The 57,671-nt window shown below is 46.4% G+C and carries 49 protein-coding genes and 2 riboswitches (2 of these 51 cut by a window edge); of the genes, 34 read left to right on the top strand and 15 right to left on the bottom strand.

The genetic code is table 11. From position 1 onward, the window contains the following. A protein-coding gene (gene mmuM, locus C1T21_RS03075; RefSeq protein ID WP_103047165.1) for a homocysteine S-methyltransferase crosses the window boundary here: on the top strand, positions 1–731 show its 3' portion. 217 nt of this gene lie to the left of the window's left edge; only the last 731 of its 948 coding nucleotides appear in the window; the start codon falls outside the window, past its left edge; it ends in the stop codon at positions 729–731. Between the two features lie 147 nt (positions 732–878). On the opposite strand, the gene C1T21_RS03080 is transcribed toward mmuM, so the two are convergent. The 5 genes from C1T21_RS03080 to rhaB all read right to left on the bottom strand — a co-directional run bounded on the left by C1T21_RS03080 (position 879) and on the right by rhaB (position 8,062). Continuing rightward, on the bottom strand, positions 879–3,167 hold the full coding sequence (locus C1T21_RS03080; RefSeq protein ID WP_180984551.1) for a GDYXXLXY domain-containing protein: 2,289 nt from the start codon (positions 3,165–3,167) through the stop codon (positions 879–881). A gap of 138 nt (positions 3,168–3,305) precedes the next feature. Continuing rightward, complete coding sequence (locus tag C1T21_RS03085) at positions 3,306–4,199, bottom strand: AraC family transcriptional regulator (protein WP_103047167.1); 894 nt, start codon at positions 4,197–4,199, stop codon at positions 3,306–3,308. A 198-nt stretch (positions 4,200–4,397) separates the two neighbouring features. After that, the gene (gene rhaD / locus C1T21_RS03090) at positions 4,398–5,243 is read right to left on the bottom strand and encodes a rhamnulose-1-phosphate aldolase (protein WP_023990992.1); all 846 of its coding nucleotides are present in this window, start codon (positions 5,241–5,243) and stop codon (positions 4,398–4,400) included. A gap of 68 nt (positions 5,244–5,311) precedes the next feature. Further along, on the bottom strand, positions 5,312–6,568 hold the full coding sequence (gene rhaA / locus C1T21_RS03095) for an L-rhamnose isomerase (protein WP_103047168.1): 1,257 nt from the start codon (positions 6,566–6,568) through the stop codon (positions 5,312–5,314). Positions 6,569–6,580: 12 nt separating this feature from the next. Further along, complete coding sequence (gene rhaB, locus C1T21_RS03100; RefSeq protein WP_103047169.1) at positions 6,581–8,062, bottom strand: rhamnulokinase; 1,482 nt, start codon at positions 8,060–8,062, stop codon at positions 6,581–6,583. A gap of 352 nt (positions 8,063–8,414) precedes the next feature. Beyond that, positions 8,415–8,518, top strand: a riboswitch (purine riboswitch). 157 nt (positions 8,519–8,675) lie between these two features. On the opposite strand from rhaB, the gene C1T21_RS03105 reads away from it, so the two are divergent. Both C1T21_RS03105 and C1T21_RS03110 read left to right on the top strand, forming a co-directional pair. Further along, on the top strand, positions 8,676–9,293 hold the full coding sequence (locus tag C1T21_RS03105) for a xanthine phosphoribosyltransferase (RefSeq protein WP_103047170.1): 618 nt from the start codon (positions 8,676–8,678) through the stop codon (positions 9,291–9,293). Continuing rightward, positions 9,287–10,594 (top strand): nucleobase:cation symporter-2 family protein, encoded by a 1,308-nt coding sequence (locus C1T21_RS03110; RefSeq protein ID WP_103047171.1) that lies wholly within the window; start codon positions 9,287–9,289, stop codon positions 10,592–10,594. The genes C1T21_RS03105 and C1T21_RS03110 overlap by 7 nt, the downstream gene beginning before the upstream one ends. An 82-nt stretch (positions 10,595–10,676) precedes the next feature. Here the strand turns inward: C1T21_RS03110 and C1T21_RS03115 are convergent, their stop codons facing one another. Both C1T21_RS03115 and C1T21_RS27715 read right to left on the bottom strand, forming a co-directional pair. Then, the gene (locus C1T21_RS03115; RefSeq protein WP_103047172.1) at positions 10,677–11,747 is read right to left on the bottom strand and encodes a hypothetical protein; all 1,071 of its coding nucleotides are present in this window, start codon (positions 11,745–11,747) and stop codon (positions 10,677–10,679) included. Positions 11,748–11,850: 103 nt separating this feature from the next. Further along, positions 11,851–12,666, bottom strand: coding sequence for a hypothetical protein (locus C1T21_RS27715; RefSeq protein WP_258012349.1), 816 nt, complete (start codon positions 12,664–12,666; stop codon positions 11,851–11,853). Between the two features lie 811 nt (positions 12,667–13,477). Continuing rightward, positions 13,478–13,681, top strand: a riboswitch (cobalamin riboswitch). Positions 13,682–13,898: 217 nt separating this feature from the next. Here C1T21_RS27715 and C1T21_RS03125 point away from each other — a divergent pair. The 14 genes from C1T21_RS03125 (at position 13,899) to C1T21_RS03190 (ending at position 28,060) form a co-directional block, all read left to right on the top strand. Then, on the top strand, positions 13,899–15,479 hold the full coding sequence (locus tag C1T21_RS03125) for an ABC transporter substrate-binding protein (protein ID WP_103047173.1): 1,581 nt from the start codon (positions 13,899–13,901) through the stop codon (positions 15,477–15,479). Positions 15,480–15,494: 15 nt separating this feature from the next. Continuing rightward, a complete protein-coding gene (nikB, locus tag C1T21_RS03130) occupies positions 15,495–16,424 on the top strand; it encodes a nickel ABC transporter permease (RefSeq protein ID WP_103047174.1) in 930 nt (309 codons plus the stop codon). Between the two features lie 14 nt (positions 16,425–16,438). Next, positions 16,439–17,254: an ABC transporter permease gene (locus C1T21_RS03135; protein WP_103047175.1), complete on the top strand. Its 816-nt coding sequence runs from the start codon at positions 16,439–16,441 to the stop codon at positions 17,252–17,254. Continuing rightward, complete coding sequence (locus tag C1T21_RS03140) at positions 17,254–18,171, top strand: ATP-binding cassette domain-containing protein (protein WP_103047176.1); 918 nt, start codon at positions 17,254–17,256, stop codon at positions 18,169–18,171. Before C1T21_RS03135 ends, C1T21_RS03140 begins: the two co-directional genes overlap by 1 nt. Further along, positions 18,168–18,944 carry an ABC transporter ATP-binding protein gene (locus C1T21_RS03145; RefSeq protein WP_103047177.1) on the top strand — a complete coding sequence of 259 codons (777 nt, stop codon included), beginning with the start codon at positions 18,168–18,170 and terminating at the stop codon, positions 18,942–18,944. The genes C1T21_RS03140 and C1T21_RS03145 overlap by 4 nt, the downstream gene beginning before the upstream one ends. Positions 18,945–19,200: 256 nt before the next feature. Further along, complete coding sequence (gene nikA / locus C1T21_RS03150; protein WP_103047178.1) at positions 19,201–20,826, top strand: nickel ABC transporter substrate-binding protein; 1,626 nt, start codon at positions 19,201–19,203, stop codon at positions 20,824–20,826. A gap of 46 nt (positions 20,827–20,872) precedes the next feature. Next, a complete protein-coding gene (gene nikB, locus C1T21_RS03155; RefSeq protein ID WP_039271919.1) occupies positions 20,873–21,817 on the top strand; it encodes a nickel ABC transporter permease subunit NikB in 945 nt (314 codons plus the stop codon). Beyond that, positions 21,817–22,647, top strand: a complete 831-nt coding sequence (gene nikC, locus C1T21_RS03160; RefSeq protein ID WP_080682961.1) for a nickel ABC transporter permease subunit NikC — start codon at positions 21,817–21,819, stop codon at positions 22,645–22,647. Before nikB (C1T21_RS03155) ends, nikC begins: the two co-directional genes overlap by 1 nt. A gap of 20 nt (positions 22,648–22,667) precedes the next feature. Further along, a complete protein-coding gene (locus C1T21_RS03165; RefSeq protein WP_103047179.1) occupies positions 22,668–23,492 on the top strand; it encodes an ABC transporter ATP-binding protein in 825 nt (274 codons plus the stop codon). A gap of 39 nt (positions 23,493–23,531) precedes the next feature. Beyond that, positions 23,532–24,341, top strand: coding sequence for a nickel import ATP-binding protein NikE (nikE, locus tag C1T21_RS03170; RefSeq protein WP_103047180.1), 810 nt, complete (start codon positions 23,532–23,534; stop codon positions 24,339–24,341). Between the two features lie 142 nt (positions 24,342–24,483). Further along, positions 24,484–25,293 (top strand): transporter substrate-binding domain-containing protein, encoded by an 810-nt coding sequence (locus C1T21_RS03175; RefSeq protein ID WP_103047181.1) that lies wholly within the window; start codon positions 24,484–24,486, stop codon positions 25,291–25,293. A gap of 29 nt (positions 25,294–25,322) precedes the next feature. Next, on the top strand, positions 25,323–26,039 hold the full coding sequence (locus tag C1T21_RS03180) for an amino acid ABC transporter permease (protein WP_103047182.1): 717 nt from the start codon (positions 25,323–25,325) through the stop codon (positions 26,037–26,039). A gap of 4 nt (positions 26,040–26,043) precedes the next feature. Beyond that, the gene (locus C1T21_RS03185; protein ID WP_103047183.1) at positions 26,044–26,811 is read left to right on the top strand and encodes an amino acid ABC transporter ATP-binding protein; all 768 of its coding nucleotides are present in this window, start codon (positions 26,044–26,046) and stop codon (positions 26,809–26,811) included. A 232-nt stretch (positions 26,812–27,043) separates the two neighbouring features. Beyond that, positions 27,044–28,060: an asparaginase gene (locus C1T21_RS03190; RefSeq protein WP_029518796.1), complete on the top strand. Its 1,017-nt coding sequence runs from the start codon at positions 27,044–27,046 to the stop codon at positions 28,058–28,060. Positions 28,061–28,106: 46 nt separating this feature from the next. Here C1T21_RS03190 and C1T21_RS03195 read toward each other — a convergent pair whose 3' ends face one another. Then, positions 28,107–29,054: a Gfo/Idh/MocA family protein gene (locus tag C1T21_RS03195; protein WP_103047184.1), complete on the bottom strand. Its 948-nt coding sequence runs from the start codon at positions 29,052–29,054 to the stop codon at positions 28,107–28,109. A 112-nt stretch (positions 29,055–29,166) separates the two neighbouring features. Here C1T21_RS03195 and C1T21_RS03200 point away from each other — a divergent pair, with 112 nt between their 5' ends. Further along, positions 29,167–29,973: a helix-turn-helix transcriptional regulator gene (locus C1T21_RS03200; protein WP_258012350.1), complete on the top strand. Its 807-nt coding sequence runs from the start codon at positions 29,167–29,169 to the stop codon at positions 29,971–29,973. On the opposite strand, the gene C1T21_RS03205 is transcribed toward C1T21_RS03200, so the two are convergent. Beyond that, positions 29,970–30,215 carry a DUF6953 family protein gene (locus tag C1T21_RS03205; protein WP_103047185.1) on the bottom strand — a complete coding sequence of 82 codons (246 nt, stop codon included), beginning with the start codon at positions 30,213–30,215 and terminating at the stop codon, positions 29,970–29,972. The two genes, C1T21_RS03200 and C1T21_RS03205, sit on opposite strands and share 4 nt — an antisense overlap. A gap of 213 nt (positions 30,216–30,428) precedes the next feature. Between C1T21_RS03205 and C1T21_RS03215 the strand changes: the two genes are divergently transcribed. Then, positions 30,429–31,829 carry a transcriptional regulator gene (locus C1T21_RS03215; RefSeq protein ID WP_103047186.1) on the top strand — a complete coding sequence of 467 codons (1,401 nt, stop codon included), beginning with the start codon at positions 30,429–30,431 and terminating at the stop codon, positions 31,827–31,829. A 211-nt stretch (positions 31,830–32,040) separates the two neighbouring features. On the opposite strand, the gene C1T21_RS03220 is transcribed toward C1T21_RS03215, so the two are convergent. Beyond that, complete coding sequence (locus C1T21_RS03220) at positions 32,041–33,777, bottom strand: ABC transporter substrate-binding protein (RefSeq protein ID WP_103047187.1); 1,737 nt, start codon at positions 33,775–33,777, stop codon at positions 32,041–32,043. A 147-nt stretch (positions 33,778–33,924) separates the two neighbouring features. Between C1T21_RS03220 and C1T21_RS03225 the strand changes: the two genes are divergently transcribed. From C1T21_RS03225 to C1T21_RS03235, 4 genes are all read left to right on the top strand, one after another. After that, complete coding sequence (locus C1T21_RS03225; protein WP_103047188.1) at positions 33,925–35,511, top strand: DUF4153 domain-containing protein; 1,587 nt, start codon at positions 33,925–33,927, stop codon at positions 35,509–35,511. A 13-nt stretch (positions 35,512–35,524) separates the two neighbouring features. Then, a complete protein-coding gene (locus C1T21_RS03230) occupies positions 35,525–36,091 on the top strand; it encodes a hypothetical protein (RefSeq protein ID WP_103047189.1) in 567 nt (188 codons plus the stop codon). A 9-nt stretch (positions 36,092–36,100) separates the two neighbouring features. Continuing rightward, entirely contained in the window at positions 36,101–36,250 is a 150-nt protein-coding gene (locus tag C1T21_RS27200; protein WP_180984554.1) for a hypothetical protein, read from the top strand. Between the two features lie 162 nt (positions 36,251–36,412). Next, positions 36,413–36,850, top strand: a complete 438-nt coding sequence (locus tag C1T21_RS03235) for a hypothetical protein (protein WP_025718346.1) — start codon at positions 36,413–36,415, stop codon at positions 36,848–36,850. Positions 36,851–36,922: 72 nt separating this feature from the next. Here C1T21_RS03235 and C1T21_RS03240 read toward each other — a convergent pair whose 3' ends face one another. Then, on the bottom strand, positions 36,923–38,038 hold the full coding sequence (locus tag C1T21_RS03240; RefSeq protein WP_103047190.1) for a WG repeat-containing protein: 1,116 nt from the start codon (positions 38,036–38,038) through the stop codon (positions 36,923–36,925). A gap of 194 nt (positions 38,039–38,232) precedes the next feature. After that, entirely contained in the window at positions 38,233–38,946 is a 714-nt protein-coding gene (locus tag C1T21_RS03245) for an SAM-dependent methyltransferase (protein WP_103047191.1), read from the bottom strand. A 320-nt stretch (positions 38,947–39,266) separates the two neighbouring features. On the opposite strand from C1T21_RS03245, the gene C1T21_RS03250 reads away from it, so the two are divergent. From C1T21_RS03250 to C1T21_RS03270, 5 genes are all read left to right on the top strand, one after another. Further along, positions 39,267–39,584: a PTS sugar transporter subunit IIB gene (locus C1T21_RS03250; protein WP_013312603.1), complete on the top strand. Its 318-nt coding sequence runs from the start codon at positions 39,267–39,269 to the stop codon at positions 39,582–39,584. Further along, positions 39,577–39,909, top strand: coding sequence for a PTS sugar transporter subunit IIA (locus tag C1T21_RS03255; RefSeq protein ID WP_013312602.1), 333 nt, complete (start codon positions 39,577–39,579; stop codon positions 39,907–39,909). The genes C1T21_RS03250 and C1T21_RS03255 overlap by 8 nt, the downstream gene beginning before the upstream one ends. An 84-nt stretch (positions 39,910–39,993) precedes the next feature. After that, on the top strand, positions 39,994–41,322 hold the full coding sequence (gene celB, locus C1T21_RS03260) for a PTS cellobiose transporter subunit IIC (RefSeq protein ID WP_023990964.1): 1,329 nt from the start codon (positions 39,994–39,996) through the stop codon (positions 41,320–41,322). 73 nt (positions 41,323–41,395) lie between these two features. Continuing rightward, a complete protein-coding gene (locus C1T21_RS03265) occupies positions 41,396–42,805 on the top strand; it encodes a glycoside hydrolase family 1 protein (RefSeq protein ID WP_103047491.1) in 1,410 nt (469 codons plus the stop codon). Between the two features lie 201 nt (positions 42,806–43,006). Beyond that, positions 43,007–43,717: a GntR family transcriptional regulator gene (locus C1T21_RS03270; RefSeq protein WP_023990962.1), complete on the top strand. Its 711-nt coding sequence runs from the start codon at positions 43,007–43,009 to the stop codon at positions 43,715–43,717. Positions 43,718–43,811: 94 nt separating this feature from the next. On the opposite strand, the gene C1T21_RS03275 is transcribed toward C1T21_RS03270, so the two are convergent. Beyond that, entirely contained in the window at positions 43,812–44,348 is a 537-nt protein-coding gene (locus C1T21_RS03275) for a PadR family transcriptional regulator (protein WP_103047192.1), read from the bottom strand. 212 nt (positions 44,349–44,560) lie between these two features. Here C1T21_RS03275 and C1T21_RS03280 point away from each other — a divergent pair, with 212 nt between their 5' ends. Then, positions 44,561–45,832 carry an L-lactate MFS transporter gene (locus tag C1T21_RS03280; protein ID WP_103047193.1) on the top strand — a complete coding sequence of 424 codons (1,272 nt, stop codon included), beginning with the start codon at positions 44,561–44,563 and terminating at the stop codon, positions 45,830–45,832. 36 nt (positions 45,833–45,868) lie between these two features. Beyond that, complete coding sequence (locus C1T21_RS03285) at positions 45,869–47,818, top strand: oxidoreductase (RefSeq protein WP_103047194.1); 1,950 nt, start codon at positions 45,869–45,871, stop codon at positions 47,816–47,818. Between the two features lie 172 nt (positions 47,819–47,990). Here the strand turns inward: C1T21_RS03285 and C1T21_RS03290 are convergent, their stop codons facing one another. Next, entirely contained in the window at positions 47,991–49,532 is a 1,542-nt protein-coding gene (locus C1T21_RS03290; RefSeq protein WP_103047195.1) for a family 43 glycosylhydrolase, read from the bottom strand. Between the two features lie 404 nt (positions 49,533–49,936). Here C1T21_RS03290 and hmpA point away from each other — a divergent pair, with 404 nt between their 5' ends. Further along, positions 49,937–51,166, top strand: coding sequence for an NO-inducible flavohemoprotein (gene hmpA / locus C1T21_RS03295; protein WP_103047196.1), 1,230 nt, complete (start codon positions 49,937–49,939; stop codon positions 51,164–51,166). 104 nt (positions 51,167–51,270) lie between these two features. Here the strand turns inward: hmpA and serS are convergent, their stop codons facing one another. After that, a complete protein-coding gene (gene serS / locus C1T21_RS03300) occupies positions 51,271–52,560 on the bottom strand; it encodes a serine--tRNA ligase (protein WP_103047197.1) in 1,290 nt (429 codons plus the stop codon). 717 nt (positions 52,561–53,277) lie between these two features. Between serS and C1T21_RS03310 the strand changes: the two genes are divergently transcribed. From C1T21_RS03310 to C1T21_RS03320, 3 genes are all read left to right on the top strand, one after another. Beyond that, positions 53,278–55,830, top strand: coding sequence for a DUF2339 domain-containing protein (locus tag C1T21_RS03310; RefSeq protein ID WP_103047199.1), 2,553 nt, complete (start codon positions 53,278–53,280; stop codon positions 55,828–55,830). Positions 55,831–55,992: 162 nt separating this feature from the next. Then, positions 55,993–57,342: a sodium-dependent transporter gene (locus C1T21_RS03315; RefSeq protein ID WP_013312591.1), complete on the top strand. Its 1,350-nt coding sequence runs from the start codon at positions 55,993–55,995 to the stop codon at positions 57,340–57,342. Between the two features lie 274 nt (positions 57,343–57,616). After that, a protein-coding gene (locus tag C1T21_RS03320) for an acyltransferase family protein (protein ID WP_103047200.1) crosses the window boundary here: on the top strand, positions 57,617–57,671 show its 5' portion. 1,904 nt of this gene lie beyond the right edge of the window; the window shows 55 of its 1,959 coding nt (coding positions 1–55); it begins with the start codon at positions 57,617–57,619; its stop codon lies beyond the right edge, outside the window.

Below are 57,671 nucleotides of genomic sequence, written 5' to 3' on the forward strand. Positions count from 1 at the left end.
AAGGCTATGTAAAACGGGGCCTAAGCGAAAATGAGGCGCTGGAGCTGATTCAATCATCGGTGCGGATTGCTGTGCAGGCACGCGATGAGTTTTGGGCTGACGTGCTGGCTACTGCAAGTCAGCGACATCGTCCCAAGCCGCTAGTCGCGGCCTCTGTTGGCCCTTACGGGGCGTTTTTGGCAGATGGGTCAGAGTATCGCGGCGATTACAAGCTGAGCGAGGAACAGCTAGTGGAGTTTCACAGGCCGCGTATGAAAGCTCTGATTGAGGCGGGAGCAGATATTTTAGCTTGTGAAACGATACCCTGTCTGGTTGAAGCCAAGGCCATTGCCCGATTGCTGAAGGAATTCCCTGGCACGTATGCCTGGATCAGCTTTAGTGCAAAGGATGGACAGCATATCAGCAATGGTGAGTCTGCCGCAGCATGTGCTGAGTGGCTGAATGGGCATGAGCAAGTGGCTGCTGTAGGAATCAATTGCACTTTGCCGAAATTCGTTCCATCGCTTATTCACGAAATACGCAGCCACACGGATAAGCCGGTGGTGGTATATCCCAATCTGGGGGAGGAATATGACCCGGTCACCAAGACATGGCACGGCAGCACTTGTACAGAGACGTTCGGACAAAGTGCCCGCCAATGGTATGAAGCGGGAGCTCGTCTGATTGGCGGTTGTTGCCGGACTCAGCCGCTGGATATTGAGGAAATAGCATCATGGACGAGAGATGTATAAACGAGGATAAGCGTAGGGTAGGGATAAAGGTTATCTATAAGAGGTAACTGGATGGTCCGAAAAAGACAAGCAGGCTGAACCAAGTTGTGCTCCAGTAACGGAGGGGCTTGGTTCAGCCTGCTTTGTTTACTACCTTCGCCGATCCGGTCAGCTTTCTGCCAAACGTTCCAGCAGCGCGTCCCCATTGCGGCTCACCCGAATATGGGCAAAATGTGCGTTCTGTTCTACAGTACGTCCGGTTCCCTCAGGGATGAAATAATTCTCAATACCGTACAGAATACGAGAACCATACCATTGTCCATTTAGAACGACCTCATGACTGGTAAGTTTTTCACCTTCTTGATATAGGCGATCCGCGACGTATACTCCTTGGCTATCTGGTGTGAGAACGACTTTGACCTTGCCTCGGCTCCATTCCTCCTCCTGAAGAGGGGTCTTGGAAGGCGGGGTAGATATGTCGTAATTCAGTGCCACATAATCGCCTTGCAGCAGGGAGCGCGGGTCTATAGGAGCCAGTTTGAGCTTAATGGAAGCCCCTGTGGCGAGCAGGGTTTCACTTCTCGCCGTCTGATAGCCGATGATCCCCAGCTGTAGCACGATGACAATAGCGATGAGTAACGGGCTTAAGCGCATGAAGCTAAAGCTGCGGTGGTCGGCATCGAATGCTGCTTTGCCGCTATGGGCCACTCGCCGATCCGCCCACCAGGTAATTCCGAGCGCAATGACCCCCAGTAGCGCCAACGTAAAAGATTTATACAGTAGCGTCCACAATAAATCATAGTATTTGAAGCCGATAAAAATAAACCAGAAGACAACGCTCATGATGGTCTCCGATTTTTGCTTCAGACGGGCAAAGGCAAAGATCATCCCGGTAACGATAACAAAATAAAAAATGTTAATGAACATATAAGAGTGTGGAACGACATCCTCGAAAAACGTCGCCCAAAACAGGAACAGCAAGCTGAAAAATAATGAGCTATTCCGCAGATGTTCTTTTAACTCCGTCTTGAATTTAAAGTAACTTACCCCATATAACACGGCATTGACGATAAAAAGAGAGAAGATGATGAACTTATAGGTCCAGTTCCAACCATCCCACTCCTGATACTGCTGAAATAAAATGGTCGCCAGATTCAGGTTTACAAAGGTGTAGGCAAAAAACAACTGCCTTTTCCCCTTGGAGCGAAACCATCCAGCGATGGAAACGATCAGAAATAATACCGAAAGCAGCGACTGATCTGACCATAGAATGGCCGCCAAGCCTGTAATATAGCTAATGGTCAGCAGGGTGTAACGTATTACCGAATCCAGCTTGGATTCCGGTATGACAATCATCAAAATCATAAGCAGCAACGACACAACCAACAGTACATATTCGGTGTGGTTTACATTCGTGCTAATCATAATCAATCCGATGAGAGATATACTACCGATCAGCACTCCAACCACTTTGATTACACGGGATACGGTTTTGCTGATCCATTCACTGCCACGCTCCTCGGGAACGGTCGTCTCCGCATCGGATTTTGCGATATCCCCGTCTTCCCTATTGAATATCTCCCCTGTTTCCGGCGGTGTTTTCCCCAAACGATTCAAATAACGGAAAAACCACACGTTACCGGTCAGCAGCAGCGCCACAAAAATCAAACCAAAAACAAAAAACAGAGATGAGTAGTAAGCCTCTGCCAGCTCTATAAATTTAAAGACAGCAAAAGCGGAGAGCGCCAAAGCATTCAAGGTCAGTAGCGTTTTATTCAGCCGTACCTTGATAAATATATAAAATCCTAAAGCAATCACAGCGATATGCGGTATATTCATGACCAGGCCATACCCATCAAATGCAAAAGAGTTGGTCATCGCCAACATCGCTATATGAAAAACAGTAAAGCTCATATATTGTAGTGGAGCAGAATGTATACGATGAAGGAACGTCAATAGGAACAACAACAGATTAACCAGTGCGAACACTCCGGCAATGGACAACGATTCCAGTTCGCTATAAGATGCACTTTGCATCGTAGGGTAAAAATAAAGCCACAAACCAAGGTGAATTAGTACATAAGACAGCATATAAAAAGGATTGTAGCGAGTAATCCAGCTAAGCAGTAGAGCCGGCACCGACCAAATGAAAAACAATCCGTAGCTGTCGGCATGGGAATTGTAAATTTGACCGAGCAATGCTACAGAAACGCCAAAGGCTATACAGCCAGCCACCAAAAACATATTAGACAGAAAAGCTTGTTGACCGGGAACAGCGCGTATCCGTGCAAATACAAAAGACAAGCCATAGAACAGAACAATAAGCGCAGCAGCCAGTACAATTTTGACTGTCCGATCCAGTCCGCCCCAATTGGAGGCGAAAAAATAAATAATTGCGGCCAGTATCAGAGAGATGCCCAGCAGATAGCCCGTACGTATCGCATTGAATCGCAGCATGGATTTCACGTACCTTTCCTGTTGGTTTGATGCCTATTATAGCGTTGAAAGGGCTCAGAACCAAGTGGAAATTAGGATCAGGTCATAAAAAGGGAGCCACCGTATACTGTGGCTCTCTTTAACGTTACTGGATTCCAGCTAAGCGTTGACGGTACGAATCTCTTGCCGGGACTGATGTCGGAAGCGATACTCACGCGGTGGAATCCCTGCTGTTTTCTTAAATGCCTTGGAAAAGGTGGACATATCGGTATAGCCGATGGACTGGGCTATGATCGACAAATTGTAAGTCGTCTGCTCCAGTAATCTTTTGGCTTCGTTAATCTTGAGGTTTTGCAAATACTTGGCGGGAGAGATGAGGAAGGTGGAATGAAATTTACGTGAAAAATGCGCACGATCCACACCTACATGCTCGGCAATTTGCTCAATCGTAACACGGTCACAATAATGCATTTCAATGTAATCTTTCCCCTGCTGGAGCCAATAATCAGAGCATACAAAGTTGCGCAGCACGTCAGATGTGTTGCGGGATAACTCCTCGAAGATCTGATGCAGTGTAATCAAGCGGGCCAGATCGCTGCCCTGTCTGCTGTTGTCATTTACAATGGAAAACAGGTTGGAGATAAGTTCGAGGATTTCCTCGCTCACTGCGTTAGCCATAAATGGCGTAGAGGGATTAATTCCGATCCGCTCCAGCAATGCGAGGGACTTGGGTCCCTCAAAGGCAAGCCATACCTTTTGCAACGGGTGCTCGTGATCGGTGTAATATTCATGGGCAAGATGCGGAAAAAAACAGAATAAATCAGACTTGTGGACATGGTACTTCTGTTGCTTATAAATAAACTCAGCCTGACCTTCAAGTACAAAAATCAAATAAAAATAAGGAACAGCCTTGGGACCGACATGGCAGCTTGTTTTCGAAATATCCATACCTAGTCTGACAGGCCAAACGGCGCTGGATTTTTCCAGTTCGGTGGCTGTGAAATAATGGTCTTCCACGATGTCGAAGTGATCTTCATTTTTTGCTCTTTTCATAACTTGTCACCTCTCCTTTGGTGGAGATAAGGGAATTTTGATTTTATTGTATATAAAGGAAAGCATAATTACAAGTTAATTCATTGGAATTAAGGGTTATATAATTAAAACTAGGTATGCCAAAGGCTCCATGGCCGGTTTGAGACGATCCATGGAGCCTTTTAAGTTCTATATTATGAGATGGAGATTAGTCTATATTTATACGTTCAGGATTCCTTCTTTTGGAGTAACGTTGAAGGCTTTGGCCAGATCGGCCAATTCCTGATCTGTAATCCGTTGCTGAATATCATGGTGAGCAATGAGCATATAAATTTGCGCCGCTTTTTCAATCGTTTCAATCAGGCCAAACGCTTCATCAATGGAGCTGCCCGTTCCGAAAATGCCATGATGAGGCCATAATACAGCGTGATGATCCTTCATTTTTTTAGCCGTTTCGCGGCCGATTTCGCTGGAGCCCGGTACCATCCAAGGGATTACACCGATACCGTCTGGAAAGACGACAATACATTCGGTACACATTTCCCACAGTGTTTTGGTGAATTGGTTTTCGTCCAGACTATGAATGAAGGTCATGGCAATAACATGGGTGGCATGATTATGAATCACAACACGATGGTTAGGATCGACCTTCAAGCGCTCAATGTGGCCCATAAAATGGGAAGGTAACTCACTGGTAGGCACCGCGCCGTGTTTGAGGCCCCACAAGACTTCCAATTGCTCACCATCCTGGGAGACACGAAGGACTCCTAAGTTAGCTTCTGGATCTGCAATTACGTTTTTAAAATATTTTCCTGATCCGGTGACGATAAAATATTTACCAGCCAGTTCATTCACCGGGAAAGCAGGTTTAATCGTCCGAATGACCTGATGAATATCTATATATTTTGCAACCTCAGCTTCATCCAGAATATAGCTTACATTACCTCCATTGCGTTCATCCCAGCCGAATTTCCACATGTTTTGTGTAATTTCCGCCATCTCGCGAACAAATGGGATATCCAGTCCCGATTTTCGTTCTTTTTGATTCTCCAGCACAGTAGTCATGGATAATCTCTCCCTTTGTATGATATGAATATAAGCATTATCAGTGTAGTAGTTAACCGTTTTAGCAGTTACCGTTTTAGGAGTATGTGCTGTTCATAGTTCTTCACTTCGGTCAGCCATTCCTCACGAACGGGAACGTCGTTTTGAGCGCAATAGTAATCCCATATGGCACCAAACGGATACGATTTAAACTCTTCGACTAGAGCAAGACGAGTGGTGAAGTCTCGTTCCTCTTCCGCCTGCCTTAATGCTTGAATTGGTTCAAGCATAGCGCGAAGCAGCGCTTTGATCGTGTTGCGTGTTCCGATGACCCATGCTGCCACATGGTTGATACTTCCATCAAAGAAATCAAGACCGATATGGGTTCGGGAAAGCAATTCACCGCGAACCAGCTCACGGGCAATGTCCAGCAATTCGTCGTCCATCGTCACGACATGATCACTGTCCCAACGAACCGGTCTGCTGACATGAAGCAATAATTGGTCGGTGAACATCAGCACAGAGGACAGTTTGTTCGAAATGACTTCGGTTGGATGGAAGTGACCGGAGTCGAGACAGATGGATTTGCCGCGTGTCAGGGCGTAGCCCATATAGAATTCATGGGAGCCCACGACATAGCTTTCCGAGCCAATGCCGAACAGCTTGCTTTCAACCGCATCGATGTTGTATTCCTCGCTGATTTCCTCGCTAAAAATTTCGTCCAGCGCATCACGCAGGCGTTCTCTTGGAGCCAACCGATCAACCGGAGTATCTTTATAGCCATCCGGCATCCAGTGGTTTGTGACACAGGGCTGACCGAGTTCTTTGCCAAAATGCTCTGCAATCCTGCGTGATTTTTTGCAGTGTGTGATCCAGAAGTCACGGATTTCCGAATCCTTGTGACTCAGTGTGAAGCCGTCTTCCGCTTTGGGATGGGAGAACAAAGTTGGATTAAAATCAAGCCCGAGCCCTTGCTGTTTGGCCCAGTCTACCCAGTTCTGAAAATGGCGTGGCTCCAGTTGATCCAGATCCACTTGTTCAGTGGTGTCCGCATAGATTGCGTGCAAATTGACCTTGTGTTTACCCGGAATGAGTGATAGAGCTTTTTCTAAATCCTGACGCAGCTCCTGCGGCGTGCCTGCTCTGCCCGGGTAGCTGCCCGTTACGGCAATCCCCCCGCTAAGCTGTTTATCTTTGAACAGAAATCCTTGAACATCATCTCCCTGCCAGCAGTGCAGTGATATTTTGATTTGTGAAAGCTTCTGTAAAATGTCGTCAACTTGAATACCGTGGCGGGCATACAGCTTTTTCGCTTCGTTATAACTGGCTTCAATAGCTTCGTTCATGGCTTTACTCCTTTATTGAGATATGTGAATAGAGGATGTTGCTTGTATCTTGAGGCGCTCCCAGCGTTCCAGAAGCTCTTGCATGCCTTCCACCGATTGCGGCTCATATAGCCGAGTCGGAAAGGAGCGGGCGATGGTTCGGCCAGCAGCTTTGAGATCCTCAAGAACACCAGAGCTGATTAATTGCACGACAATATTGCCGATAGCCGTAGATTCGGAAGGACCTGCCTGAACCTCAATTCCCAAGAGATCGGCTGTTAGCTGACATAGTAATTCGTTGTTAGCGCCTCCGCCGACAATGTGCAATCTGGTAATCGTTTCGTCTGTTAAACGTTGCAGTTCGTGTAAGGCATCGCGGTAGCTTAAGGCCAGACTGTCAAAAATACAGCGGGCGAGTGAACCCGGCGTTCTGGGGCTGGGCTGGCCTGTTTCTTCACAGAATCGCTGGATTTCAAGGGTCATACTATTCGGGTTTAAGAAGGATGAATGGTTGCAGAGGACGAGACTGGCAAACGGCGTCTCTGCTGAAGCCAGTTCGGCCAATTCAGCAAAGCTATGTGCGGAACCGCCCTCTCTCCTAACTTCCTGAATCATCCACAATCCCATAATATTTTTCAGAAAACGGTACGTACCGTAAGCGCCCCACTCATTCGTGTAGTTCGCCTGCATGGCTGCCTTGGTATTCAAGGCCTCGGATCGTTCCATTCCCAGTAGTGACCACGTTCCGCTGCTAATATAAGCCCAAGATTCTTCCCGCTGTGACGGAACACCTGCAACAGCCGATGCAGTATCGTGAGTAGGCGCAAGAATGATCTGACAGTCTGGAAGATCGTATTTTTGAACAAGCTCCGGTAAAAGAGAACCCAGAACCCGTCCAGGCTCGGCAAGCTCTGAAAACTGATTGCGTCGCAGTTGGAGCAGGGACAGCAGGTCTTCATCAAACTCTCGGGTGTTCACGTTGAGAAGTTGCATCGTGGACGCATTCGTCATTTCATTGATCATGATGCCTGTCAAGCGATAGTACAGATAATCAGGGACCATCAATATTTTATTCGCCTGGGCAAGCTGTTCCCGATCATGGACGAACAGTTGATACAGGGTATTAAAGTTTAATTCCTGAATGCCTGTTTTCTCATACACAGCCTCTCGACTGATGAGCTGATGCAGCCTGTCGGGTGCATGGAGGGTACGTGCATCCCGGTAAGCGTATACCTCCTGAATGCGGTTACCTTTTTGATCAAGCAGCACGTAATCTACAGCCCATGTATCAATGCCGAGCGTACAGGAATGAATCCCTTTTTGTTTAGCTTTTTGCAAACCCTGAATAATCTCATTCAATAGTTCGTCGATATTCCAGTAATCGTGTCCGTCCTTTTCGGTAAAGGAGTTGTTGAAACGGTGAAGCTCTTGCAAGTGTAGCTGGTCACCTTGCAGAGTTGCACTTACGAGCCTTCCGCTTGAAGCTCCAATATCAACAGCAAGATAATTATTCATATCCAATCTCCTTGCATGGATAAAATACGGGCAGCCTGAAAGTCTGCCTTTTGTTTTCTTAACTAACTCCATACTACTTCCGTTTTTCTTTGTAGTCAACAGAAACGGAAGTGAAATTCGTGGTTTTACTTTTGTTTCCTAAAATTATAATTAAAATTAAGTGTTGTTTTGTATTTATTTTTGTTTTTTTACATCTGTTTTCTGTAATCAGGATTTTGCAAAACCCTCATAGATATACCTTGAACAAAGGTCGATGTGATTTTACGATATTCCAATTGTGGAAGGTTCTCCAAATGCCGCTGTCTGTATGAAAAATAGTCTTGAAACCGCCCGCCAGAGGGTGTAGTATACAAGATATCAATTTCATATGACTCGTATAATATTGGGGATATGGCCCAAAAGTTTCTACCGGATGACCACTGTAATCGTCCGACTATGAGTGATAGCGCATCGGCTTTGGATGAATGCGGGCATTTATTTGTGCGCCAATCCGTCAGGGATTATAACCCCAAGGACAGGCTTCACTTGAGAAACAACTCAAGGGAGCCTGTCCTTTTTTGGTTTTGGCAGGTTTTATACTATTTTAAAGTACAGAAGGAGCGATACTCGCATAATGAAAGCTTTGGAGGAACGTATTCGTCAAGAGGGACAAATTTTATCTGACACCGTATTAAAGGTAGATTCATTTTTGAATCATCAGGTAGATACAGCATTAGCATTGGAGATTGGTAAGGAGTTTGCACGCCTTTTCGGTAGTGCTCGGATCACCAAGGTGCTTACAATTGAAGCTAGTGGTATTCAATTTGCTATGGCTACTGCTATTGCCTTGGGGGTCCCGTTCATTTATGCGAAGAAAAAGAAGGCAATCACGCTGAATGAGCAGGTATACTTCGCAGAGGTTCATTCGTTCACTCGGCAGGAAACCTATCAGGTGAGCATTTCTCAAAAATATCTCGATGCCAGCGACCATGTGCTGATCGTAGATGATTTTTTGGCTACTGGCGCAGCTTTGGTTGGACTTACGGATATTGTGAAGGAAGCAGGAGCGGAGCTGGCCGGGGTTGGCTGTGTGATTGAGAAGAGCTTTCAGGAAGGTCGTGGACTGTTGGAGCAAAGAGGCATTGCTGTGCGCTCTCTTGCGCGTATCGCTTCCATGGCACCGGGCGAGGTTCATTTTATAGAGGAAGCTGGCGCGGTGATTCCTTCCGTTAAGGAGAATGTGGGATGTTAAGTAAACAAAAGTTATTCGCGCTGGGCTTCCAGCATGTCATGGCGATGTACGCTGGAGCAATTGCTGTACCTCTAATTGTAGGGGGAGCATTGCACCTGACACCAGCCCAGATGGCTTATTTGGTGGCTGCCGATTTGTTCACTTGCGGGATAGCTACGTTATTACAGATTATGGGCACACGCTTTTTCGGTAGTAGACTGCCTGTCATTTTAGGCTGTACGTTTACGGCAGTAGGGCCCATTATCGCAATTGCTTCGACCTCAAATTTAGCGACAGCGTACGGTGCCATCATTTTGTCCGGTATATTTGTGGTGTTAGCAGCACCGTTGTATGGCAAGCTGCTACGCTTTTTCCCGACGGTCGTTACGGGTTCGGTCGTTACGATTATCGGTCTATCTCTTATTCCGGTGGCGATGAACAATGTAGCAGGGGGCCAGGGCAGCGCGGATTTTGGACAGCCACGCAATTTGCTGCTGGCGTTAGTTACACTACTGGTTATCCTGCTTGTGAATCGGTTGGCAAAGGGCTTCTTGCGCTCGATTTCCGTGCTTATTGGTTTGTTCGCGGGCACAGTGGTTGCTTATGCGATGGGAATGGTGCATTTTGCTCCCGTGGCGGAGGCCTCATGGGTGAGCGTTGCGCAGCCGTTTTATTTTGGTAAGCCAGAGTTTAGCATGATGGCAGTTTGTACGATGATTATCGTCAATATTGTCAGTATGGTTGAGTCTACAGGCGTTTATTTGGCAGTAGGCAAAGCGATTGATCAGAAGGTGGAGCAGAAGCAGATCGTCAATGGTCTGCGTTCCGAAGGACTTGCGATTATGCTTGGGGGTATTTTTAATGCGTTTCCTTATACAGCTTTCTCGCAAAATGTAGGTCTGATCTCACTTACACGCGTCAAATCGCGTAACGTTATTTTTGCTGCGGGCGGCATCATGGTCGTTCTTGGTTTGCTGCCTAAGCTGGCTGCCTTAACGACCGTGATTCCTAACGCTGTGCTGGGTGGGGCGATGATCGTCATGTTTGGCTCGGTTGCTGCATCAGGCATGTCTATTTTGTCAGAGGTGGATCTGCGGAAGGAAAGCAATCTGCTGATCGCAGCATGCAGCATTGCCGTGGGCCTAGGCTCTGCCGTTCTGCCACAAATGTTCGACCAGCTGCCGAGCTTTGCCAAAATGCTGTTGCAAAATGGTATCGTTTCGGGCTCGATTACAGCGATTGTCTTGAACATCGTTTTGACGAGAAAACAGGGCGAATCGGTCAAAAGCGTGACGGTTCAGGAGGTTCCACAGAAGGTTTGATGATTAGGAATAAATAAAGATAGCCGGAGAGAGGACGTATGCCTCTTTTCCGGCTTTTTGGCATGGAGTTATCCAGAACTAGTTATTTATTAAGCAGCATGAAGTTATTGATGAAACCCTCTTCCTGTATAAAGATCGGGGTTTGGATTTTCGAAGTAAAGTCATAATAGTACACGCCGCGTCCTTCCTCCTGATTTTTCTGAGAGGCGCTGCCTAAATAGTAGATACCCTTGCCGTCTGGGGACATATAGATAAAGCTTCGGGATGAAATGGGTAGCTCTAATTTGGTGCGTTTTCCAGTCGCAATATCGACAAGGCTATACTCGGGGTTGCCGTGATTAATGAAACGGGCAGTGACTAGGAGCAACTGATCATTACTGCTGGACAATGATAAGATTTGTTCGTTCTTTAGTGTAATGACAGACCGCTCTTGTTTAGTGGCGTTGTTGATTTCTGTAACCTTGTAGTCCGGAGGGAGCATAGTGGACTGTTTCTTGGTTGCGATGTCTCTTTGTTTATCTCGTCCATTTTCGGAAAATTGGGAAATGTACGTTGCGCTTTTGCTAGAGTTGTAAGATACAGACCAAGTATTCATATCCTTATTTTCATCATGTAAGAACTGCATTGTATGAGTCGATTTATTGTAGAAAATCGTTTTAAGTGTACGCTCTCCTTTTTTGACTGCAGCTAGTATAAGTGGACCTTCTGGAGTAGTTGGCACTATACGATTAATGGCAAATAAATTATCGGATAATTGTTCAGTTTTTTTTGAATTTAAGTCGTACGAAAATAGTTGGTCTCCCTTATCATCCACATCGGCAGAGTAATAAATTTTGTGATCAGGTAAGGACACCACGGAAAGTGGGTATTGAGAGGTATAAGGAACATCGGCCAGTTTGGTCATTTTTTTACTGCTTAAGTCATACGTCATGACCCGCATAACCATACCTTTATCTGTATTTTTCCCATTCACATATTCTGTATAGGTCATGGATAGATATTGGCCCTGTCCGGCTAGAGCTGTCTTTTCCCCTGATTGGACTTGTTTGGATGGGACTGGTTCTGCTGATGGAGTAGAGGATGGAGAGCAGGATGATAACAGAGCTGGAACGAGCAAGGAAAGTATAATGAATCCATAACTTCTTTCTTTCAAAAGGAACATCCTTTCTAAGATGTGGATTTGATTACGATAAATTAAAAAAAGGGCAAAAGGGACAGAACATAGGCCCTATCCCTTTTTTGAGGATAAAGAGATATTAGAATGTGTAGAAATATCTTCCTGAAAATGAAAGAGAAGAACTCCATGTCAACCCTAAATCCTGCACACCTGTTTTCCAAATATCAATGACTGCATCTGGAAGACTTCCATTATCAGCTTTGACAAAGCTAGTAGAAATATTGTTATCTATATTTCTTACTGCAATGCTTGTTCCAAACTCAGGATTATCAATAGCCCCTTTTGTTGCACAGTCGCCTCTTTTTAGTGAATTGGAATTTTCACCAGTTGAGTCCGTAAAATTTGTCCCTCTACCTGTGCCTTGAACCTTGCCGCTCGAAGTTCCGGTAATGACAATTTCATTATTATGTGCTCCGTATGTATAAGTCCCAGGTGCTTTGCGTGTTCCGCGTGGTAGTGCCTGAAGTGATACATTATTAGTAGTAATCACATTTTCCTTTTGATCAGGCAAGATAATATCTTTGATGTAACCTTCGCCATCATAAATTACTTTTAAACCAGGTTGAGGGTCAGGGTTATCAATATGATATACCGGCAGTGATTTGGCTTCTTCTTTGATTTCCTTAACTCGTGCTTCTTCCTTCTCTAGCTCAATTTGTTGTTCAGCAGTAAGTGGGGCAATAGCAGCTAGAGATTTTTGTGGTTCAGGTACTGGAGTTCCCTTTTCTAGTACAACCATATTATTGTTCTCATCATATTGGATGATAGTACCCGCCAACATCTGGTCAGGGATTTTTTCTCCTTTCTCAGCATGGGAGATTGCTGGACTGACGACCCCCAAAGAGATGAGTAACGTTGCTGCCAGAAAAGCTTGTGGTAGAAACTTTACTTTCATACAAAGTGCCTCCTTGAAAAATTTGTAAATCCATAGATAGCATAAAGGAGCTTACACACCATGTCAACCTTTTAATGGTATATATGAATATATTTATCTGTATTTGTATTAGCAAGAGTCCATTAGTCTGATATATATACGATATTTAATGACAGCCTTATAACAGCGGAATTGATAGTCCAGCAGGAGTAAGAAGCTGAAGGAGTTCCCCAAATGAATATTAGGAGCTTGATAATCTACTAGAAGAATTTGCTAGAGTGGTAGGAAGGGGCATGGTATAATCTAAATTATGGATTTTGAATAGTGGTGGATGTTTTCGGACCACGGTGCAGCTTCCCGATAGGGGGTGAAGCCGATGGTCACACTTGTGTCGTGCTACGATGTATTGCGTTGGATGGTTACGTTACTAAGCCTGGTGTTTAGTATTCGTAAACTTTATCGCTGGCTACGTCGAAAATTTCGGAACAAGCGAAAACCCACCGCGTAATTAGGTTAGGCGCCTAACGGTGGGTTTAGCTAAGTATTTAGCGCGCCGTGGTGATCCACAGCCTTTCAAGTCCTAAGAGTCTTTGCCGTTGGCGCGGCGAAGACTCTTTTTAGTATACGGACACAAAGGTTATCTTTATACCTAATTTTAGCACGTTCATTTCGTGCACGCAACGAATAGCCATTACCTTCATTCTTGCCATATTGTTCAAATTTAAATTATTGTGCAGCATTTATTGACAAGCCTGTGACAACAAAATAAGATCGTAATGGAAAGAAATAAAGGAAGAAAACAGGTGTGAGCCGGACGACTCTATGTACGGGGTTTTGTTGAGACCATGTGGATAGTTGTTGAGCGTGTTCACTTAAAAGGGAAGTTCGGTTGATTCCGACACGGGCCCGCCACTGTATACAGGCATCAGCAGGATACTGCTGGAGCTTTCAGAACAGCCACTGGAACTGTGAAGAACCGGGAAGGCCTGAAAGATACGCTTGGAGTCAGGAGACCTGCCTGTTTTGACATCACTGTCAGACCCACGGGATGCTGGGGAGGTGGTTAGGCGTGCTGCATACGGAATGTCTGAAACCGATCTGATCCCTTCTATGTTTTTGGAGTTGGCTTCGAGGTGTGTTTTGACATTTTATAATGAAAGCATTTCTGACTGCTGATCAAGTGGTCCGGAATGCTTTTTTCGCGCTTTGCGTTAGGTTTATATGATTTTACAAGATAGAGGGGGATTCATCGAATGATTAGCAATCGTAGCAGGCGTTCATGGTTGATATATACAGGGATGATGCTGTTGCTGGCAGTTATGGCTCTTTCGGGATGTGCCAGCAATAAGACGTCGGATAGCTCCGGCAAAGGTGAAAACGCGTCAGCACAACAAACAGCGACAGATAAAAAGCTGGTAATGGCGTATACATGGAAACCGTCAGGCGTTGACCCGCATGGAGATAATAGCTGGGATGTGATGCGATCCGGTGCAGGTGAGACACTGGTACGTTTGAATGAAAAGCTGGAGCCTGTGGCTTGGCTGGCAAAGGAGTGGAAGCAGGACAGTCCTACAGTTTGGACGTTCAGCTTGCAGGATAAAGTCACTTTTCATGATGGAAAGAGTATGGATGCAGCAAGTGTAAAAGCATCTTTGCTACGATCTATCGAGAAAAGCCATCTGGCGAAGGATTTACTGAATGTGAAGTCCATTGATGTAAGCGGCCCGCTGGCTTTGAAAATCACGACAAACCAGCCGAACGCGGCGCTGGTGTCCAATCTAGCTGATCCATCGACGATTGTACTGAATGTGGCATCGATGAAGGATGAGCAGAGCTACCCAGCGATGACAGGCGCCTTTAAAATTAAAGCGTTCAGCAAGGACCAATCCTTGGTCGTAGAGCGTTATGACGGATATTGGGGCGAGAAGGCACGATTGGCTGAGGCGACAATGAAGTTCATTACGGACGGGAATTCGCGCCTGATGGCGCTGCAATCCGGCGAGGTGGACGTAGCGACGGATATTCCGGTTGATAACGCAGAGGTACTGAAAAAGAACGACAAGCTACAAGTGCTGTCGGCTCCCTCCTTGCGCACCCATATGATCGTGTACAATATGGAATCGCCAGTATTCAAGGATGCGGCGAACCGTAAGGTGGTGGACAGCCTGATTCCGCGCACATCGATTGTGAGCGCCGTCATGAGGGGCTTCGGTACGGAGGCAAGCTGCCCGTTCCCGAGTATTCTTCCCTTCGGTAAAGTTGAGCGTAAAGCGCTGGACGGAACGGCAGAGCAACTGTTGACGAAGGATGGCTGGCAGAAGGACGCCCAAGGGACATGGACTAAGCATGGCAAGCCGTTCGAGGTTACGCTGCTGACTTTCCCTCAGCGTCCGGAGCTCTCTGTTATGGCTGAGGTCATCCAAAGCCAATTGCTGAAAGAGGGAATCCAGGTCAAGATTCGCAAGGTGGAAAATATCGACGAGGCGTTGACCAAAAACGATTGGGATTTTGCTATGTACAGTATGCTTACTGCTCATACAGGAGAGCCACAATATTTTATGGACATGTTTTATTCTTCGAAAAGCGAAGCCAATGTAAGCCGTTATAGTTCCAAACCGTTGGAGAGTATTCTTAACAGCTTGAAGCTGGCGAAGGATACAGCGCAGCGTAATGCCGTGACACTACAAGCGCTGGATATCATCAATACGGATTTGCCACAGTCGTTCATTGTGCATCCTGATAATGTGTTTGGCGTGAAAAAAGGGGTGGAGGGTTTTACACCGCATCCGATCGAGTATTACTACATTACAGCGCAATCCGATATTGCGGAATAACGAGCTGCGTATCCTATGATTCGTTTTATACTGGAACGTGTGGCGCAGCTGCTCATCATTGTATTCGTTGTATCCACGCTGACTTTTGTACTGATGCGGCTGGCTCCTGGTGACCCTGCTACCATTTTGCTCACCGCGCATAATGTCCCTGCCTCTGAGGAAGCGTTGACGACGCTACGGCAGGAACTGGGCTTAAACGAACCGCTTCATATTCAATATGTGAACTGGCTGCGGGATGTGTTCACAGGGCATTGGGGCACCTCGTATGTATCCAAGGAATCTGTGCTAGCCGAACTGTGGAACAGACTGCCTGCTACTGTGGAGCTAGCTGCTGCGGGCTTTGCCGTCATGACGGTGCTTACGCTGGGGCTGGGGCTGGCTGCCTCGCTAAAAATCAGCGGCCCACTGGATCGTCTGGGCAGGCTGTTCGCCCTGCTGGGATCGTCGATCCCCTCTTTTTGGCTTGGTTTTCTGTTGATCTATCTATTCTCCGTTCGCTTGGGCTGGCTCCCATCCATGGGAAGGGAGGACTGGACACATCTAGTGCTCCCAGCGCTGACTCTTGGTGCAGGTTTGGGAGCTGTGCAAGCACGTGTACTGCGTGCTCAAATGCTGGAGCTGGGTGACCGGAATTTTGTGAAAGCAGCGAAGGCCCGAGGCTTTTCCCGTATGCATATCCTCTTTTTTGAGATATTTAAGCATGCGGTTCTGCCTATAATTACACTGCTAGGCACCAATCTATCATTTATGCTGGCAGGTAATGTCATCGTAGAGACCATTTTTTCATGGCCGGGGTTGGGCAAGTATTTTATAGATGCGATTACACAGCGAGATTATCCGGTGATTCAGGGGTATGTTATTTTTGCTGTATTTTTAATTGTAGGAGTTCAGTGTTTGGTGGATGTGGTCCAGACGGCGATAGATCCGAGGCTGCGTTTGCGTTAAGGGGGAAGCTGAAAATGAAAAAGATACGGCTTTCCTTTCAAGGGAGCTTGCTGGCAGGAGGCGTACTGTTTGGTCTGATCGTGCTGCTTGGGTTATTAGCTCCATGGGTCGCTCCTCATGATCCTCTTCAAGTGGATCTTTTGAACCGTCTGGCACCACCCAGTCGGAAATATCCTTTCGGTACGGATCATCTGGGTCGGGATGTGCTGTCACGGCTAATTTACGGGATTCGGACGAGCGTGCTAATCGCATGTGCAATTACTGTAGCTACGCTGTGCTTCAGTCTGCCTATAGGGTTGCTCATTGGTTATGTGCGCGGACGCGTAGACCAGCTGGTCATGCGGGGAATCGACGGCGTACTGGCTTTTCCTGATATTATTTTAACGGTGGCGATTGTGGGCATTTTGGGTCCAGGTTTTGTTAACATGACCCTTGCGATTGTTGCGGTACGGTGGGCGGGCTATGTCCGGTATATCCGTAGTCTGGTTCAAAAAGCCTGTCAGGAGGACTACGTTCGGTATGCCCGTTTATCCGGCAATTCACACGTACGTATACTGAGCCGTTATGTATTGCCACAAGCGTTGCCGCAGTTGTTGGTTTATGCGGTATGGGATATCGGACGCGTGGTGCTGATGATCGCTGGGCTGTCCTTTCTTGGACTGGGTGTACAGCCGCCCAAGCCAGAGTGGGGCGTGATGCTGCATGATGCAACCTCATATTTTCAGGTGGCTCCGCATGTCATGATTTTCCCGGGCTTGGCGATTATGCTGTTCGTACTTGCCTGCCAGCTTTTGGGCGACCGCTTTTCGGAAAAGGGGGCGGCCAAATAGTGGAGGATCAAACAGCCCTTGGGGGCAAGGATACGATAGAACAAGTGGCAGGGCGAAAACCGTTGTTACACGTGGAACATTTGGAAATCTGCCGCACAGGCGGAGGAGCAAGCGGAAGTGGGAGCAAACCACTGCTGAGTGATGTGAGCTTTTCCATATATTCAGGGGAGATTGTAGCCCTGACCGGACCGAGCGGATGCGGCAAGAGCCTGACCGCACACGCAATCGCAGGCATGCTGGAGCCAGGTATCGGTGTTACGCAAGGACGTATCTACTATAACGGGGAAGACATTCTCCCGTTCCAGGAACGGCGCTGGCAAAGGCTGCGCCGAGAGGATATTGCCCTGCTCATTCAACAATCGCTGAGCGGGTTGAATCCGATCCGGACTGTCCGCGCCCAGCTGATGGATACGCTTAGACTGCACGGGCGGCGTCGGATGCCGCACGACCAGATGGAGCCGGTGCACGCTGATGCAGCCCCATCCCACACTGCACCGCAGCAAGTTCACCCACTGGGCGTGCTGCCACGGATGCGGCAGATGCTGAGTCGTGCCACGGAGATAGCCAGAGGAGGCGCTACTCCAGTGCGGGAGACCTATTTGCGCTCTCTGCTCCGCAAGGTTGGGTTTGCAGATCCTGAGCATATTTTGTCGTCATATCCTTTTGAACTAAGCGGAGGCATGTGTCAAAGGGTGCTGCTGGCTGCAATGTTAAGCTCCGGTCCGAGCCTCTTTATTGCCGACGAGCCTACTACGGCGTTGGATGTTATCAACCGCGACAAGGTTTTGGCATTGCTGCAACAGTTGAGAGAAGACTTTGATCTCACCATATTGTTGATTTCACATGATCGCCAGGGTATGAGCCGCATAGCAGATCGAGTGTTGGAGATGAGCCCGGAAGGGAGGATGCACCAGTGATGCTGGAATTGAAGAATGTGACCAAAGCATACCCTGTCCGCAAACGGAGAAAAGGTTGGTTCAGCACGCAAGATAGCGAGCAGGCCGTGAAGAAGGTGAATCTGGAGCTACGCCAGGGAGAATGTCTTGGATTGGTTGGAGAAAGTGGAAGTGGCAAAAGCACGCTGGCACAATGTATTCTAGGGCTGGAGTCGTTGACCTCGGGGGAGATTTGGCTGGGTCATCAGCCTATACATTTTGGAAAGATGAAGGATGTTCAGCTGTACAAACGAATCCAGTTGGTTGCACAGGATTCGTCCTCCTCATTGCATCCCCGTATGACCATTCGAGATATTTTAATGGAGCCGATCCACAACTATTTTCCTGAGCGAAAAGCGAAGGCACCGGATATTTGTCTGTCGCTATTGGAATCGGTAGGATTGGAGGCTGACAGTCTGGAAAAATACCCAGCGCAGCTGAGTGGCGGGCAAAAACAGCGGGTGTGTATTGCCCGAGCGTTGGCGGTGGAGCCGGATATTATCTTGTTCGATGAATCGATCGCCAATCTGGATACGACAACGCAGTCTTCTGTACTGGACATGCTCAAAAGAATGCAGATGGAACGTCAGTTGTCCTACCTATTCATCACTCACGATCTCCAATCTACTCGTCAGTTTTGTGACCGCGTTGCCGTCATGGTTCAGGGGGAGATCGTGGAAATATTTAAGGAATGGGATGAAGACTTGTTACAGCATGAGTACACGCGTACTCTGTTTCAAACGTTGGAGAATTAAGCCATAAATTTAGGATTTTGCAAAATTTGATTCCAGTCGCTCCAAAGTGCAATATCTAGACGAACTAGTCCATTTCGATCTATATCTTGTTCATTGGAAGTCGCTTATTGGATTTTTGCAAAATCCTCATTCTACAAATTTAAAATAAATAAGAGGATTGCTTGTCGAATGTTGTTGACAAAATAGAACGTGGTACCTATTCTAAATATGATTATGATAATCATTATCACATATATAGAAAAGGGGAAATACATTGATGTCCGTTCGACACCGCAAGACTGCCACACTTATGTTGGTGGCGCTCTTCTTATTATCCGTTGTTTTGGGCTGCGCGAAGCAGGAGAACACCCCTGCATCCACCTCTACTGGCGGAGCTGCCAATGAAAAGTCGATCACGCTATCGTGGCCGCGTGACATTGGTACGATGAATCCTCACGTATACAATCCTTCCCAACTTTTTGCACAATCCATGGTTTATGAGCCGTTAGTCAGCTACAAGCAAGGAGGCAAGCTGGAGCCTGCTTTGGCTGAATCCTGGACTATTTCAAAGGACGGCAAGATATATACGTTTAAGCTGCGCAAAGGTGTGAAATTTTCGGATGGAACGCTATTTAATGCAGCCATTGTCAAAAAGAACTTTGACGCTATTATGAAAAATGAGAAAACGCACAGCTGGCTTGGTATAGTAGGCGTTCTCGACAAAACTGAAGCTGTAGATGACAGCACCTTCCGAATGACGCTCAAAGAGCCATACTATCCAGTGCTTCAGGATTTGTCTGTCGTTCGCCCGTTCCGTTTTCTGGGTGAAGCCGGGTTCCCGGATGATGGAGATACGTCCAAAGGAATCAAGAAACCTGTAGGTACAGGACCTTGGATACTGGATGAATACAAGCAAGATGAGTATGCAACCTTTAAGCGTAATCCAAATTATTGGGGCACTGCACCAAAGGTGGATAAAATTACGGTAAAAATCATTCCCGATGGCGAAACCCGTGTAATGGCCTTTGAAAAAGGCGACCTGGATCTGATTTATGGAGAGGGTGTCATTAGTCTGGATGCTTTCAAACAGCTTCGCGACACGAATCAGTATGTTACCACGCTGTCCGAGCCTGTCGGTACAAGAAGTCTGTTGCTCAACTCATCCAATCCCAAGCTGGCAGACCTTCGGGTACGTCTGGCACTCCAGCATGGCTTTAACAAGCAGGCAATGGTGGAAGGTGTAACCTCGGGGCTGGAGGAAACAGCGGACACGGTTTTATCCAAAAACTATCCGTATACGAATGTAAACTTACAGCCTGTTGGCTATGATGTGGAAAAATCCAAAGCGTTGCTGGATGAGGCTGGCTGGAAGCTGCCCGCAGGTGGTACAGTACGGGAAAAAGACGGACAACAGCTGGATTTTGAGCTGATTTTTGATAAGACTGATCCGATCCAAAAGGCGATGGCTGAAACCATTCAGGCTGAATGGGGAGAACTGGGTGTCAAAGTGAACCTGACCGGACTGGAGCTGACGGTTCAAATTAAGCGCCTTAGATCCAACCAGTTTGATCTGTACTTCTGGTACAACTATGGTGCGCCTTATGATCCGCATTCCTTTATTAATGTCATTGCCAAGAAGAGCTTCGGAATTTCCGAGGTGCTGAGTGCCCTTCCGATGAAGAAAGACCTGGATCAGCAAGTACACGAAGCGCTCTCATCGACAGATGAAACCAAGCGTCAAGAGCTGTATGCTTCGATTCTGAAGACGCTTCAGGAGCAATCTGCCATTGTGCCTATTTCTTATATTAAGAAAACGGCAGTGTACCAGAAAAAGATTACAAACTTTGTATTCCCGGCTAATCGGGATGAAAATCCGTTTGAGGGAATTGAAATCGGAAAGTAGCTGAAGCCGATAGGTAACGGTAGTTTACAGGATAGGAGGACAACTCATGATCAGCTATATCGGGAAGCGAATGGTAGCGGTCATTCCTATTGTTCTCTTTGCCACCCTCGTTACCTTTGCACTGATTCATATTTCACCAGTTGATCCGGCCGAGGCCTATTTGACGGCTGCTCATATTTATCCTACTCCAGAGATTCTGGAGCAGAAAAGACATGAGTTCGGACTGGATCAGCCTTTGTTGACGCAGTATATGCATACACTTCAAAGAATCAGTCAATTGGACTTTGGTACTTCGTATCTGACCAACAAGCCAGTGTGGGATGAGGTCAAGGTTCGGCTGCCCGCCACTTTTGAATTGGCTGTGAGCAGTATGTTGCTATCTATTGTGGTGAGTATTCCGCTGGGCGTGCTGGCGGCGATGCGTAAAAATGGCTGGATCGACATGCTTAGTCGAGGAATTTCATATTTTGGCGCGTCTATACCCCAGTTCTGGCTGGGATATTTGTTAATCTTCTTTTTCTCTGTCCGATTGGATTGGCTCCCTGTAGAGGGGCGAGGAACGTGGCAACATCTGGTGTTGCCCACGTTGACCCTGTCGCTGGTTCTGATTGCTTTATATACGCGCTTGCTGCGTTCCAGTGTGTTGGAGCAGCTTCAGGAAACGTATGTGCAGTATGCCAGAACTAGAGGAATCCGTGAGCGGGTGATCATGCTCAAGCATGTACTGAAAATTGCCATTGCTCCACTGATTACAAGTATGGGTATGAATTTGGGCAAGCTTCTGACCGGAACAATTATTGTGGAGCAGGTGTTTTCATGGCCCGGATTTGGCCGTTATTTTGTGGAAGCGATTTTTAACCGGGATATTCCCGTCATACAATGCTATGTGTTTTTGGCGGCATGCCTGTTCATCGTATGCAATTTGCTCGTTGATCTGGTGCATTTGTATATGGACCCCCGAATTTCATCGAAGGGACGAGCAGAGCAGTGATGATAAGGTTGCGTACAATGTTCAAAGGTCAAAAGGTAATCGTGGTCTGCTCTGTCGTACTGGCTGCTCTTTTTATCATTATGGCGCTAGCTCCTTGGCTGGCTCCCCATGATCCGGTTAAAGTGAATTTACTGCACAAGCTGGAGGGACCTTCGAAAGAATACTGGCTGGGGACCGATCATTTGGGTCGGTGCAATTTATCCCGGTTGCTGTATGGAGCACGGATTTCCCTCGGTTTTGCGACATTAATTTTCCTGTCCTCGCTTAGCATTGGCGTTGTGGTCGGGTCGCTAGCAGGTTATGTGGGCGGCTGGGTTGATAGTGTGTTGATGCGGTTTTGCGAAGGTATTATGGCGTTTCCGAATTTGGTGCTTGTGCTGGGCATTGTCGGTATTTTTGGGCCGGGCCTCATGCAGGTGCTGCTTGCCTTAATGATGGTGCAGTGGGTGTATTATGCCAGAATGTGCCGCAATATGGTCGTCAGTCTGAAAGAACGGAATTTTATAGCTGCTGCAAGGATTAGTGGGTCCTCCTCAGGGGCCATTATCCGGCGGCATATTATTCCGAATGTGCTGCGTCCGATTGTGGTCATTGGTACGCTGGAAATGGGCTGGGCGATCATGGATATTTCCGCGTTGTCGTTCCTTGGTCTAGGCATTCAGCCGCCGACCCCTGAATGGGGAGCCATGATTCATGAGGGAACGGGATACATTCGCAGTCATCCGGAATTAATGATCTATCCGGGAGTTATGATTCTGGTGGTGGTGATGGCCTTCAATATATTGGGGGAGGCGCTGTCCGACCGATACGGAATTGCCAAACGTCAGTAAAACAGGAGTGAGTTACAACGATGGACGACAGGGCGAAGGTGCTGGAGGTCAGCGGCTTACAGGTGAAGCTCAAAACCGATGCTGGGGCGGTATCTCTGCTGGAGCCAACTCATTTTGAACTGAAAAAGGGACAGGTACTGGGTCTTGTCGGCGAGAGTGGAAGCGGCAAAACGGTGACTTGTAAAGCGTTGCTCCAACTGCTGGATCGCCAGACGATGGACGTCGAAGGTAGTGTCCGTCTGAACGGGCGTGAGCTGAACGGAATGGCGGCCGAGGAGATGCGCCGTATTCGGGGCAAGGAAATCGCGTTTATTATGCAAAATCCGATGAGCGCCTTTACGCCAGTGTATACGATCGGAGCTCAGTTTATGGAAACGGTCCGCACGCACACCGGATTAACCAAACGACAGGCCCGTGATCTTGCCATAACGGCTCTGGAAAATATGAATTTGCCCGATCCAGCCAAGCTGATGAAGCGTTATTCGTTCCAGTTGAGCGGCGGGATGCTGCAACGAGTCATGATCGCCATTTCCATGTGTCTGCGGCCAGCAGTGGTTATTGCGGATGAACCAACGACGGCACTCGATGTGGTCAATCAGCTACAGGTGCTAAGAGAGCTGGATCGCTTGCGTACGGAATACAATACGTCCATTTTGCTGATCTCGCATGATCTGGGCGTCATTTCCCAATTGGCGGATGAAGTGGCTGTCATGCAGCAGGGTCGTATTGTTGAGCAGGCTGAGGTCCATCAGTTGTTCGATCACCCGCAGGATGAATATACGAAAATGCTGTTGCATGTCAGACCCAAGTTGTCCATTCGGGGCATGAATCAGGTAGGTGGTTAGTCACCTGTTTGACAGTTACACTTTTCAAAAGGGGAGCGAATGCGCATGCTACAAGTGAAGAAAGTAACTCATAGCTATGGAAGGCGCAAATGGCTGGGCCGCTCTGAACCACGTACCCCTGTGTTGGCTAACGTTTCGCTTACTATAGAAAGTGGGTTTTGCCTAGGCTTACTTGGTACCAGCGGAGCCGGTAAAAGCACGCTGGGCAAGGTTATTCTGGGGCTGGAGAAGCCGCAGGAGGGTCAGGTGCTGTTCCAGGGACAGGACATTTATAATGCGAGCCCCCAAGTCCGCAGGGGACTGCGACGGGATATGCAGGTCGTATTTCAGGACTGCTACTCTGCTGTAAATCCCCGAATGACCGCCGGGCAGATTATTGGGGAGCCATTGGACAATTACGAACGGTTATCGGTGCAGGAACAAAAAAGAACGGTCGAAAGCCTGCTGGAACGGGTCGGCCTCAAGCCAGAGGACCGGATTAAATATCCGCATCAGTTCAGTGGCGGACAATTGCAGCGGATCAATATTGCACGGGCGATTGCGCTCAAACCAAAGCTCATCGTGCTGGACGAGTCCGTCAGCAGCCTCGATATGGTTCACCAGATGCATATTTTATCCCTGCTGGGAGAACTGAAATCTTCGTTTGGATTGTCATATCTGTTCATCACGCATGATATTCGGGCAGCTTATGCTGTCTGCGATGGCATTGCTGTGATGGAGCAGGGGAGATTGATCGAGCGCTGTGATGAGAAGGATCAGATTTTTGAATCTGCTCATCCGGCTGTACGACGGTTGATCTCGTCCATTTTGCCGGAACATCCAGCAGAGCGTTTTCCGCTTCATGGATAACAGTGGACCCGCAAGGGTCCTTTTTTTGTGCAACATATGGATAAATAATCGAAATGAAATTTACTTGTTGTATTATTTGAATAACCCGTTATAATATAAAATCATAGTAAATTACTTGGATATTAAAAAGGGGATGTCATATATGAAGAAATCTGCTTTGGTAGCAGCGATTGGCCTATCTCTTGTGTTATTAACGGGTGCCTTGAGTGGATGTTCCTCGAAGGATGCGGCATCGGGGGATAAGGTAATCTATGTCGGCACACAAAATGACTACCCGCCGTTTGCTTTTGTGAATGATAAAAACGAACTGACCGGATATGATGTGGACGTCATCAAGGAGATCGACAAGAAGCTAGACGGGTATAAGTTTGAATTTGTACCTTCGGGCTGGGAAGGAATTTTCCTGGCGCTTGAGTCGAATAAAATTCAGGTTATCGCTGACCAAATAGCCAAGAATCCGGAGCGTGAGCAAAAATACTTATTCTCTGATGAATCCTACTTTCAGGCACAATCTGTCATTGTTGTGAAGAAAGGTAGAACGGACATTCATTCCCTTAAGGATCTGGAGGGCAAGAAGGTGGCGGCTTCCGTAGGCGATTCGTATACTCAATTATTGGAGCAGTACAATGCAAAGAACGGCAACAAAATCATTTTGAAATACAATGATACAGGCACTTCAGCCGACAACCTTCAGGACGTGCAAAATGGTCGGGTGGACGCTTACGTGAATGATCCAGTCATGACAGCGGCTACGATTAAGAAGGAAGGCCTACAGGTAGAAGCTGTAGGCGAGCCTGTGCAGACGGACAGTATGCATCTGGTGTTCAAAAAGGATAAGCAGGGCGAAGAGCTGAAAGCTAAAATTGACCCGATCATTAAAGAGCTGAAAACGGATGGGACACTGAAAAAGCTGTCTGAACAATGGACAGGCGGAGAATTTATTCCTCAGTAACAAAATGTAAAGGGTAAAGTGGGGTTCCTATGGAAAAGCTGTTTGATCTTGATTATATGCTGAGAAGCCTTCCCCAGATCGTGGAGTATCTTCCCGTTACATTATGGATTGCGTTTGTCTCCATGCTGCTGGGTGCGATCATCGGGTTAGCTACGGCCTTAATCCGGATATACAAGGTGCCTGTCTTAGCGCCATTGTCTACGTTGTATGTTTCGTACATTCGGGGAACACCGCTTATTGTACAGCTGTTTCTCGTATATTACGGAATACCCAAGTTTTTGTATTATTTTCAGAGTGAATATGGTTTCTTACAGCAATTCAATGTCTACGTAATTCCGCCGGAGCTGTTCGCGTTGCTGTCATTTTCGTTGAACCTCGGAGGATATCTGTCGGAGACGTTCCGGGCGGCGATTCATTCAGTCGATCGGGGACAATTTGAGGCTGCCAATTCCATTGGGATGAGCCAAACACAGATTATGCTCAAAATTGTATTGCCACAGGCGCTAACGGTGGCTTTGCCCAATTTGGGGAACACGCTGATCAGTACGGTGAAGGATACGTCCTTTATTTTTATGATTGGTGTTGTCGATATGATGGGACAGGCCAAAATTATGGGCGCGCGGGCGTTGGCTTTTTTTGAGGTATATGTTGCGGTATCTCTGATTTACTGGCTGGTGTGCATCATTATTGAACGCGGGCTTGTCGTGCTGGAGAAGCGTATTCGAATTTACGAAAGAAGTGAGTAAGGGTATGATTCAACTTCATCAAATTCATAAGCATTTTGGGCAGCATCATGTGTTGAAGGGCATAGACCTGACGGTAGGCAAGGGAGAAGTTGTAGTCATCCTGGGCCCAAGCGGATCGGGGAAGTCCACGCTGCTGCGAAGCATTAATTTTTTGGAACAGCCGACCAGTGGTGTCATTGAAATTAACGGTGTAAAGGTCGATGCCGCCAAGGCGGGAAAAAAGGACATTCTTGGACTACGGATGGCAACGGCAATGGTATTTCAGCAATATCAGTTGTTTAAAAATTTGAATGCACTCCATAATGTGATGATTGGTCTGACCAGTGTGAAAAAGCTGGATCGTAAGCAGGCGAGGGAGATCAGTGAAGGCATTTTGGAAAAGGTCGGGTTAAAGGATCGTATGACCTATTATCCTGCCCAGCTTTCGGGTGGACAGCAGCAGCGAGTTGCGATTGCCCGTGCATTAGCATTGAATCCGCAGGTGTTGTTGTTCGATGAACCGACATCCTCACTTGATCCTGAACTGGTGGATGAAGTGCTGTCCGTGATTCAAAAGGTGGCGAGTGAAGGCAATACGATGATTATTGTCACGCATGAGCTTGGTTTTGCGAGAGATGTAGCGGATCGGGTTGTATTAATGGAGCATGGCGTGATCGTGGAGCAGGGACCCGTCGAGCAGTTTTTCACCAATCCGAAGGAAGAACGGACACGGCAGTTTCTGGGCAAAGCGTTGGTACAGAGAGCGCCACAGGAGCAGCCTGTATCCCCATAAGAAGTACGTGGATGGGTTATAGGTATGTGCAGCGCTGTAGAGTATTGCACCTATAGTAAAAAGCACGTTAGACAAGTCGCAGGAGGAAGGAAAGCCCGCGCTTGTTTGTCGTGCTTTTTTTGGCCCCTCATATCCCCAATTCTTTTCCATTGCAAAGTAGCTTATCACACTTATTCATGATAAATTCTAAGAACAATACAGTGAAGATGTAATCGGGAAGGAACATTGGCATATGAAAAAGGTTTTGTTCATTAATACCGGAGGGACCATTTCTTCCTCCTATCAGGAAAACGGCCTGACACCGACCCAATCGGCTGAAAATATTTTGGCGGAAATTCCGGAGCTGAAGGAGATTTGCGAGATTGATGCCCATAATCTGATGAGCATTGATAGCACAAATACACAACCTGAGGATTGGGCTTCTATCGCCCGTATGGTACATCGTTCGCTCGATCAATACGACGGTATTGTCATTGCACACGGCACGGATACGATGGCTTATACGGCTTCAGCCTTGAGCTTCATGCTGGGAACCGTAGACAAACCCGTCGTCGTGACAGGTTCGCAGGTTTCCATTTTGGCGGAGCACAGCGATTCCAAAAAAAATGTAATCGACTCATTCCTGACCGCATGTGGCGAGGTGGCCGGGGTTTTTGTCGTGTTTAACGGCAAAATTATTAACGGCAGCCGCAGCTCGAAGATCAGAACACGCAGCTATAATGCTTTTGAGAGTATTAACTATCCGTATATCGGACTCGTGGAGAACGGTAAGGTGGTCTATACGGAGGGCGTATTTGCAAATCGCGGTACCGCTCGTCACCCATACAACGACGGGTATGCTTCGGAGGTATTTCTGCTCAGGCTGATTCCGGGTACAAATCCGGCGATTTTCGATGCCATTCAGGGCTTGGGCTATAAAGGTATCGTCATTGAGGGCTTTGGTATGGGTGGCGTTCCTTTTAAAGAAAGAAGCCTGATTAGCAAAATCGAGGAGCTGATGAAGGACGGTATGAGTATTGTCGTGACCACTCAATGTCCTTATGAGGGCGGGGATTTGACGATTTACGAAGTGGGGCAAAAGGTACTGGAGAAGGGCGTTATTCCGGGGTATGACATGACAACGGAAGCGCTGGTGACGAAAATGATGTGGGCGTTGGGGCAGACGACCGACCCGGCAGGGGTAGCCAAGATTATGGCAACGAACTACGCGGACGAAGTTTCCTTGCCTGCGGATACAGCTTCCTTATAGGAAGCTGTATCCGCAGGCAAGAACAGGCATAAGAAAAAATACGGGATTAACGCTGGGCTTGCCCCAGTCTGCTTTTAATCTCAACAGCCACTTTCAGCGCTTGTACAGACGATTCCAGTGAAATCAGGCTTTCCGAATGTCCGCCAAAGCATTCAAGTGCATGATCCCAACTTTTTTCATATGGATTGGCAGATTCGAGGTTGATTTTTTGCTGTCCTGATACGGTATACTCATATAATGCGGTAGGTATAAGATCGTTTTCGTCGCTTTCATGAAATACCAGCTTGGCCTTTTCAAAATAAGCCTCATAGGCCACTGTGAAGGGGTAGCTTCCCGGCATGTGGGATGAGGCGATGACTTCTGTGAATGTATCCCGATGCTGAAAGTAAGCCCGAACCTGTGCTTGTTCAGGATGGGTAACTTCTGTACCCCAGACTGTATATGGATCACAGGGGCCTAATAGCCAGGTCAATAAATCCAGTTCATGAATCATGAACTGAGTAGGAATGGAGTTTAGTCCAAGATCCCCCCACAGAGGAGGCGTTTCTCTTTTCAAAGATAAGGAGATGAGCTTCCCGTATTTCTGTTGGCGGTATGCCTCATACAGATAGGTATAGGCGGGATCAAACTTAATGAACTGGTTGACCAGAATCTTTTTGCCATATTGCTTCTCAGCTTGTTGCATAAGAAGAGCGTCTTCGAGATCAAAGCAAACCGGTGTTTCACAAAATACATGCTTACCGTGCTTCAGCGCATCCACGGCATATGACCTATGCAGCTGGGAGGGCAGGCATAGATCGACGATATCCACGTCTGGGTCCAGCAGAATATCCTCTATATTTTGTGTGATTTCTACGTTTAGCTCCTCTTTCAGCTTTTGCAGCTTGGTTTCGTTCCTTCCAAATACCATGATTCTGTTTACCTTGGGATGGTTGTTTAACAGTGATGCATGATACGCGCCGAATCCCGTCCCCAATATTCCAATATTCATCATCCATTACACCCCTTTACTTCTATGATACACATCTATTACTGCCAACAGGGTGTCAACAATCTTTGCATCATCTTTTCAATTTGGGTTAACCATCTACTGTGGAGGTATGATTGTGAGACTGCATCGTTTAATCGCGATTTTATTATGTATCGAATCTAGAGGGAGAATGAAGGCCAAGGAATTGGCGTTGGCACTGGAAACCTCTGTACGCTCCATTTACAGGGATATCGACCTCCTTGCTGAAGCCGGCGTTCCGATTGTTACCGCATCCGGCCCGAAGGGCGGAATTTATTTAATGGAGGGTTATACGGCGAACCTGAAACAGTTGAATGGCGGGGATGTTATTCAGTTGTATTTAACAGGGATAGGCATTTATACAGGCGGGCCCACGGAATCGGGTTTGAAGTTAAAGAATGCTCTGCTCAAACTGGAAAAGACGATGCCAGACCCGTATCAGTCCGATATTAAGAAAGCCAAAGCGCGGTTTTATTTTGATGATACGCCGTGGTGGACGGAACGTATAGCCATTCCTTGTCTTGAGGCCGTGAGAACTGCAGTGTGGGGGTCCCATAAAATAACCATTCAATATGAGAAAGCTGACGGAATCTGTTCTTCCCGTCATGTGCATCCCTATGGACTTGTGGTAAAAAAAGGAGATTGGTATCTCATTGCCTTCTGTGAAGTTGGGCAGGAGATTCGGACCTTTAAGTGTGAGCGAATCAAGGAGGTTCTGCCGTCTGCGGAAGTGTTTGAGGTTCCGGTGGATTTTTCGCTGGAACATCATTGGATGAGGCAAGAAACCGCGTTTAAGCAGCTTTGTACAGAGAAAGAATACTATCCCGTTCTGATCCGAACGAATAAGAAGCAAGCGGGAATTATAAAAAAACACCTGCCTAGGGCAGATGCTTTTGCTTGTTAAGTCCAGGCCCAGAGAAATCCGTCACGATCCCAGGCGATTCTGCCACCATGAAGCTTGCGAAATGCTTTTTTGATTTCTTTTTCCAGAGATACATGACCATGCTCGCTTATAAATACATACTGCTCTCCATACTTAGAGCGTACATATGCAATTGCATCTTCTTGTTTCAGGGTGCCCACTTCACGGATCTGCGCGACCATCCATTGTGCAATCTCTTGTTCTGTTGTAGGGGTGTTGTCCATTTGTCGTATCCTTTCCTGCTTACCGATTGGGTGTAGCTGTTCGGCTCACCTCCCCGTAGTATACGGCAATTCGGAGAATTATTGAATTTTCTGATATAAATTTACTTGAGCGGTTGGCTAAGTGGGGTTTCTTTTGTATAATTAAGGGAATATTCACGGGAATTTTCTTTTTTTGTATTGTAATCATGCAAGTAATCCCTGGGGGTGCCTGATTTGAAGGAAACAACCACAATTCGCGCAGAGCTGGAGCAGTACATCAGACGAGAAGGAATTACGATTAGTAAGTTTGGGGAGAACACAGGTATTAATGCAGGAACGATCAGTGCCATTATTAACGGTAATCGTCCGATTGCGATGCTGCTGTTGGATCGGATTGGCGCAGGCATGGGGCTTGAAGAAGGGAGCCTCTATGAGTTATACATTGATGAATTTATACGGAATACGGCACCGAATTGGCGACGGGTTCGTCCCTTTTTGCATCGCTGTGCAGAGCTGAACAAACTGGATTGCATTAAGCAAGTCGTGGAGTTTATGATGGACTATCTCATATACGCCCCAGCTTTGTTTGAGACAGCAGAAGAATTATTCAGTGAAGGTAAGTTCGAGGCTGCGGCAATTATTTATAAAAATGTTTCGGAAAGTGAGAAGTACCAACATTCAGAGCGTCTGGCGCTCTGCCAATACCGTTTATTTACGATTGCCGTTGGCGATGACCAGGACGAAAATTTATGGGCAGCCACACATTTCGAAAGCTTTGTGGACCGACTGGGTGAAGCGGACCAACTGGATGCCTTAAGAGACCTGGCTAATACCTATGCCTCCTTGCGGCGTTGGGATAAAGTAGAATGGTTTGCTGAAAAAATGGCTCAAAAAGCCAAGGTACAATACGAGCAAAAATACGGGAATACCAGAAGATCAGAGCGTGGCAAGGAACCCAAGGGTCCTTTGTTTATGTATATTGTATACTCTTACGTGTTGCGTGCCGGGGTGTGGGATGAGCGCGGGGATTATCAGAAGGCGCTGGAGTATGTATCCCTATACTCTGATTTGAGCTGGGTGCAAGAGGATACGGAAGAAGCTCGGCGTTTGAAGGCCCTTTGTAGCAACTGGGCTGAGGCCAACGGGTATTTGTATCAGTTGATGTCAGGTAGCCTGGATGTGATTCCGCAATATGTGGATTATTTAGAAAAAAACGAAGGCGAAATTCTGGTGGGGTTGCATAAAATTATGGTAGCGGCCAACCGTTATGACTTTAATGTAGATCATGTACTGTTGCACTTTGAAAAACAAATTGAGGCATTTGCAGATCAGCATGTCAAGGTAGGGACCTATACGGAGCAAATGTCAGCAGATCTCTATGCGCGATTTTTGGCAGAGATGGCTTGTTATGATCTCAACAAACATCGTTATTCCAAAGGTATGAAATTCCTACTTGAGAGCCTTTCCTATTCCGTCGTGCTGAATGGTAATCCTGTCACCATCAAATGTGTAGGACTATTTGAAAAGTATCGGCATACTGCCACTTCTGAGGACAAAGAGGAATATAAAAACTTACTTGGAGAGGTAGAGTACATCCATGATAAAAAAGATCGTTTTTTCTCTGCTCGCATTTAATGTTTTTGTCCTATTGAATTTTTCACCCGTTACCCCCCCTATGGAAGATCCTAGCGACGTCCACAGTCATGGGTTGGGGGGATGGGCTTTTTCATCCCTTGAACCACCCGCTTAGAGGATCTAGAAAGCGGCATTCAAAAAGGTATTCTCTTATGAAGAAGAGGATACCTTTTTTTGATGTGAAGTGCATTTGAAGGAGCACTTGTTGCCGTCAAGATTGAGGAGTTGGAAGTTGAGCAGGTGGAAACCAGACATGACGCAGGTCTACCCAGCCCTGACTGTTAAAGGATACACCGCGCACAGAAGGGAGATAGGCCGTCTGAACGGGCTTTTCATATAAAATATGCAGCTGGTGCTCATCCATGAGCCGAGTTTCGATATGCTCAAATTGCTGGGCCCTGACGGTATGGTCGGCTTCCCGCGCAATTTCACGCAGCAGTCTTTCGATATCCACACGGCTATGAGGCTCGACATGCCCGGATACATTGAGATACAAGTCAAACAGGCGTAATTGCTCATCACGGTCACGAAAGAGAGAAAAGATGATTAAGTCTGACTCCATACGGATAGATGAGCTTTTGAATTCATTCATAGATGCGGCCACGATGTTACAGGTATACCCATAGGATTCGAGCTGAGCCGCAACCCGGTCTGCATCCGCTTTATACTCGGGAATGGTGGCAATTTGCAGCGCCGCCAGTGGTTCATAAGAATCGTTAGATGAATCCACTGCTGGAGGAAGGGAGCGATGATCCAGACATGCTACAATGCGGGCACGTATTTCTGGATTGCGTAGTGGTCCATCCTTGTGTGTATTACATGTGATAAATTTGCGTACCGAAGCCGCCGAGTGAATCTGGCTCCATGCGGTATCCGTATCTCCCGCCGATACGGGATTATGGATAATGTGAAAAGAAGAAGCGGTGTCTTCCGTATCCGACGATTCCAGCTTAGTCGCCCACGGGAGCTGGACAATTTCCACTCGGTCCAGATGAGCCCGGCCTTGAAAATAAGGTGCGAAAGCCTCCAGTGTACACAGGCTTTCGTTCATTTCCGTGACTTTGAATGCCCCTGTACCGACAGGGCGGATGCCAAAGGCGGCTTCACCCACCTGATTAAGCTCACGCGGCACAATCGCAGCCCGGCTGGTACACAGGAAGGATAGAAACAGCTCGTTCGGCTCCTTTAGTACGAAGCGTACTATCGTTGGACTTAGCGCCTGGACGTGCTGAATTTGCCGGACGATAAAATGGTAAAGTCTCCTTCCCGGCGCCCGACTCAGTCGCTCAAAGGTATAGACGACGTCTTCAGCGGTCAGTATTTTTCCGTTATGAAACAGCACCTCTTTACGCAGGAAAAAGGTCCACTGTGTACGAGTGGTGTCCACCTCCCAAGCGTGCGCCAATCCCGGCAAAATCTCGCCGCTTTCGTTCGCCCGGCGGGCCAGACCATCAAAGACGTGGCTGGATACGAAGGACTCGGCGAGCCAGTTCAAGTACAAAGGGTCCAGCGTATAGAGCTGTTGGCGAATAGGCAGACGCAGCGTGTCGATCTGCTGCTGATCACTGCGCACCTCTGCGTGATGCCCAAAATAATTCAGCAACCAGCCTTGCAAATGCTCCTGCATGGTGGAGGAGCGCGAATGAACTCGGATTTCATCCAGTGCGCGTTTGATATCATGGCGGTCTATGGCTTGCATCATGGATTGCACGGCAATGTCTTCCGGCTGAATGAGGAAGCGCAGACTGGAGCGGCGACCTCTGCCTCGGCGTGGAGTCCATTGTATCCAGTCGTGCTGCTCCATTTTCTGAATGATCATCAAGGCGTTGCGGTGAGTACAGTCAAAAATAGCCGCCAGCTCATCCAGCGTCGTCTCTATGGTATGATTTTCGTCCTTGGCGTCAGCGGCGTGTGAGTGAAGCCGTAAAAATTGGGCATGGAGTTTCATTCAAGGTTGCTCCGTTTCCCCTATATTTGATTAAAAGCGTAGCCACTTTTATAAAATAGGAAATTTTATTTGAATTAATTTCTCTTTATCTTCTTATTTTATCATCTACAATAAGGGTTATAAAGCATATTTGTGGAGGTATTTACCATGCATGACAAGATGAATGGAACGTCTTTGCCGAAAACGTCGTTTCTGTCCGCCTTTGCTGGCGCAATTGTGTTGGCGCTGGTTCATCAATATCTGTTCTTCGGACATGGGCTGGGCGTGTCTATGCCAATTTTTGTTATTGGGTTTTACGCCTATATGTATGCCTTTAATCGAGACCGTTTCCAGTTGGGATCATGGATAGGGCGTTTGCTGTTTGTGATCATTTTCATGCTGGCATTGACATACGCGCTGTTCAATAACCCGGTCCTGTACGTGTTAAATGCGCTGGCGATACCTGCTCTGATTAGCGTACATATGGTGCTGCTGTTTGGGGAGAAAAGGCATGGCTGGTCAGAACCCGGTATTATTGGTCAGGCGTTAAGCCATTGGTTTTATCAAAACTTTCGTCATATCGTGACCCCGTTTCGGATGGTCAAGACAATAGCCCTTCGGAATGTAAAGGATGAGCGTAAGCGTGTATTGGGCAAAGTAATGATTGGTTTACTTATTGCCTTGCCGCTACTGTTCATTATCATATCTTTGCTGGCTTCGGCGGATGGGATGTTCGAAAAGTTGTTAGCTGGGGTACCCGAATGGATCGGAACCCTGTCCTTTGGGAGTGGTTTGCCGCGGCTGATCTGGACCTGCTTTTTCACCTTCTGTTTCTTCTGTTATTTGTGGGGATTTGTACAGCCTGCTCCGCGTAATACGCAGAGAGAGACCCAATCATGGCACGGGTTAGATGAGCGCACGAATGGCCAAACCACCGAGTATGATGGTCACTCTTCAGTGATGATTGACCGACCAACGGTGCCTTACCACGAGCCGGTCGCGATCAAATTTGATCCTGTCATTACCGCTACGGTGCTGATTGTCATGAATCTGGTGTATGTTGTGTTCGTCGTGTTGCAGTTCGGATATTTGTTTGGTGCATGGGAAGGTGCTCTGCCCGAGGGAACCTCGTATGCCGAATATGCGAGAAGAGGATTCGGGGAGCTGGTTATGGTAACAGGTATCAACTTTGTGCTGATGATCAGTGTATTGAAGTGGACTGAATTTGGCTCAGGTATAGTGCAAAAAATGAACAGCGGCCTGCTGTACATACTCGTGGGTTGTTCGGGTGTGATGCTGTACTCGGGATATACCCGGCTGGTTATGTACGAAGAAGCATACGGCTATACGTACACCCGCTATTTGGTACACGCGTTTATGATTTTTCTGGGCTTGCTACTGTTTATTGCAGCAATGCGTATTCATTTCCGTCAACTGCCGTTGGCGAAATATTATATTGTACTCGCTCTGGTTGCCTATGTCGTCGTGAACTATGTGGGCATTGATATACGGATTGCTGAAAATAATCTTGAACGGTATCGCACGACATCGGTGATAGATAAGGAATATTTGAGTGAGCTATCGGCGGACGCGATTCCGCTGCTGATTGACTTTAGCCGTAAGGAACATGGATCACTAGATGAGTTTTTACAAGCCCGTTTGACGAGCATGACGAGAGAAGAATCGGCTTGGCCTGAATTCAATTGGGCAAAGTATCGAGCGCAACGGGAATTGCACGACTATATTTTGGAATGAGAGGTGTTGGGGAATGATCGGAACAGATGCAGTACAGGGTATGGTATTGGAGCTACAGGATGAGATGTCACAGTATCAGCATCAGTTTGGTATAAGACGAAACCATTTTCTCGCGGAGGCGATGTCCTACGGAATGAGTGAGGAGGAAGCTCGGTCTAATGCTATCCAGAGTATTGGTCCGGTCGTTCCCGTCGCCTATATGCCTACGTTGGCTCCCGGTAAAATCCGACCACTCAGTCCAATGCTGGCAGCGCGGTACCGATATGCGGGGGATTGGAAGGATATCGACGAGCATCTGCTCCTACCTGATGAAGTCCTGCGGATCGCAGGTACAGAGCAGTTCCGCAGCTGGATCAGCGATATGCGGAATTACTGGGTGGAATCGGCTCCATACCGATTCGGAGATGATCGTCTTTCGCTGCTGTCGGTTGCGAGCGAGGAAGAAGGTCACTTTTCCATGCTCGTCTGGAAGGAGCCCGGTGAAGAGCCGGAAGTATGGACGTACGCTTCGCAGCATGAATACCGATTCAGTCATCTGCTCCATTGGTTCAAGTGGCTGAACGGGCGGAGTGAAGAATGAGAGGTACAGATGATGAAAAAGAATCGTAATTGGATCGTGCTATTTATCGGCATCGCTCTGATGGTGGGGGCAGCAGACTATTTAACACAAACGAAGCCTACGACTACTCCTGAGCTTATCGTTCCAACCGTAATCAGTGAAGAAAGCCTTCAGTTATGAGAATGAAGTTAATTTTTTGTAGTATTGCGTTGTTAAAGTAAGCCGGAAATCACCCTAATAGTTGAGAGGGAATTGAGGCCAACATCGATTGAGTGTGGAGCCATTCAGATGTTCAAGCGACTCCGTCATTTCCTCTACAACTTATATTCAGGGGGAATTTCAATGGCTAGAAGTGCAAGTACTTACGCATCTGTAATTGACGGTTTTAAGGTAGAAACGAACAAAAAGTATTCGCCGGTAGGTGGAACGAAATGTAATATTTTTGCGCAAGATGTGATGTCTGCGATGTCGGCACCCTTGCCAAGTGGCTTAGCCAATCAAATGGCTGATGCTTTACTGAATAAAAAGGCGCCGGGCTGGGACTCTGTAACCTTTCAGGATGCTCAAAAAAGAGCAAATCTAGGGTATCCTACCATCGGAATCAAAAAAGCGGATGGGCATGGTCATGTAGTCGTTGTCAGACCGAAGGGTTCATCGATTACGATTTTGAAAGAGGTACAGGTTGCTCAGGCGGGAACCAAAAATTATAACAGTAATACCATTAACTACTCGTGGGTGGCAGCAGATCTGCCTGGAGTGAAATTCTACACACACGACTAATTATATTCGAGATATTGGAAATTTAATGACCCCGGAAGCAGATCCACTCGATCTGCCGCCGGGGTCGTTTTTTTATTTTGAAACGGAATGTTTAGATACAATGAACGCTTTGCCTGGCTTGATAAAAGCAACAGCATAGCCATTGGAGAAGGAGGAGGATTCCACTCTGTACTCAAGTTTAGTCAGCAGTTGCCCCTGACGATTGATGTAACCGAATTTGCCGTCTGAGACGGATGATTGTGTTTGTTTACCGACTAAAGCAAGGCCTTCTTTGAACGGAGTAGTAACATCATATTTTTGTTGATATTTAATGACCAGCGTTCCGTTTTTATTAATAAATCCGACTTCGTTTTTTGCATTTTTGATACTCGCCAGACCTTCACTAAAATTCTGGGCATCTGTAAATTTAAAGGGAATCGCGACTTTCCCCTGTTTATTGATGAATCCCCATTTTCCCTTGGTATTTTGCACCGGGGCCAATCCTTCCGAGAAGTCTCCACCGGATTTATATTGAGGAGGAATGACTTCTTTCCCTGCTGTGTTGATATATCCGTATAGCCCTTTGCTATTCTGAACAATAGCCAAGCCATCCGAGAAACCACGACTGTATTTATATTTATAAGGAATTGCTAGTTGACCAGAGGCATTCACAAAACCGATCTTGCCCGTGTTGGGGGCGTAGGCAAGAGCCAGACCGTCCGTAAATATATATTCTGAATCCCCATTTTCTTTAAAATGAGAAATGATTTTTCCCGTTCGATCTATAATTGCATTTTCTTTGGTGTCTGCTATGGTAACCTTGGCTTTTCCTTCGGAAAAGAAATTGGCTTCGGTATATTGGCAAGGGATGACCAGTGTCCCTTTGGTGTTAATGTATCCATAGAGATTGGTTTTTGTATTTTTGACTACGGCTCGCTGCTCATGAAAATCACCAACGGGCTTAAGCTCGGCGGGAAGTGAGAAAGCTTTCTCTCCTTTGGTATTGTAATACACGAGGTTTCCAGCAGATGTTTCAGCGGCTAATAAGCCATCATGAAAAGCACCATCGCTCAGCGGACGAGCAACGTTGTAATCCAGAGCAGTTTTAGAAATTTCAATGGTTGTTGTGCTGGATGCGGCCCAGCCTGTTCCAATAACGGAGAGGCTAGTAACCAGAATCAATGCAGCTAATCCTAACTTTTTTAACATGCATAAGCTCCTTTGTGAGTTGATTTTTTAACTTTGGGCTTCGAAAAATCTTACCTCCATACGTAAGGTATTCCATAATATAGACGATAAAAATGTAGGAATGTTTCTTTATATTCTAAATTTTTCTAATTTTCATCTCAATAACCAGATAGGGAGCAAGCTAATCGCTTGCTCCCTCTACACCTAAACCTGCCCTATATCTTTCGGATGCTTAACAGAGAGTTGCCGTTACGCATAAACTCATACGGAACCTTGGCCTCTGTCACCCGTAAGCCTTCTGCCTCCAGCTCAAGAATCAAACGATCTAGCAGATCGTAACGAGTTCCCGTTAAATCGGTCAGAGGAAAAATGCGGACTTCCTCTGAAGCCACTCGCAGCAGTTCGTGTACCGTATTCTTATGAAACTCATAGTCGAGTCGATCACTATACATAAACAGAAAATGGGCAGACAGCACGATATTAAACTGTTCATCTTCAAAGGGAAGCTCCGGCAGTACCGCAGCAACGTAGCGTTCTGGGTGCTTCCTCATATCCTGCGTGCAATCCTGGAGTGCTTGATGGCGCTGCTCGCTAAGCCCTTGCACATCTCCATAACAGCTCCAAACATAATTATCTTTTGCACGTTCTAGCGTTTCCATTGCATGCTCAATATCCAATAGGCCTTTGCGTTTCAGATCATCAATCTTGTGATGGTAGGCGATATCACTTGCGGTGATATCCAGCGAGGCTTTGGCGCTCAGAGCGGTGAAGGAACATGCTCCCGCAGGACAGTCCAAAATCTTTTTGCCTACAAGTTCAGGAATGTGCAAATTGAACATTTGGACGTACTCCTCAAACGTGCGGCCGATGAACACGACCCGGTCTAACTCTTGCTTGGTTTTACTTTGACTCTTCTCATCTCTCCTCATCTCTTCTCACCTCAGCTATTCTTTGGCTACGGAGGGGCTATTAAGTTTACTCCGTAAGCTTATGTTAACATTTTACAGAACCGAATAACATATCATTTGGCAGAACCTCTTATAGGTGAAAATCGATTACTATTGAGAGATTAAAGATAAGAGATTACGTTCATTTTCAAGAAAAAAAGTGAAGAAACAGTGTCATTTTAAAAAAAGTCTATACATATATATTAAATGTATAGACAAATCAAAAGACTGGATTTATAATTACGCTGTAAACGTTTTCTAGTAGTTAACATCCAATCAGACCTTGAAGGGAAGGAACAATCATGAAGAAAATTTTGCTGGCGTGCAGCTCAGGTATGTCTACAAGTTTGCTGGTTACTAAGATGCAGGATTATGCTAAGTCCATTGGAGACGAGGCTGAAATTTGGGCAGTAGGTCAAGATCAGGCAGCAGAAGACATGGCTAAGGCTGACGCAGTATTGATTGGCCCGCAAATGAGTTTTCTTAAAGGACAGCTGGAAAAGGAAGCAGCCCAATATGGTATTCATGTAGAAGTGATTGACATGATGGCATACGGGATGGTTGACGGTAAGAAAGCCTATGAGCAAGCAGTGAAGCTGGTGGAACGCAAAAATGGATAAAGTCAATATAGCTGAACTGACGGAAGAGCAAATTAGTTTCCAACTTATTCTTCATAGTGGAAGCGCTCGCAGTAAAGTAATTCAGGCGCTGACCGAATACCGAAATGAGAATGTAGAAGGTGCGGACGAACTGCTCAAACAAGCCAAGCAGGATTTACGTGCTGCGCATGATATCCATTTTCAAATGGTTAAGAAGGAAGCGGGAGGTACCCAAACTCCTTTCTCGCTCCTTCTAATGCATGCCGAGGATCATCTGATGTCCACGGTTACCATGAAGGATCTGGTTCTAGAATTGCTAGAGCTGTTCAAATCCAGAAATTTATAACGGAACATGTAAGTTTGTGAAATTTGGGACATGAAAAGCTTGCAACCCTATTGATGCAAGTCACTTCGCGGGGAGGAATAGGCTTTGTTTGAAAAATTAAGCCGGATACTGATACCTATTGCCGGTAAACTGAACAACAACCGCTATCTTACTGTACTGCGTGATGCATTTATGCTGTCATTTCCATTAACTGTTTTTGGCTCCATTATCGTCGTTATTATCAATCTGCCGTTTCTAAAAGGGTGGATGGGCGACGGCAATTATGCGACTTTTAGCAGTCTACTGAACATTGCGCCTAATGCCACACTGAATATCATGACCTTATTTGTAATCGTCGGGATTGGGTATTATTTATCTCGAAGTTATAAGGTCGAGCCCATATTCGGCGGGATGATTGCGTTGGCCAGTTTCTTGATGCTCACCCCGTTTGTGCTGACACAAGAAAGCGGTGCCACGATTGCTGGTGTCATTCCGGTTGATCGGATCGGTGCCAAAGGCATGTTCCTTGGTATGATCGTCGCTTTTATCGCGGCTGAGATATACCGAAAGGTGACGCAGCGGAATTTTGTCATTAAAATGCCTCCAGGCGTTCCGCCGGCAGTTGCCAAATCATTTGCCGCTTTGCTTCCGGCATGTATTACATTGGGCATATTTTTGATCATTAATGTTGTAGTTACACTGACCCTTCATAATAACCTGCATGATCTGATTTATCATGCTGTACAGGCACCTCTGGTGCATTTGGGCAGTGGCATTATACCTACATTGATTGCTATTTTCTTTGTTCAGCTTTTATGGTTCTTTGGGCTTCATGGTCAAATTATTATTAACTCGGTTATGGACCCCATCTGGAATACGCTGGCACTTGAAAACTATGAAGCGTACTCCAAAGGAGCAGAACTGCCGCATATCATCACCAAGCAGTTTGTGGATATTTACACCGTAGGTATCGGTGGTACAGGTATGACACTGGCTGTCGTGCTTTCGATTCTGATCTTCCTGAAGAGTAAGCAATTGAAGCAGGTCAGTAAGCTGGCCCTTGGACCGGGTCTGTTTAATGTCAACGAACCCGTCATATTCGGTCTGCCGATTGTGATGAATCCGCTTATTTTTGTTCCATGGGTTATTTCTCCAATGATCGTTACGCTGATTACTTACTTTGCCATGACCACCGGGATTGTTCCGCCGCCAAACGGAATACAGGTTCCTTGGACGATGCCGTTGTTCTTTAGTGGAATGATGGCTACGGGCTCCCTGATGGGTGGCGTGCTGCAGTTGTTTAATATGGCTGTCGTCTTTGTCATCTGGTTCCCGTTCCTGAAAATTATTGATCGGATGAACGTTCGTAAAGAGCAGGAAGAGGAGCTTAGCCAAGCAGCCATTGCAGGTAAGGATCAAACTGTTGGAATGTAATGTGAATAAGCTGCTAGATTAGCAGTTTATTCACTGCAAAAGAGAGAGGAGTAGAGCTGTGAATCATACCGAAATGAAAGATATAGAGCAGCAAACCATTCAATACCGTTTTCCATCCGACTTCTGGTGGGGTTCCTCAGCTTCGGCTACCCAAACAGAAGGAACCGTGGAGGGAGACGGCAAAGGACCGAACATTTGGGATTATTGGTTTGAGCAGGAGCCGAACCGTTTCTATGATGGGGTTGGCCCTGCCGATACGTCCCGTTTCTATACTCGTTACAAAGAGGATATTGCACTCATGAAAGAGCTTGGCCACAACTCTTTCCGGTTCTCTATTTCCTGGTCACGCCTGTTTCCGGCAGGGAAAGGTGCAATAAACCAGCAGGCGGTTCAATTCTATACTTCCGTCATTGAGGAGTTGCATCAGGCGGGTATTGAGCCGTTTGTGAATCTGTATCATTTTGATTTGCCGATGGCTTTACAGGAAAATGGAGGCTGGGTGAACCGGGAGACGGTCGAAGCTTACGTGGATTACGCTAACACTTGCTTTGAGCTATTCGGGGATCGTGTAGCCAAATGGTTTACGCATAACGAGCCGATTGTCCCGGTGGAAGGCGGCTATCTATACGATTTCCACTATCCGAATGAAGTGGATTTCGGTAAAGCTGTACAGGTGGGATATCATACCCTGTTATCGAGCGCCAGTGCTATTAAGGCTTACAGAGAAGGCGGTTATAAGGGCAAAATCGGAATTATTTTGAACCTGACGCCGACTTATCCGCGTAGTCAGCATCCGGCAGACGTGCAGGCTGCTGAAATATGCGACGCGTTCTTTAACCGTTCCTTTTTAGACCCATCTGTGACGGGAGAATTCAATCCTTTGCTCGTGGAGCTGTTACGCCAAGAGGGATATGTACCAAGCATGGAAGACGGAGATCGGGAGATTATACGCCAGGGCACTGTGGACCTGCTGGGGATTAACTATTATCAGCCGCGCAGAGTCAAGGCTCGCGAAAGTCTGCCGAACCCGGATGCGCCTTTTGTGCCGGAACGTTTCTTCGATTATTACGTCATGCCTGGTCGCAAGATGAATGAGATGCGGGGCTGGGAGATTTATGAGAAAGGCATTTACGACATTCTGACCAATGTCAGAGAAAATTATGGCAACATTGAATGCTTCATTTCAGAAAACGGAATGGGCGTTCAAGGTGAAGAAAAATTCAGAGATGAACAGGGCATGATCCGCGATGACTATCGCATTGATTTTATCCGTGAGCATCTAAAGTGGGTTCAACGGGCGATCTCAGAGGGCTCCAATGTAAAGGGCTATCACTTATGGACGTTTATGGACAACTGGTCCTGGACGAATGCTTATAAGAATCGCTATGGTTTTGTGTCTGTCGATCTTCAGAACGGTGGCAAGAGATCCGTTAAACAGAGTGGGCACTGGTTCAAACAGGTGATCGAGAATAACGGATTCTAAGGTGGTCCTCTGGACCGCCTTTTTTTCTTCATCATCGTCATAGAACTGTGCTGTACGCCGCTGGTGAGAAAGTATAATGTTCGGTATACTTACTTATACCGTGATACCTTAACGTCCCGCCTGCAGAACAAAAAGACCAGCGCTACCGATGTTTTGGTAAAATGCTGACATAAAATAATTTTTAGTACAGGTGGTAGACAGATGAACAAATACGAGCGGATTGCACAAGAGGTCAAAGAGCGGATTATGAATAAGACCTATAGCAGTGATGATCCGATTCCCGATGAGATCTCACTGGCAAAAGAGTTTCGTGTAAGTCGGATGACGATTAAGCGGGCATTGGACACATTGGTGATGGACGGGTTGCTAAATCGTAAAAGAGGACATGGAACCTTTATCGTCAAATCGGTTCACAACGGCCCTGTTAACGTTGTCGTAAATGAAATGCTGGGGTTAACCAACGTACTGCGCGGGAAAGAGATTAAAAATAAAATCGTCGCCTTTGACGTTCAATTTCCATCCGAAGAGGTAGCGACCCATCTATTCATTGATGCCAATTCTCCTGTATACCATGTGATCCGTCTGCGTGTCGTGGAGGGTGAGCCCTATGTTATCGAGCGCACATACATGCCTACGAAGCTGATCAGCGGTATTACAGAGGAGGTGCTGTACGGCTCGGTGTACAAACATATTAAGGAGGAGCTGGGACTTAATATTGTCGGTTCACACCGTACCATCCGGGCATCCAAGTCGACGGAACTGGATCGGGAGCATTTGGACTGCGCAGCGGATGATCCAATCTTGGAAATTGAGCAGGTGGGTTATCTGGATACGGGTATACCATTTGAATACTCGTTCTCACGGCATCGGTACGATAAATTTGTGTTTACCACAGTGAATCGGATGCGTTGATTAGTAAAAAAATAAGCATAAGGGTTCGAGCTACATATTCTCGAATCCTTGTGCTTTTTTGTGTTTACAATAAGTTTAAGGAAAATGAGATGCTTTATTTTTTACAATAAGCAATAAAACTTTCTATCCATTGTATGGTTATAGTTTCGCGTAAAATAGCACCATCTAATACAAGATAATCGCCAAAATTATCACTATCAAGAGGAGGAATAGTTTCATAACGTTCTTTATTTTTGCGTAAATGTTCCAGCCTATCTTGATGTTGAAGCAGCTGATGTTCCAACAAATATAATCGGGTTGTTATATCCAGATGATTAGAAAAATACATTCTCAGCCTAAACACATCTTTGGGAGTGGGTTCAATAGGCTCTGCTTTTTTTAGCCATTGTAAAAAATCTTCTTTGCCTTTCTCCGTAATCGAATACAATTTTTTTTCTAAAATTACTCCGCTAATTTGGATCTCGTAGACGATAAGTCCCTCATTAAGCAGTTTTTTTAATTCTGGATAGATCTGACTATGCTTTGCAGTCCAAAATTCGCCTAAATCTTTACTGAATTCTTTACCTATATCATAACCAGTCATAGGTTCTTTATTTAACAAGCCCAGAATGGCATATTTTAAAGTTCTCATAAGGCATTCTTCCTAACATTTTCGTCGTTTATTGGTTAAGTATAACATATTTAGCGAGTCTACAATAAGATTGATATATTATTGAAAACATATTTAATAAAACATATAACTACATACATGTTCCTGTTGATATATTAAAAAGCGCGTGTTAATATTAATTCGAAATATGTGAATGATTTCACAATACAACGACGAGGGAGAAGAAGATCTCAGTGGAACTTACAAAAAAGAGATGGATTATTCTGATTGCAAGCTGTTTTATTAATCTGTGTATTGGATCAATTTACGCGTGGAGTGTATTTTCTGCCCCAATGGCAGAATATTTGAGCAGCGTCACAGGACTTAGTTTAACACCGGGGAATTTGGCTATTGCATTTACGATTACAAATTCGGTAGGTCCTATCACGATGATTTCAGGTGGCTGGATTAATGATCGATTCGGGCCCAAGAAAGTGATTTTTGTAGGGGGCTTGCTATTTGGAGGCGGTATGATTTTATCAGGATTTGCAACATCTGTAGGTTACCTGGTATTGGCTTACGGTATCGTACTCGGCCTAGGAACGGGAATGGTTTACGGATGCACAATTAGCAACTCTATTAAGTTTTTCCCTGACAAAAGAGGATTAGTTGGCGGTATAACAACGGCTGCTTATGGAATAAGCTCAGTTATTATACCTCCTATTGCCAATAGTTTAATCAGTAGGTCTGGTGTGACATCAGCATTCATTATCATCGGTATAGCATTTCTTATTATTGTATGTGCTGCTTCTTTCTTCATTGAGAAATGTCCATCTGATTTTGTTCCTGCAGGATGGACACCCAAGACTGTAAATGTTGGCCGTTCTATTCAGAACGACAAAGACTGGAAAGGCATGCTCTCAAGCCCTCTGTTTTATATCATGATCTTGTTATTAATGTGTGGTGCTTTTGCCGGACTCATGTGTACATCACAAGCTTCTCCTATAGCTCAGAAAATGATTGGTATGTCTGCGGCAGCCGCTACGACAGTTGTTTCCGTATTGGCATTGTTTAACACGGGCGGACGAATCGTTGCAGGCTATATTTCGGACAAAATCGGTCGAATCAATACCCTGGCTTTTTCTTCTGTCTTTTCGGTCATAGGACTCACATTGCTTTATTTTTCAGGCGAAGGTAGTGTGTTGACATTCTATATTGGTATTTCAGTTATTGGTTTATGCTTTGGTGCACTGATGGGGGTATTTCCTGGATTTACTGCCGATCAGTTTGGTGTGAGAAATAATAGTGTGAATTATGGAATTATGTTTATTGGATTTGCAACAGCAGGATACTTTGGCCCATCCATTATGAGTCATGTTTACAGCACAGACAGTAGCTATCAGAGAGCTTTTGTCATTGCGGCCGTTCTTGGCATAGCCGGACTTATTCTAACATTTGTATATAAGTTGACTACCCGAAAAAATCAGAAGATGGCTGTGGATATGAATCAGAAAGCTATCAATTAACCCATAGCAATAAATACAGATAAGGAGCATGAGATCATGCAAAGAAAATATCCCAATCTATGTAAACCAATCACAATTGGAAATGTGACTTTCAGAAATAGAATGTTTGGCTCTCCTATGGGAGGTACGGATATTACAGCAGACTGCACTATTGGACCGAAATCTACAGCTTTTTATGAATTAAGAGCCAAAGGCGGTGCTGCGTCAGTCACGGTCAGTGAAGTTGTAGTTCATCCCGAAACGGAAGCTTCCCATATGTACCATCTGGATCTGGGGACAGTAGATTCTCTTGCTAGTTTCACCTATACTGCAGACGCTATTCGCCGTCACGGGGCAATTGCCAGTGTGGAATTGTCTCATTCTGGACAGTATGCAGGAACTTATCTGACTGACAAAAATAAGAAACAAGGACTTGCTCAGTGGGGACCCAGCCCCGGAGTACGCCCGGATGGCAGAGAAGTAAAGGAACTCTCGCAAGAACTAATTGATGATATCGTAGCAGCTTATGGTAGATGTGCTGGACTTGCCAAGAGAGCAGGTTATGAAATGATTATGGTTCATGGCGGACATGGATGGTTGATTAATCAGTTTTTTTCTCCTTATTTCAACCGCAGAACAGACAAGTATGGCGGAACTTTGGAAAACAGGGTGCGTTTTGCACAGGAGGTTCTGGACAGTGTCCGTGAAGCGGTGGGTTCTGGCTTCCCAATCGAGTTTAGAATGAGTGGTTCGGAGTTATTTGAAGGTGGCTATGACCTGACAGAAGGTATAGAAATTGCTAAATTAATCGAATCAAGAGTCGATTTACTCCATGTATCTGCTGGAACTTATCAGACAGGCTTTGGTATCACACATCCTTCGATGTTCTTGCCTCATGGAAGTAACGTTTATCTTGCAGCAGAGATTAAGAAGCATGTAAGTGTTCCGGTTGCAACGGTCGGCGGATTAAATGACCCGGCTCAAATGGAAGAAATCATTGCCAGCGGTCAGGCGGATGTTGTTGAAATGGCTCGCGCACTGCTTGCTGATCCAGAGCTTCCAAGAAAGGTGATGAGCAACCGCGACGAGGACATTATTAAATGTCTGAGATGCTTCACCTGTATGGCAGAACGTGCAGAAACATCCACAAGACGCTGTACGGTTAACCCATTAATTGGTCGTGAGATGGATGGAACAGAAATTTACCCTTCCCCTAATCCACGCAAGGTTTTAGTAGCCGGTGGAGGCCCAGGCGGGCTTTATGCAGCTCTTACTGCAGCCAAACGCGGACATAAAGTTATTCTATGTGAGAAGGCTGACGAGGTAGGCGGTATTTTGAGGGGAGAGCAGGCGATTCCTTTTAAATATGAGATGTATGAATTAGGTGTTACTCTCGGAAAGCTGGCTAAAGACGCTGGCGTTGAGATCCGTTTGAATACACCTGTTACTAAAGAGTATGCAGAAAAAGAAAATGTTGATGCGTTAATTATAGCAGCTGGTTCCGCAGCAATTGTTCCTCCAATTCCTGGATTGAATGGTGATAACGTAGTCATTGTTAATAACTACTACCTGGAGCAGGACAGGGTCAGCGATAGCGTAGTCGTATTGGGAGGAGGTCTGGCAGGCTGTGAAGCAGCCATTCACCTTGCTCAGGAAGGTAAGACTGTTCATCTGGTAGAGATGAGAGCAGAGCTGGCTCCGGATGCTAATATTAGACATCGTCCCATTATGTTAAAAGAAATCGAAAAGAATAACATTCAAGTTCATTTAGGATTTAAAGGGCTATGTGTTACACAAGAAGGTGTTGTTTGCGCTGATCAAAATGGTGAAGAACATCTTGTTCCAGGTACTTCAGTCATTTGTGCGCTTGGACAACGGCCAAGAAGAAACGTAGTAGATGAGTTAATTGATTGTGCACCTTATGTCGCACAAATCGGAGATTGCGTTAAGGCATCTACCATCACGACTGCAATATATCAAGGATATCATGCAGCGCTTGATATCTGATTATCTGCGACTCACTATCACTGCCCGGCATGTGATACTTCAGGAGTCTAAGAGAGGCACTCGAACATAGCGGTTCAACACAAATCGCACAGCTCCTGCAAATGGGTACAACATTGCGCAAGAGCTGTGCGATATTTTTTTAAGGATTAAGGCAATATTCCAAGTGTGAAAGTTAATTGCCAAGCAATCTTACTTCATGCACCGTCGGGGTATACCAGTTGTTTGGATTATTGAATAGCACTGCATTTACAAGGTTAATTCGCACGTAGCGAGCTTGAAAATTGACTTTGTCACTGGTAAAACCATACGTGGTATTACCTGTGCGATCAATCGTGGAGTAGTTAACTCCATCCATGCTGTATTCAATTTTATATTTGTAATACGCTTCAGAACCTTTGTACATAAACCATGAAATATCCACTTCGCTGATGGTCTTGGTACTGCCCAAATCGACCTGCCACCAAGCGGGCCAGGATGCGGAAGCAGCCTTCCACGAGGTTTGGGCGTTGCCATCGTTCGCCAGTGAAGCTGGAGAACTGGATGCGGCTGAGCTAGCAGTCGCTGTTTTGCCCTGTGCGTGATTCACAAGGGACGGTAGGATTACTGCGCCTGTCGCAGCATCCAGATCCCAGCTACTGTACCAGTTCAGGGTTGCTGTTTTGTTGGAGTCATTCAGAGTTAGTGGCAACCAAATGAATTTGTGGTCGCTCAGATTGAGCGGATTCCAGCGGTCGCCCATATAGATGTAGCTGGTTCCTGCGCTACCCGTAATCGTGGCGATGGAATGGATTTGCGAGCCATAAGCCGCCGGATCACCGAAGGGCGACAGAGCAGACCAGCTTCCAGTCATGGAACCGGCGGTTGCGTAAGCGCCCTGATTCGGATACCAGCCGGATGCCTGCGAGGTGAACAGGTAGTAGGTATTGTTCTTTTTCACAACAGCAGGAGCTTCGCGATAGCCATTTTCAAAAATCCAGCCAACGAACGACTGCACGCCTGTATAATCGGCTGTCAGCTTGAAGATCGCCATCGTATCATTGGCGCCGCCATTTTTACGGGAAGCTGTAATAAGGTAGCCGCTACCGTCAGTATCCGTGAACACCGTCATATCACGAGACTCGTAATTCAGCGGGCGGAAGCTGCCTTGGTAGGCAAAATTTCCGTCGGGTGTATCGCTGGTAGCGACGGCTACACGACCGAGTGAGTAGTCCGTGCCATTTTCATAGTGCGCCCATAGTACATATTTTCCGGTGGTTTTGTTGTAGATGACTTTGGGACGCTCGATTTTGCTCGAATTCAGCTCAGGGGCGGAATCTTTGGTGAGAATACTGCTGCGGAAGGACCAATTTTTCAAATCGGTTGAGGTATATACGTTCACTTTTTCAAATTTCCAGTTTTCGGCGTGCTCGCCGTACCAATAATAAGTAGAACCTACTTTTAGAATATTACCGCTGTTCGCCTGAATCGGGTTACCTGCGGTGTCTTTCCAATCCGTTCCGTTCGTAATGGCTGTGCTTGCTGTTGCGCTCAGGGATAGTTCAGCATTGGTGACGTCCAAGCCATTCAGCGCTTGGTTTACCTCGGTCCCGTAGGTTGCTTGCGTAACGCCTCTTATATTGGCATGTGCTGTGTCGGGTTGAAGACCCGCACTGGTCACTGCGAATAGGATACAAATCCATGCGGCTAACCATTTGCTGCTGTTGATCCACTTCACGATATCATCTGCCTCCTTTAACACGGATAGGATGGGTCGGAATGGCTTGTCCGGCACCTCATCTTCGATTTTATCCTAATTGGAAGCGTTTACAAGTGGAATAAATTGAAGTCTTTAGCATGGTGAAACTGTTGTTACGAGAAAGGACAAATCTGATCACTGCATACAAAATAGGTATATAGATATTTGAAACTTTGGGGAAAGCTCGTCAGTTATGTGGGAAGTGTTTGTAATTGTGCGTTTTGTCATTGACACGTTCACATTATTTCAAATTTAAAGTGACTGGAATCACATAAACGGTTACTTTATGTGGATATACTGGGTTTTAAATTGAGGATTAACAAATGGGACATATGTTGAAATACCCTTTGTTATCTTATTTTGGAGAGAAGAGGGATACAAAGATGCTAAGTGAGCAAACCATTGCAACGATCAAATCGACTGTACCTGTTTTGGAGGTACACGGAACTACAATCACCAAGCGTTTTTACCAGATGATGTTTGAGGCCCATCCCGAGCTTCTCAATATATTCAATCACGCGAATCAGAAGCAAGGACGTCAACAGGGAGCGCTGGCCAATGCTGTATATGCGGCTGCACAGCACATTGACCGCCTGGAGGAAATTCTTCCGGTGGTACGCCAGATTGCACATAAGCATCGCAGTTTGGGAATTAAGCCAGAACATTATCCTATCGTCGGAAAATATCTGCTCGCTGCGATCAAGGACGTACTGGGAGATGCGGCTACAGACGAGATCATTGCCGCATGGGCTGAAGCCTACGGTGTGATCGCTAACGTATTTATAGACATGGAGGCTGAAATGTACAAGGAGGCTGGACAGCAGCAGGGAGGCTGGTCAGACTTTAAGAGTTTTGTTGTGCAGAAAAAGGTTAAGGAAAGCGACCAAATTACGTCCTTTTATCTGGTGCCACAGGATGGACAAGTGCTGCCTGAATTCGAGCCTGGGCAATATATCAGCTTAAAGATGGAAATTCCGGGCGAACATAATACCCACATCCGTCAATACAGTCTTTCGGATGCACCAGGCCAATCTCACTACCGGATATCTGTAAAGCGTGAGGATGCTGTAGAGTCCCGCCCGGCAGGTAAAGTATCCGTGTATCTGCATGAGCAGGTGCAAGAGGGCGATGTGCTTCAAGTATCTGCACCGGCGGGTGATTTTACGCTGGATCGGGCAGATCGCAGACCTGTCGTGCTGATCAGCGGCGGGGTCGGGCTAACGCCGATGGTTAGTATGTTGGCTTCCTTAGTGAAATCTGCTCCGCATCGGCCTATCACTTTTGTCCACGCAGCAGTCAATGGGGATAACCATGCTTTGCGTAATGAGGTAGAAAAGCTGGTCGCCACACATGCACAGGCTGCAGTTCGTTGGTGTTACAGCAGGCCAACGGAGCAGGATCGGCTGGCACAGGCTTTTCACAAGGAAGGCCGTTTGGATCTGGCCTGGTTACAATCCGTGATACCGGATCGGAACGCCCAATATTATTTTTGCGGTCCTGAAGCGTTCATGCAATCGGTGTATGCTCTGCTGAAGGAGTGGGATATCCCCGCTTCGGATATCCACTATGAATTCTTTGGCCCCGCCAGCGCATGGGAAGCAGAAGCACAATGAGACATCAAAAAAGACGAAGGATATTTGTCCTTCGTCTTTTTTGCGATGATTACAATCGGAAATCCTGCTCATTGGGTACTACTTTTCAAAGTGCGCTCCTGTTTTCATAACAAGGGAGTACGCAAAAATTCCATACCTCGCGGCATATATGGGCGTAAAGCCTCCGGAATACGGATCGAACCGTCCTCTTGCTGGTGATGCTCCAGCAACGGAATCAGAATCCGGGGTGAAGCGACCGCTGTGTTGTTGAGCGTGTAACAATATTTCAATTTGCCGTCCGCATTGCGGTACCGGATGTTGGAACGGCGTGCCTGGAAATCAAGCAACTGGGACGACGAATGTGTCTCGCCGTAAGCTTGGCGGCTGGGCATCCATGTCTCGATGTCCACCTGCTTGTAGGTTTTTTGCGCCATGTCGCCTGTACAGACAGCCATCTTGCGATAAGGCAGCTCCAGCTGTTGAAGCAAGTCTTCCGCATTGCGCGTAATTTCTTGAAACATCTGTTCCGAAGCGTCCAGGTTAGCTTCGCAGATGACGACCTGCTCAACCTTGGCAAACTGGTGCACACGATACAGTCCGTGCACATCCCTTCCGGCCGAGCCGACCTCATTGCGGAAGCATACGGACACGGCAGCCAGTCGAATCGGGTCGGTAACATCCACGATCTCACCGCTGTAATACGAGACCAGCGGCACTTCCGAAGTGCCTACAAGCCACTGATCCTCTCCTGTGATGCGGTACGTCTGATCCAGTCCGAGCGGAAAAAAACCAGTGCTGCGCATCGCCTCTGCACGTACCATCAGTGGAACGTCCAACAACTGGAATCCGCGTGCAGTCAGCAAATCCACCGCAAGCTGCTGCACAGCCCGATGCAATGCAACCCCTGCTCCCGTCAGATAGTAGTTACGGGTACCAGCTGTTTTGACACCCCGAGGGACGTCGATAAGCTTGTGAAGCTCACCGAGCACCATATGATCCTTTGGTTCAAATCCGAAGTTCGGAACCGACCCGACCCGCTCCAGTTCTACATTATCCTCATCCGATCTTCCCCGTGGCGTATCTAGCGATACGATATTAGGCATCAGAAGCAAAAGCTGTTGAAACTGTTCCTCTACTTCCTGTTGCGGCGCTTCCAGAAGATCTAGCCGTTCGTTAATTTCTTTGACCTGCCGCTTCGCCCCTTCTGCCTGTTCACTCTGGCCGGCATGGATTAGCGCGCCAATATCCTGACTGCACTGATTACGCTTCTGCCGAAGCTGTTCCACTTCCTGAAGTAGCTGCTTTCTGCGATCATCCAGGGTCAACAGCTCCGCGACCGATACCTGTATTCCTTTGCCGTCTGCTGCTGTCTGAACCTGTTCTTGATGCTCTCTGATCCATTTGATATCTAACATGACACCGCACTCCTTTTCGGATAAAAATACAAAAAGCGCCCTCATCCACATGGGACGAGGAGCGCTTTGATCTCGCGGTGCCACCCAAATTGACCGGACAGCATGACAGATGTCATGACTCTCCAATCCACTTTGCTCCGCTGTAACGGGCGGGTCCGGTTTACTTAGTTACATATCGCCATATCCTACGCTAACGTATGGTCCTTGGCGTAAACGCCTCCGAGTTGGATGCTCTTCACAGGCATAATATCGTTTGCTTTTTTGTTAGTATACGGATTTTCGGCAGGGTAATCAAGGGCATGAGTCTGCACAATGGATTAATTCCTTTTTTCATCGTGATCTTTCCAATAAAAATAAATACACAGCGTAATTAAAATAAGTGGAAATAAGTAAAAGGCATCATTATAGCCTACAGAATGGCTGACTCTCAAATCGTATAAAAGCCAAAAAATGGACATGCTTGCTATCAAAGCTATAGTGCCACTTACTGAATACATATATATCTCCTTTCAATTTGGGTTTCATGTTTGCGAAGGGAAGAGGTAGGCTTTATTTCATATGTATATCCATCCTACTTCATCTGCGCTCATAAAACTGGAAGAATATTTAAGTAAAAGCCCCAATTTAACGCCCAAAATGGGCTATAGTCTCTATAATGACTTTTTAATTTCATGTAAAATGTAATGATTACCAAAATGGACAGCGATGGAGGAGAACATGGAGGATTTTAAAGATCGTTTACATACGATCCGCCAAGAACAGAACAAGCTGCTCAAGGAGTATCAAACATTAATCGCGGACTATGAAGCCTCAGATATCATTCTGGAGAATGAGGTTCTGCGAAAAAAGTTCGAGGATTATCAGGCTCGCTGCATTCACTTGGAAGAGCGAGTACGAAATATTGAGCAGGAAAATGGAAAGCTGCGCACTGCGCTGACGGAGCAAATGTTGAGTGAAAAGGCGAATATGATCCGCATTTCGCGTGAAAAGCTGGAGACCTATTTTGCCTCCAGAACTAAAGAAGGGGAAAATCGGCTGACATCCTTTGAATATGGGGCTAAAAACCGGGTGGACCAGCTTATTCAGCAAACTACGCATGAGCTTAAAGAAGATCAGGACGAGATCGTCGCCAGACTGCGACTGTTTTCAGAGGAGATTCGTGACCGGATCATGGAGCAACGCGTGCGGTTTCAGGAGGCCGAGCGCAAATTGCTTCATCAGACGGCAAGCGAATTCCAGCAGCTCGGAGAAGAAGAGATCAGCGAAGAAACGCTGCAAAAGCGAATGAAGCAAAATCAGTTTGAAATGAAGCTAGGCTTGAACTGGATCAACAAGCTGGGGATTTTGCTCATTATATTGGGTGTGGGAGCCGCTTTTAAATACTCATACTCGAACTGGTTTACAGGAAATATGAAGGGTGTGGCCTTCTTTCTGCTAGGAGCGCTGATGCTAGGAGGCGGCGAATGGTTGTACCGCAAGCAGAAGCAGACCTTTGCGCTCGGTATTTTGGGCGGCGGTATTTCTGTACTGTACGGATCGATTTTTTACAGCTACTTTTTGTTAGAAATCATAGGAATGTATACAGGCATAGGCTTGTCCGTACTAGTTACGGTGACTGCTGTGCTACTGTCATTAAGGTATGAATCCCGAACGATATGCTCTTTCGGTTTAGTAGGGGGATATCTTCCGCTCTTTTCCTATATGGCAGCCAACGGGCTGGAAGGGAACGCCGTGTATATCGCCATGGGCTATTTGTTCCTGTTAAACCTGCTGATTCTGCTTGTATCCTTCCGCAAACGGTGGGTCGTCGTGCAATATATCAGCTTTTTGCTTAATACGCCCTTGATGATTGTGCTGGTGTGGTTATCGGAAAGCGCCGTAGCGAGCATGCTGTATGCAGTCATTACATTTGCGATGTACCTCGGAATGACACTGTGGGTGCCGTTCCGTTTAAAAACAAAACTGTCATGGCTGGATTTCTCCCTATTGGCTCTGAATACAGTCGTGAGCTGTTCCGTTCTGTATTCTCTATTCGGCGATGCAGGCCTGGATGATTATAAAGGCTTGCTGGCTCTGGTCTTTTGCTTGGTGTACGGGGGTCTGGGACAATGGGTCCGTCGATATATTCCAGAGGAGAAACAAACCAAAATATTATTTTATGCGACTTCATTGACCTTTGCCATCCTCATGATTCCGTTCCAGTTTGGAGTTAGATGGTTATCCATGGGCTGGTTGATCGAAGCGGTTCTTCTTACATTATATGGTCACCGTTACCGGTTGAAGGAATTGGAACGAGCTGGCTGGGGCATTTTATTACTGTGTCTGGGCGCATTCTTTTTCGTCGATTTCCCTATATATCTGTTGTCAGGATTTGAGACAGACTATTTTGGACTCAAATATACGCTCATTACACTGGGAATGTTGATCGTTACCGTCTTCTATGCGATTGAATTTAGCCGTCCGAATGCTTTCAAAAACAATCGGTTGTACGAAATGCATATCATGCAAGGATTTAAATATGTAGCTTTGGTGAACGTGTATTTCTACCTTTTGTATGAAGCAGGGCATTGGTATAACATCGTCTTATCTGACGAGTTTGCTCATTACACCTTGTACAAAGTATTGTTGTATACCTGCGTATCGCTGGTGTTGGCTTATTTCCTGCCTAAGGTGAGGTTGCTGTATGATCGGGTGATTAAATACTACAGCTTGGCGTTGTACGTCATAGGCTACGCGCTGGCACTGGTGGTCACCGTAACGGTTCCAACCTTGCATGAAAATTATGCGCAAAATACGGCTGCTGATTATGTGGCGTTGGTAGTACTCGCAGCCTTTAATGTGCTGGTATTCTTCAGCAGCAGGGATTTCCTGAACGCACTGATGACCCGACATTATAGAAGTAATGAGTTGTATCCGGTCATTATGGGTGTATATTTGCTGGGCATCCTAACCGCCTTTCTCGGAGTTCAGTTCCGTCTGGGAGATGCTGGTCTTGTGTTCAGTCTGGTGTATTTGCTACTAGCCATTTTGTATATTGTATATGGCTTCCTCAAGCGAGTGGTCTACATTCGCAGATTTGGATTGGGTTTGACCTTGCTGTCGACAGGTAAGCTGCTGTTGTATGATCTGCACCTGTTAACGACGGGGAGCACGATTGTAGCCTACTTCTCTTTTGGTGTTGTACTGTTGGCGATTTCGTATATTTATCAAAAAGTATCTAATCGCATGGGAGAGACCATAATAAAGAAGGATGTTGAAGAAAACATGTAGTTTTCTGTTGTATTTTGTAGATACGGAACATTATGAAAATAAATCCGGTAATAGTGAAAAATTATGCATGACCTTACATCCTACTTACGCTATAATGAGTAAAAATTATTTATGTACGCATGCTCATGTTTATGCGTAAGTAGAGAGAATGAGGGGGATATAATGAATTTGAGCAAGGGGCAGAATAGCCTGTCTGATAAAAATGAACGCTTCTCGTCTGCTGGATTTATATTGGCGGCGATCGGGAGTGCGGCAGGACTAGGTAACATATGGAAATTTCCGTATATTACAGGACAATATGGCGGAGCTGCATTTTTCTTATTGTTTATTGTCTGCCTGTTGCTTGTTGGTTTGCCTGTACTTTTAGCAGAGCTTGCGCTTGGTCGTGCAGGTCGAGGAAGTGCTGCTTCTGCAATGGTAAAAGTAGGCGGTCATCCGATTTGGGGCAAGATGAGCATCATGTTTGTTATCGTGCCGTTTGTTATCTTGTCGTTCTATGCCATTGTAGGAGGCTGGACACTGCATTATGCCGTAGAGGCATTTAGCGGAAATCTGTTTTCAAATAATGATTTTGCTGGACAGTTCGCTTCTTTTTCCTCCGGCTATGCGCCGTTGGTTTGGCTGTTAGTTGTTTTTGCATTTACAGCAGTCGTGGTTACTCTTGGGGTATCGAACGGGATTGAAAAGTTCAATAAAATTTTGATTCCTGCCAAGGTTATCCTGTTGCTCGTGTTGATGATTAACGCTCTTATGCTGCCAGGCTCTGGTGCAGGCGTATCCTTCTTTCTGAATCCCGACTTCTCTAAGCTAAGTATAGAGTCTGCATTGGTTGCTTTGGGACATGCCTTCTTCTCACTCTCACTGGGGATGGGAATTATGATCACGTACGGTGCGTACGTAGATCGCCGTCAATCGCTGGGTGGAGCCATGCTGGCAGTTGGTGGCGGAGATTTAATCTATGCGTTTATCGCAGGTATGATTATTTTCCCTACAACCTTCTCCTTCGGAATTAACCCAGCTCAAGGACCATCGCTGGTTTTCATTGCTTTACCGGCTGCTTTCTCGGCAATGCCTTTTGGTGCATTCTTCGGCGGTTTGTTCTTCGTACTGCTGGCGGTTGCTGCGTTAGGTTCTATGGTATCCTTGCTGGAAGTTCCAGTAGCCTATGTCATGGAGCGTATGCGTTGGAGCCGGGTTCGCTCCGTTATTGTCGTATCGGTTCTGTGCTTGATGCTGGGCGTCCCTTCTGCATTGTCCATGGGCCTGGTGCCGGAATTGAAAGTGGGGGATAAATCATTCTTTGATTTCGTAGACTTCACGGCGTCGAACATCTTCTTACCGTTAGGCGGTTTGTTGATTGTTATATTCACAGGTTATTACTGGAAGACTGCGGCTGAGCATGCGAACATCAAACCCTTCTGGTTCAATGTATGGTTATTCGGTCTTCGGTATGTTGCACCGATCCTGATGTTGTTGGTCTTCCTTCATACCTCAGGTATCATCAAATTTTAAGAGAATAGAATACTAATAAAAAGGCATTTTCTTCCTAAGGGAAGAGATGCCTTTTTTTGTATATCTATCAGTGGTTACCTAACTGTGGAAAGGAATGATATAATAAAAACATTGTCATTAATTTTAACTTCATTGAAATCATTACGATTATGAAGTTTTATATAATGAATGAAAAGGCTACAGGGCATCGCAGACGATGTGCAGGAGAGGGAAAGGGCAGAAGAGCATTGAAACAGACAGGGAGCTTGAATTTGCAAGAAGGACGGCGGCTGAAATGAAGTCTAATCGGTTGTCGTCACAACGTCGTTATATGCCAGGTTTGGATGGTT

It is taken from the genome of Paenibacillus sp. F4, assembly GCF_002894905.1.
GTDB lineage: Bacteria > Bacillota > Bacilli > Paenibacillales > Paenibacillaceae > Paenibacillus > Paenibacillus polymyxa_B.

Excerpts from the sequence above, each read along its gene's own strand:
- C1T21_RS03080 (WP_180984551.1), bottom strand. The coding sequence starts at position 3,167 with ATGCTGCGATTCAATGCGATACGTACGGGCTATCTGCTGGGCATCTCT.
- C1T21_RS03085 (WP_103047167.1), bottom strand. The coding sequence starts at position 4,199 with ATGAAAAGAGCAAAAAATGAAGATCACTTCGACATCGTGGAAGACCAT.
- rhaD (WP_023990992.1), bottom strand. The coding sequence starts at position 5,243 with ATGACTACTGTGCTGGAGAATCAAAAAGAACGAAAATCGGGACTGGAT.
- rhaA (WP_103047168.1), bottom strand. The coding sequence starts at position 6,568 with ATGAACGAAGCTATTGAAGCCAGTTATAACGAAGCGAAAAAGCTGTAT.
- rhaB (WP_103047169.1), bottom strand. The coding sequence starts at position 8,062 with ATGAATAATTATCTTGCTGTTGATATTGGAGCTTCAAGCGGAAGGCTC.
- C1T21_RS03105 (WP_103047170.1), top strand. The coding sequence starts at position 8,676 with ATGAAAGCTTTGGAGGAACGTATTCGTCAAGAGGGACAAATTTTATCT.
- C1T21_RS03110 (WP_103047171.1), top strand. The coding sequence starts at position 9,287 with ATGTTAAGTAAACAAAAGTTATTCGCGCTGGGCTTCCAGCATGTCATG.
- C1T21_RS27715 (WP_258012349.1), bottom strand. The coding sequence starts at position 12,666 with ATGAAAGTAAAGTTTCTACCACAAGCTTTTCTGGCAGCAACGTTACTC.
- C1T21_RS03125 (WP_103047173.1), top strand. The coding sequence starts at position 13,899 with ATGATTAGCAATCGTAGCAGGCGTTCATGGTTGATATATACAGGGATG.
- nikB (WP_103047174.1), top strand. The coding sequence starts at position 15,495 with ATGATTCGTTTTATACTGGAACGTGTGGCGCAGCTGCTCATCATTGTA.
- C1T21_RS03135 (WP_103047175.1), top strand. The coding sequence starts at position 16,439 with ATGAAAAAGATACGGCTTTCCTTTCAAGGGAGCTTGCTGGCAGGAGGC.
- nikA (WP_103047178.1), top strand. The coding sequence starts at position 19,201 with ATGTCCGTTCGACACCGCAAGACTGCCACACTTATGTTGGTGGCGCTC.
- nikB (WP_039271919.1), top strand. The coding sequence starts at position 20,873 with ATGATCAGCTATATCGGGAAGCGAATGGTAGCGGTCATTCCTATTGTT.
- nikC (WP_080682961.1), top strand. The coding sequence starts at position 21,817 with ATGATAAGGTTGCGTACAATGTTCAAAGGTCAAAAGGTAATCGTGGTC.
- C1T21_RS03165 (WP_103047179.1), top strand. The coding sequence starts at position 22,668 with ATGGACGACAGGGCGAAGGTGCTGGAGGTCAGCGGCTTACAGGTGAAG.
- nikE (WP_103047180.1), top strand. The coding sequence starts at position 23,532 with ATGCGCATGCTACAAGTGAAGAAAGTAACTCATAGCTATGGAAGGCGC.
- C1T21_RS03175 (WP_103047181.1), top strand. The coding sequence starts at position 24,484 with ATGAAGAAATCTGCTTTGGTAGCAGCGATTGGCCTATCTCTTGTGTTA.
- C1T21_RS03180 (WP_103047182.1), top strand. The coding sequence starts at position 25,323 with ATGGAAAAGCTGTTTGATCTTGATTATATGCTGAGAAGCCTTCCCCAG.
- C1T21_RS03185 (WP_103047183.1), top strand. The coding sequence starts at position 26,044 with ATGATTCAACTTCATCAAATTCATAAGCATTTTGGGCAGCATCATGTG.
- C1T21_RS03190 (WP_029518796.1), top strand. The coding sequence starts at position 27,044 with ATGAAAAAGGTTTTGTTCATTAATACCGGAGGGACCATTTCTTCCTCC.
- C1T21_RS03195 (WP_103047184.1), bottom strand. The coding sequence starts at position 29,054 with ATGATGAATATTGGAATATTGGGGACGGGATTCGGCGCGTATCATGCA.
- C1T21_RS03205 (WP_103047185.1), bottom strand. The coding sequence starts at position 30,215 with ATGGACAACACCCCTACAACAGAACAAGAGATTGCACAATGGATGGTC.
- C1T21_RS03220 (WP_103047187.1), bottom strand. The coding sequence starts at position 33,777 with ATGAAACTCCATGCCCAATTTTTACGGCTTCACTCACACGCCGCTGAC.
- C1T21_RS03225 (WP_103047188.1), top strand. The coding sequence starts at position 33,925 with ATGCATGACAAGATGAATGGAACGTCTTTGCCGAAAACGTCGTTTCTG.
- C1T21_RS03230 (WP_103047189.1), top strand. The coding sequence starts at position 35,525 with ATGATCGGAACAGATGCAGTACAGGGTATGGTATTGGAGCTACAGGAT.
- C1T21_RS27200 (WP_180984554.1), top strand. The coding sequence starts at position 36,101 with ATGATGAAAAAGAATCGTAATTGGATCGTGCTATTTATCGGCATCGCT.
- C1T21_RS03235 (WP_025718346.1), top strand. The coding sequence starts at position 36,413 with ATGGCTAGAAGTGCAAGTACTTACGCATCTGTAATTGACGGTTTTAAG.
- C1T21_RS03240 (WP_103047190.1), bottom strand. The coding sequence starts at position 38,038 with ATGTTAAAAAAGTTAGGATTAGCTGCATTGATTCTGGTTACTAGCCTC.
- C1T21_RS03245 (WP_103047191.1), bottom strand. The coding sequence starts at position 38,946 with ATGAGGAGAGATGAGAAGAGTCAAAGTAAAACCAAGCAAGAGTTAGAC.
- C1T21_RS03250 (WP_013312603.1), top strand. The coding sequence starts at position 39,267 with ATGAAGAAAATTTTGCTGGCGTGCAGCTCAGGTATGTCTACAAGTTTG.
- C1T21_RS03255 (WP_013312602.1), top strand. The coding sequence starts at position 39,577 with ATGGATAAAGTCAATATAGCTGAACTGACGGAAGAGCAAATTAGTTTC.
- C1T21_RS03265 (WP_103047491.1), top strand. The coding sequence starts at position 41,396 with ATGAAAGATATAGAGCAGCAAACCATTCAATACCGTTTTCCATCCGAC.
- C1T21_RS03270 (WP_023990962.1), top strand. The coding sequence starts at position 43,007 with ATGAACAAATACGAGCGGATTGCACAAGAGGTCAAAGAGCGGATTATG.
- C1T21_RS03275 (WP_103047192.1), bottom strand. The coding sequence starts at position 44,348 with ATGAGAACTTTAAAATATGCCATTCTGGGCTTGTTAAATAAAGAACCT.
- C1T21_RS03285 (WP_103047194.1), top strand. The coding sequence starts at position 45,869 with ATGCAAAGAAAATATCCCAATCTATGTAAACCAATCACAATTGGAAAT.
- hmpA (WP_103047196.1), top strand. The coding sequence starts at position 49,937 with ATGCTAAGTGAGCAAACCATTGCAACGATCAAATCGACTGTACCTGTT.
- serS (WP_103047197.1), bottom strand. The coding sequence starts at position 52,560 with ATGTTAGATATCAAATGGATCAGAGAGCATCAAGAACAGGTTCAGACA.
- C1T21_RS03310 (WP_103047199.1), top strand. The coding sequence starts at position 53,278 with ATGGAGGATTTTAAAGATCGTTTACATACGATCCGCCAAGAACAGAAC.
- C1T21_RS03315 (WP_013312591.1), top strand. The coding sequence starts at position 55,993 with ATGAATTTGAGCAAGGGGCAGAATAGCCTGTCTGATAAAAATGAACGC.